This is a genomic window from Caulobacter sp. ALps2, assembly GCF_058681635.1.
The window spans coordinates 1679789-1737459 of the sequence record NZ_CM178743.1 but is presented as its reverse complement, the minus strand read 5'-3'; the positions used below and the strand labels follow the sequence as shown (position 1 = coordinate 1737459).

General features: G+C 68.0%; 49 protein-coding genes, 1 tRNA gene, 1 pseudogene and 1 riboswitch (2 of these 52 running past the window's edge). Of the genes and pseudogenes, 25 read left to right on the top strand and 26 right to left on the bottom strand.

The window, feature by feature from the left end; translation table 11 throughout:
- The 3 genes from ACW173_RS08240 to ACW173_RS08230 all read right to left on the bottom strand — a co-directional run.
- Positions 1 to 632, bottom strand: partial view of a hypothetical protein gene (locus ACW173_RS08240; RefSeq protein ID WP_492084495.1) — the 5' portion only. The gene continues 517 nt to the left of window position 1, outside the view; 632 of the gene's 1149 nt are visible here — the first part of the coding sequence; the start codon lies at positions 630 to 632; its stop codon lies beyond the left edge, outside the window.
- Between the two features lie 251 nt (positions 633 to 883).
- The gene (locus ACW173_RS08235) at positions 884 to 1327 is read right to left on the bottom strand and encodes an ester cyclase (RefSeq protein ID WP_492084493.1); all 444 of its coding nucleotides are present in this window, start codon (positions 1325 to 1327) and stop codon (positions 884 to 886) included.
- A gap of 43 nt (positions 1328 to 1370) precedes the next feature.
- Positions 1371 to 1565, bottom strand: coding sequence for a DUF1674 domain-containing protein (locus ACW173_RS08230; RefSeq protein WP_492084491.1), 195 nt, complete (start codon positions 1563 to 1565; stop codon positions 1371 to 1373).
- A gap of 97 nt (positions 1566 to 1662) precedes the next feature.
- Here ACW173_RS08230 and ACW173_RS08225 point away from each other — a divergent pair, with 97 nt between their 5' ends.
- The 6 genes from ACW173_RS08225 to ACW173_RS08200 all read left to right on the top strand — a co-directional run bounded on the left by ACW173_RS08225 (position 1663) and on the right by ACW173_RS08200 (position 6939).
- Complete coding sequence (locus tag ACW173_RS08225) at positions 1663 to 2070, top strand: hypothetical protein (RefSeq protein WP_492084490.1); 408 nt, start codon at positions 1663 to 1665, stop codon at positions 2068 to 2070.
- A gap of 49 nt (positions 2071 to 2119) precedes the next feature.
- Positions 2120 to 3409, top strand: a complete 1290-nt coding sequence (locus tag ACW173_RS08220) for an RsmB/NOP family class I SAM-dependent RNA methyltransferase (RefSeq protein ID WP_492084488.1) — start codon at positions 2120 to 2122, stop codon at positions 3407 to 3409.
- 37 nt (positions 3410 to 3446) lie between these two features.
- Positions 3447 to 4106, top strand: coding sequence for a ribulose-phosphate 3-epimerase (gene rpe / locus ACW173_RS08215; RefSeq protein ID WP_492084487.1), 660 nt, complete (start codon positions 3447 to 3449; stop codon positions 4104 to 4106).
- Positions 4107 to 4115: 9 nt separating this feature from the next.
- Positions 4116 to 5846 carry a heparinase II/III family protein gene (locus ACW173_RS08210; RefSeq protein WP_492084486.1) on the top strand — a complete coding sequence of 577 codons (1731 nt, stop codon included), beginning with the start codon at positions 4116 to 4118 and terminating at the stop codon, positions 5844 to 5846.
- Between the two features lie 5 nt (positions 5847 to 5851).
- Positions 5852 to 6136, top strand: a complete 285-nt coding sequence (locus ACW173_RS08205; protein ID WP_492084484.1) for a hypothetical protein — start codon at positions 5852 to 5854, stop codon at positions 6134 to 6136.
- 530 nt (positions 6137 to 6666) lie between these two features.
- Complete coding sequence (locus ACW173_RS08200; RefSeq protein WP_492084482.1) at positions 6667 to 6939, top strand: hypothetical protein; 273 nt, start codon at positions 6667 to 6669, stop codon at positions 6937 to 6939.
- Positions 6940 to 7107: 168 nt separating this feature from the next.
- Here ACW173_RS08200 and ACW173_RS08195 read toward each other — a convergent pair.
- Positions 7108 to 7185: pseudogene (locus tag ACW173_RS08195) on the bottom strand (hypothetical protein); the annotation flags it as partial.
- A gap of 144 nt (positions 7186 to 7329) precedes the next feature.
- Positions 7330 to 7677, bottom strand: coding sequence for an endonuclease domain-containing protein (locus tag ACW173_RS08190; protein ID WP_492084481.1), 348 nt, complete (start codon positions 7675 to 7677; stop codon positions 7330 to 7332).
- A gap of 845 nt (positions 7678 to 8522) precedes the next feature.
- Positions 8523 to 8603, top strand: a riboswitch (ZMP/ZTP riboswitch).
- Positions 8604 to 8630: 27 nt separating this feature from the next.
- Here ACW173_RS08190 and purH point away from each other — a divergent pair.
- The gene (gene purH, locus ACW173_RS08185; RefSeq protein ID WP_492084480.1) at positions 8631 to 10220 is read left to right on the top strand and encodes a bifunctional phosphoribosylaminoimidazolecarboxamide formyltransferase/IMP cyclohydrolase; all 1590 of its coding nucleotides are present in this window, start codon (positions 8631 to 8633) and stop codon (positions 10218 to 10220) included.
- 19 nt (positions 10221 to 10239) lie between these two features.
- Entirely contained in the window at positions 10240 to 10989 is a 750-nt protein-coding gene (locus ACW173_RS08180; RefSeq protein WP_492084479.1) for a dienelactone hydrolase family protein, read from the top strand.
- Here the strand turns inward: ACW173_RS08180 and ACW173_RS08175 are convergent.
- The 3 genes from ACW173_RS08175 to ACW173_RS08165 form a co-directional block, all read right to left on the bottom strand.
- Complete coding sequence (locus tag ACW173_RS08175) at positions 10961 to 12283, bottom strand: MFS transporter (protein WP_492084477.1); 1323 nt, start codon at positions 12281 to 12283, stop codon at positions 10961 to 10963. The two genes, ACW173_RS08180 and ACW173_RS08175, sit on opposite strands and share 29 nt — an antisense overlap.
- Before the next feature lie 59 nt (positions 12284 to 12342).
- Positions 12343 to 17169: an NAD-glutamate dehydrogenase gene (locus ACW173_RS08170; RefSeq protein ID WP_492084475.1), complete on the bottom strand. Its 4827-nt coding sequence runs from the start codon at positions 17167 to 17169 to the stop codon at positions 12343 to 12345.
- A gap of 298 nt (positions 17170 to 17467) precedes the next feature.
- Positions 17468 to 18583, bottom strand: a complete 1116-nt coding sequence (locus ACW173_RS08165; RefSeq protein WP_492084474.1) for an AI-2E family transporter — start codon at positions 18581 to 18583, stop codon at positions 17468 to 17470.
- 102 nt (positions 18584 to 18685) lie between these two features.
- On the opposite strand from ACW173_RS08165, the gene ACW173_RS08160 reads away from it, so the two are divergent.
- Positions 18686 to 20245: a helicase HerA-like C-terminal domain-containing protein gene (locus ACW173_RS08160; RefSeq protein ID WP_492084473.1), complete on the top strand. Its 1560-nt coding sequence runs from the start codon at positions 18686 to 18688 to the stop codon at positions 20243 to 20245.
- Here ACW173_RS08160 and ACW173_RS08155 read toward each other — a convergent pair.
- From ACW173_RS08155 to galE, 3 genes are all read right to left on the bottom strand, one after another.
- Positions 20223 to 22604, bottom strand: coding sequence for an ATP-binding protein (locus ACW173_RS08155; protein ID WP_492084472.1), 2382 nt, complete (start codon positions 22602 to 22604; stop codon positions 20223 to 20225). The genes ACW173_RS08160 and ACW173_RS08155 overlap by 23 nt on opposite strands.
- A gap of 99 nt (positions 22605 to 22703) precedes the next feature.
- On the bottom strand, positions 22704 to 25130 hold the full coding sequence (locus ACW173_RS08150) for a bifunctional diguanylate cyclase/phosphodiesterase (protein ID WP_492084470.1): 2427 nt from the start codon (positions 25128 to 25130) through the stop codon (positions 22704 to 22706).
- A 100-nt stretch (positions 25131 to 25230) separates the two neighbouring features.
- Entirely contained in the window at positions 25231 to 26229 is a 999-nt protein-coding gene (gene galE, locus ACW173_RS08145; protein ID WP_492084469.1) for a UDP-glucose 4-epimerase GalE, read from the bottom strand.
- 170 nt (positions 26230 to 26399) lie between these two features.
- Here galE and ACW173_RS08140 point away from each other — a divergent pair, with 170 nt between their 5' ends.
- The gene (locus ACW173_RS08140) at positions 26400 to 27707 is read left to right on the top strand and encodes a UDP-glucose dehydrogenase family protein (RefSeq protein WP_492084467.1); all 1308 of its coding nucleotides are present in this window, start codon (positions 26400 to 26402) and stop codon (positions 27705 to 27707) included.
- A gap of 3 nt (positions 27708 to 27710) precedes the next feature.
- On the top strand, positions 27711 to 28682 hold the full coding sequence (locus ACW173_RS08135) for an NAD-dependent epimerase/dehydratase family protein (RefSeq protein ID WP_492084466.1): 972 nt from the start codon (positions 27711 to 27713) through the stop codon (positions 28680 to 28682).
- Here the strand turns inward: ACW173_RS08135 and ACW173_RS08130 are convergent.
- The 5 genes from ACW173_RS08130 to ACW173_RS08110 form a co-directional block, all read right to left on the bottom strand.
- Entirely contained in the window at positions 28670 to 29563 is an 894-nt protein-coding gene (locus tag ACW173_RS08130) for a DMT family transporter (RefSeq protein ID WP_492084465.1), read from the bottom strand. The two genes, ACW173_RS08135 and ACW173_RS08130, sit on opposite strands and share 13 nt — an antisense overlap.
- A complete protein-coding gene (locus tag ACW173_RS08125; protein WP_492084463.1) occupies positions 29560 to 30450 on the bottom strand; it encodes an SDR family NAD(P)-dependent oxidoreductase in 891 nt (296 codons plus the stop codon). The genes ACW173_RS08130 and ACW173_RS08125 overlap by 4 nt, the downstream gene beginning before the upstream one ends.
- A 107-nt stretch (positions 30451 to 30557) precedes the next feature.
- A complete protein-coding gene (locus tag ACW173_RS08120) occupies positions 30558 to 30749 on the bottom strand; it encodes a hypothetical protein (RefSeq protein ID WP_492084462.1) in 192 nt (63 codons plus the stop codon).
- A 75-nt stretch (positions 30750 to 30824) separates the two neighbouring features.
- Positions 30825 to 31745: a WecB/TagA/CpsF family glycosyltransferase gene (locus ACW173_RS08115; protein ID WP_492084461.1), complete on the bottom strand. Its 921-nt coding sequence runs from the start codon at positions 31743 to 31745 to the stop codon at positions 30825 to 30827.
- Between the two features lie 106 nt (positions 31746 to 31851).
- Complete coding sequence (locus tag ACW173_RS08110; RefSeq protein ID WP_492084459.1) at positions 31852 to 32850, bottom strand: NADPH:quinone oxidoreductase family protein; 999 nt, start codon at positions 32848 to 32850, stop codon at positions 31852 to 31854.
- 69 nt (positions 32851 to 32919) lie between these two features.
- Between ACW173_RS08110 and ACW173_RS08105 the strand changes: the two genes are divergently transcribed.
- Positions 32920 to 33798, top strand: a complete 879-nt coding sequence (locus tag ACW173_RS08105) for an isoaspartyl peptidase/L-asparaginase family protein (protein ID WP_492084457.1) — start codon at positions 32920 to 32922, stop codon at positions 33796 to 33798.
- Here ACW173_RS08105 and ACW173_RS08100 read toward each other — a convergent pair whose 3' ends face one another.
- Complete coding sequence (locus ACW173_RS08100; RefSeq protein ID WP_492084456.1) at positions 33799 to 34224, bottom strand: helix-turn-helix domain-containing protein; 426 nt, start codon at positions 34222 to 34224, stop codon at positions 33799 to 33801.
- A 247-nt stretch (positions 34225 to 34471) separates the two neighbouring features.
- Here ACW173_RS08100 and pgm point away from each other — a divergent pair, with 247 nt between their 5' ends.
- The 4 genes from pgm to ACW173_RS08080 all read left to right on the top strand — a co-directional run bounded on the left by pgm (position 34472) and on the right by ACW173_RS08080 (position 39049).
- The gene (gene pgm, locus ACW173_RS08095; protein WP_492085946.1) at positions 34472 to 36112 is read left to right on the top strand and encodes a phosphoglucomutase (alpha-D-glucose-1,6-bisphosphate-dependent); all 1641 of its coding nucleotides are present in this window, start codon (positions 34472 to 34474) and stop codon (positions 36110 to 36112) included.
- Positions 36113 to 36156: 44 nt separating this feature from the next.
- Positions 36157 to 37815, top strand: coding sequence for a lysine--tRNA ligase (locus ACW173_RS08090; protein ID WP_492084454.1), 1659 nt, complete (start codon positions 36157 to 36159; stop codon positions 37813 to 37815).
- Positions 37816 to 37884: 69 nt separating this feature from the next.
- Positions 37885 to 38703, top strand: a complete 819-nt coding sequence (locus ACW173_RS08085) for a hypothetical protein (RefSeq protein WP_492084453.1) — start codon at positions 37885 to 37887, stop codon at positions 38701 to 38703.
- A 136-nt stretch (positions 38704 to 38839) separates the two neighbouring features.
- Positions 38840 to 39049, top strand: coding sequence for a hypothetical protein (locus tag ACW173_RS08080; RefSeq protein ID WP_492084451.1), 210 nt, complete (start codon positions 38840 to 38842; stop codon positions 39047 to 39049).
- Positions 39050 to 39070: 21 nt separating this feature from the next.
- On the opposite strand, the gene ACW173_RS08075 is transcribed toward ACW173_RS08080, so the two are convergent.
- Positions 39071 to 39715, bottom strand: coding sequence for a S24 family peptidase (locus tag ACW173_RS08075; protein WP_492084450.1), 645 nt, complete (start codon positions 39713 to 39715; stop codon positions 39071 to 39073).
- 196 nt (positions 39716 to 39911) lie between these two features.
- Between ACW173_RS08075 and ACW173_RS08070 the strand changes: the two genes are divergently transcribed.
- From ACW173_RS08070 to ACW173_RS08040, 7 genes are all read left to right on the top strand, one after another.
- A complete protein-coding gene (locus tag ACW173_RS08070; RefSeq protein ID WP_492084449.1) occupies positions 39912 to 40391 on the top strand; it encodes a MerR family transcriptional regulator in 480 nt (159 codons plus the stop codon).
- Positions 40392 to 40498: 107 nt separating this feature from the next.
- The gene (locus ACW173_RS08065; RefSeq protein ID WP_492084447.1) at positions 40499 to 42292 is read left to right on the top strand and encodes an acyl-CoA dehydrogenase C-terminal domain-containing protein; all 1794 of its coding nucleotides are present in this window, start codon (positions 40499 to 40501) and stop codon (positions 42290 to 42292) included.
- Between the two features lie 2 nt (positions 42293 to 42294).
- Positions 42295 to 43458 (top strand): acyl-CoA dehydrogenase family protein, encoded by a 1164-nt coding sequence (locus tag ACW173_RS08060; RefSeq protein WP_492084446.1) that lies wholly within the window; start codon positions 42295 to 42297, stop codon positions 43456 to 43458.
- Positions 43455 to 43838 (top strand): hypothetical protein, encoded by a 384-nt coding sequence (locus tag ACW173_RS08055; RefSeq protein ID WP_492084445.1) that lies wholly within the window; start codon positions 43455 to 43457, stop codon positions 43836 to 43838. Before ACW173_RS08060 ends, ACW173_RS08055 begins: the two co-directional genes overlap by 4 nt.
- A gap of 63 nt (positions 43839 to 43901) precedes the next feature.
- Positions 43902 to 45107 (top strand): acetyl-CoA C-acetyltransferase, encoded by a 1206-nt coding sequence (locus ACW173_RS08050; protein WP_492084443.1) that lies wholly within the window; start codon positions 43902 to 43904, stop codon positions 45105 to 45107.
- Between the two features lie 18 nt (positions 45108 to 45125).
- Positions 45126 to 47324 carry a 3-hydroxyacyl-CoA dehydrogenase NAD-binding domain-containing protein gene (locus ACW173_RS08045; protein WP_492084442.1) on the top strand — a complete coding sequence of 733 codons (2199 nt, stop codon included), beginning with the start codon at positions 45126 to 45128 and terminating at the stop codon, positions 47322 to 47324.
- Positions 47325 to 47453: 129 nt separating this feature from the next.
- Positions 47454 to 48095: a hypothetical protein gene (locus tag ACW173_RS08040; RefSeq protein ID WP_492084441.1), complete on the top strand. Its 642-nt coding sequence runs from the start codon at positions 47454 to 47456 to the stop codon at positions 48093 to 48095.
- A gap of 12 nt (positions 48096 to 48107) precedes the next feature.
- On the opposite strand, the gene ACW173_RS08035 is transcribed toward ACW173_RS08040, so the two are convergent.
- The 8 genes from ACW173_RS08035 to hemC all read right to left on the bottom strand — a co-directional run bounded on the left by ACW173_RS08035 (position 48108) and on the right by hemC (position 56012).
- Entirely contained in the window at positions 48108 to 48404 is a 297-nt protein-coding gene (locus ACW173_RS08035; protein WP_492084439.1) for a hypothetical protein, read from the bottom strand.
- 248 nt (positions 48405 to 48652) lie between these two features.
- Positions 48653 to 50401 (bottom strand): hypothetical protein, encoded by a 1749-nt coding sequence (locus tag ACW173_RS08030; protein WP_492084437.1) that lies wholly within the window; start codon positions 50399 to 50401, stop codon positions 48653 to 48655.
- Positions 50398 to 51417, bottom strand: a complete 1020-nt coding sequence (locus ACW173_RS08025; RefSeq protein ID WP_492084436.1) for a hypothetical protein — start codon at positions 51415 to 51417, stop codon at positions 50398 to 50400. The genes ACW173_RS08030 and ACW173_RS08025 overlap by 4 nt, the downstream gene beginning before the upstream one ends.
- Positions 51418 to 51757: 340 nt before the next feature.
- Positions 51758 to 51833, bottom strand: a tRNA-Thr gene (locus ACW173_RS08020).
- Between the two features lie 41 nt (positions 51834 to 51874).
- On the bottom strand, positions 51875 to 53431 hold the full coding sequence (locus ACW173_RS08015) for a heme biosynthesis HemY N-terminal domain-containing protein (RefSeq protein ID WP_492084435.1): 1557 nt from the start codon (positions 53429 to 53431) through the stop codon (positions 51875 to 51877).
- Positions 53428 to 54309, bottom strand: coding sequence for a COG4223 family protein (locus ACW173_RS08010; protein ID WP_492084433.1), 882 nt, complete (start codon positions 54307 to 54309; stop codon positions 53428 to 53430). Before ACW173_RS08010 ends, ACW173_RS08015 begins: the two co-directional genes overlap by 4 nt.
- A 43-nt stretch (positions 54310 to 54352) precedes the next feature.
- Entirely contained in the window at positions 54353 to 55039 is a 687-nt protein-coding gene (locus ACW173_RS08005) for a uroporphyrinogen-III synthase (RefSeq protein WP_492084432.1), read from the bottom strand.
- Positions 55040 to 55043: 4 nt separating this feature from the next.
- A complete protein-coding gene (hemC, locus tag ACW173_RS08000) occupies positions 55044 to 56012 on the bottom strand; it encodes a hydroxymethylbilane synthase (protein ID WP_492084430.1) in 969 nt (322 codons plus the stop codon).
- Between the two features lie 71 nt (positions 56013 to 56083).
- Here hemC and tsaD point away from each other — a divergent pair, with 71 nt between their 5' ends.
- Both tsaD and ACW173_RS07990 read left to right on the top strand, forming a co-directional pair.
- Positions 56084 to 57193, top strand: coding sequence for a tRNA (adenosine(37)-N6)-threonylcarbamoyltransferase complex transferase subunit TsaD (gene tsaD, locus ACW173_RS07995; protein ID WP_492084429.1), 1110 nt, complete (start codon positions 56084 to 56086; stop codon positions 57191 to 57193).
- Positions 57190 to 57671, top strand: partial view of an NAD(P)H-dependent glycerol-3-phosphate dehydrogenase gene (locus ACW173_RS07990; RefSeq protein ID WP_492084427.1) — the beginning only. It continues 514 nt past the right edge of the window; 482 of the gene's 996 nt are visible here — the first part of the coding sequence; its start codon is at positions 57190 to 57192; its stop codon lies beyond the right edge, outside the window. The genes tsaD and ACW173_RS07990 overlap by 4 nt, the downstream gene beginning before the upstream one ends.

Genomic DNA, 57671 nt, shown 5'->3' with positions numbered 1-57671 from the left:
GCCCCCACGGTCGAGACCTCGCCGTCGGTATGGGCGCACCAGGGCGGATCGGGCACGCAGGCGTATTCCATCGGCGGCGCCGGCGCGATCACGACCCGGGGGCGGGTGATCGCCAAGAGCTCGGCGACCACGTCCGGCGCGAAATCGAGATCGACCAGCGATAGAGCCCGCATGGCGGCCTCGGGGTGGCTTTCGAAGGCGGCCATCGCCACCGCGCCGCTGTCCACGATGACAGGGCCCGCGAAGGTGGGCAGGTCGGGATCGAGCACGAGCAGGCTTCGGCGCGCGCCCTCCCCTCCGTGATAGATGATCATCCGACGGGCGTCCGACGAGGGACGCCGTCCTGTCGTTCTCCAGATGACCTCGTCGAGCAGGGGCGTATCGAGAAGATGAACCGCCGCGTGGCTGAGCTCGGCCAATGCGGGTCCCGGCGTGGAGGCCTTGGCGAAACTGGTCCGCAGGAACAGCTCCGACCCCACCAGCCGCCTCATGGGATCGCGCAGGTCCGCCGCGAAGGGATCGTTGTAGGGCCTGGCCGCCGCGGCAAAGCGCCTTTGGCCGAAGCGCCGCAAACGCTCCGCGCCCTCACCCCAATCCGCTTCCCGCGGATTGTCGCTGAGCATCTGGTCCATGAAATTGTCCAGCGCCAAACCTGGCGCTGACGCCTCGGCCGCCACGGCATCCCCCACACCTGTCACGGATCGAACTATGGTTAAACGCGCAAGGGTTGTCCACGCGCGACTTTCGCGTCGGATGAAAGCGTCCGAGCGGTCCGTGCTCGGCCAGGACGCGCGTGTTGATCGTCGCCACGATCCGGCTGGCGGCGCGGGCGGCATGACGGTCTCGATGCGGCCCGGCCCAGCCCTCCAAGGCCAATATCGCCCTAGCCCAGCTCCAGCGCCCGCGGCACCGCCATCTGGTCGTAGTACGGCCGCTCGCAGATGATCTTGTCGCCGCCGGGCGCGAATTCGAAACTGGCGGCCATGCGGATGCGGAAGGCCTTGCCGGTGGGCTCGACCGTGCCTGTCGGCAACTTCAAAGGACCTAGATGCGTGCCGGTGAGCCAGAACTCGACCAGCACCGTGTCGCCGGCGTGGGCGATGGCGATGACCTCGTTGCCTTGATCAGGGAAGGGCGTGCGCGAGGCGGCGAAATAGCCGCGCACGGCGGCCTCGCCGTCGAACACCGCGCCTGAGCCGTACATCTCGTACCGCGGGTGCTGAAAGGTGGCGATGACCGCGTCCCAGTCGTGGACGCATTCGAGGGCCATGTGGTCGCGCACCACCTGGATGCGGCGCTCGGCCAGATTGGCGGCGAGGTCTTCCATAACGCTTCTCCCCTTATTTTCGGGAAGCGTCGCGCTTTCGGCGTCAGAAGTCGACCGCCACGCCCTTCTTCTCCCAGTCGCCGAAGCGGGTGGGCTCGGGACCATCGCGGCCGCCGTTTTCCGTGGGCAGGGCCTGGGCGGCCTCGGCCGCGCGGCGAGCGGCGGCTTCCTCCAGCGCGCGGCGGGCGGCGGGGGTCAGTTCCTTGTCGGGCGCGGCGCCGGGGGGAAGATCAGACATGACGAAGGTTTAACATCATCACGCTTGCGCGCGCCAGCTTGGCAGTGTTCAACGCCCGTCCTTAAATATCAACGTTCACCGATCGGGGGATTTGAACATGACGACCAGTCGTTGGCCGCACGCCTTCTTCGGCGCGGCCGCTTTCTACGCCATGGTTGGCGTCTCGTGGGGTCTGGCCATGAGCATCAGCAAGGATCACGCGACCTATTCGGCGCATGCGCACCTCAATCTTCTGGGCTGGATCAGCATGGCCCTGATGGGGACCTTCTACGCGCTACTGGGCCAAGGGGTCGCCAACTGGGTGAAGCTGACCAACTTCGTCCTGTCGAACCTCGGCGTCGTCTGCATGATCAGCGGCCTGTACCTGTATCTGGGCCAGAAGGGACCGCCGGCGGTGTTCGGTCCGCTGCTGGCCGTGGGCGGCCTGTCGGTGGTCGCCGGCTTCTTCCTGTTCGGCCTGACGGCGGTGGGGACGGCGCTTCGCGAGCCGACCGTGGCGGCCTGATTTCGTCAAATCGCTTGCGCTCGCCGCCGCCTTTGGGCACGGCGAGGCGGTGACTCAAGAATTGAACGACGGCCTCCCCGCCCGGGAAGCCGCCCTGAACCTTATCGATGCGGCCCTGTCGCGTCGCGGCGGCATCGACGAAGCCGCTTCCGCCAACGGCTTCCGCTTCCTGGAGCCGCGCGAGCGCGCGTTCGCCCGCGCCCTGGCCATGGCCGTGCTGCGCCACCTGGGGCCCATCGACCGCGCCCTGGCCGCCAAGCTGCAGAAGGCGCCGCCTGACCGGGTGATGAACCTGCTGCGCCTGGGCGCCGCGCAGGCCTTCCACCTGGAGGTCCCGGCCTTCGCCGCCGTGGCCACCTCGGTGGAACTGGCCGGCGCCAATAAGACCAGCCGTCCGTTCAAGGGCCTGGTCAACGCGGTGCTGCGCGGCCTGCTGCGGGACGGCAATCCCAGCGACGACCCGACCCTGCTGGCCCCGCCCTGGCTCTATGCGCGCTGGGTCGCGGCGTTCGGCGAGGCCACGGCCCGCGAGATCGCCGCTCAAATCGCCCTGGAGCCGGCCACCGACCTGTCCGTGAAGCCCTCCGCCGACCTGGCCGCGCTCGCCGAGGCCCTGGAGACCGAGGTGCTGCCTGGCGGCTCCCTGCGCGTGCGCCGCAAGGGCGACGTGGCCGGCTGGCCCGGCTTCGAGGACGGGACCTGGTGGGTGCAGGACGCCGCCGCCGCCGTCCCCGTCCGCCTGCTGGCCCTCAAGCCCGGGGACAAGGTGCTGGACCTGTGCGCCGCGCCCGGCGGCAAGACCCTGCAGCTGGCCGCCGCCGGCGCGGACGTCGTGGCCCTGGACCGCTCGGCCGCCCGCCTCAAGCGCGTGGACGAGAACCTCGAGCGCATGCGCCTGACGGCCGAGATCGTCGCCGCCGACGCCGCGACCTGGGAAGACACCCGCACCTTCGACGCCATCCTGCTGGACGCCCCGTGCAGCGCCACCGGCACCTTCCGTCGCCATCCGGACGTGCTGTGGGCCGCGCGCCCCGGCGACGTCGCCAGCCTGGCGGGCGTGCAGTCCAAGATCCTCGACAGCGCCGCCGATCGCCTCAAGCCCGGCGGCCAGCTGGTCTATTGCGTCTGCTCGCTGGAGCCCGAAGAGGGCGAGGCCCAGGTCGAGGCCTTCCTGGCGCGCCGCGACGACATGGCGCTGGAGCCGATCCAGCCCGGCGAAGGCGGCTCCGCTGGTTTCCCCGGGGCCAGCCTGACCCCGCGCGGGACCCTGCGCCTGCTGCCGCATCACCGCGACGGCGGCCAGGATGGTTTCTTCGCCGCAAGGTTCAAGAAGCTCTAGGGCTGACAGAACGGCGCGACACGGCTATCCCAGGACCATGACCGCGCCGATCATCGCCCCGTCCATCCTCGCCTCCGACTTCGCCAAGCTGGGCGAGGAAGTCGCCGCCATCGAGGCGGCCGGCGCCGACTGGGTGCATGTCGACGTGATGGACGGCCACTTCGTGCCCAACATCACGCTGGGCCCCGACATCGTCAAAGCCATCCGGCCGCACGCCAAGATCCCGTTCGACGTGCACCTGATGATCAGCCCGGCCGACCCGTACCTGGAGGCGTTTCGCGCCGCTGGCGCCGACCTGATCAGCATCCACCCGGAGGCCGGCCGGCACCTGCACCGCTCGCTCAAGCGGATCCGCGAGCTGGGGGCCAAGGCCGGGGTGGTGTTCAACCCGTCCACCAGCCTCGACCACGTCGAGTGGATCCTGGAGGACGTCGACCTGCTGCTGGTCATGTCGGTCAATCCCGGCTTCGGCGGCCAGAGCTTCATTCCCGGCCAGCTGCGCAAGGTCGAGGCCCTGCGCGAGCTCGTGGACAAGGCCGGGCTCGACATCATCATCGAGGTCGACGGCGGCGTGACCCCCACGACCGCCCCGCGATGCGTGGCCGCCGGGGCCACGGCCCTCGTGGCCGGCTCGGCGGTGTTCAAGGGCGGCCCCACGGCCTATGCCGACAACATCCGCGCGCTGAAGGGCGGCTGATCGTAAACGATGGCCGTCAAGCGTTCCGCCAACGGCTTTCCCCTTCCCGCGTCTAGACGCGGCGGCGTCCTATGGAAGGCCGTCACGGCCGAGCTTTCCGGCCATATCGAGCGTGAGTGGTTCGGCTCGGGCCCGCACCGCCTGATCCTCGCCCTGCCCCGCCCCGAGGGCCTGGCCGCCCGCCCGCACGATCCGCGGCCCACCGATCCCGACCATGGCAGGAAGATGCTGACCGGGGCCCTGACCCTGGACGGCGGAACCTTGCGCCTGGGCCCCGACGGCGACCCGTTCGACACCGCCAGCCCCTCGCGCCGCTTCGCCGTCAGCCTGCACCGCTTCGACTGGCTGCCCGACCTCGCCGCCGCCGGCTCGGACGGCGCCCGCCGGGCCTTGCGCCTGCTCGACGACTGGCGCCGGGTGTTCGGCAAGTGGAACGCCTTCTCCTGGGCCCCCGAGTGCATCGAGCGCCGCGTCTTCCACCTGGCCTGCGCCGCCAAGGCCCTGGCCGCCGAGGGCAGCGACGCCGAGATCGCCGACCTGACCCACGACCTGGCCCGCCAGGGCCGCCACCTGCTGGAGCTCAAGCGCGGCCCCGAACGCGTCCTGGAGCGCGCCGTCGCGGCCACGGTCGCCGGCTGCGCCCTGGCCGGCAAGCCAGGCGAGGCGCTGATCGACAAGGGCCTGAAGGCCGTCACCAAACACATCGACACGATGGTGCTGCCCGACGGCGGCCACGCCACCCGCAGCCCCGAAGCCGGGGTCGAGTTGCTATTCGACCTGCTGACCCTGGACGACGCCCTGGGGCAGCGCGGCCGCCCCTCCCCCGAAAGCCTCTCGCGCGCCATCGACCGCCTCTCCACGGCCGCGCGGTTCTTCACCCTGGGCGACGGCCACCTGGCGGCCTTCCACGGCGGCGAGGCCATAGCGCCCGCCCGCATCGCCGCGGCCCTCGCCCATGACGACGCCGGCCCGCGCCCGCTGAACGCGGCCCCGCACAGCGGCTATCACAAGATGATCGGCGGCGGCCTGGAGGTCATCGCCGACTGCGGCCGCCCGCCCGTCGGTCCCTTGAGCGTCGCCGCCTGCGCCCAGCCGGCCGCCGTCGAGATCGTCTGCGCCAAGGACCGCCTGATCACCAGCTGCGGCTGGAGCCCCGAGGCCACCGGCGCCAACGCCTTCCGCCTCTCGGACGCGGCCTCCACCGTCTCGGCCGGCGACGGCTCGGCCGGCCGGCCGCTCTCGGGCTTCCGCGCCCGCGCGCTGGGCCCCTGGCTGGTCGACGGCGCCACCAAGGTCGAGGCCAAGCGCCATGACGATGTCGGCGGCGTCTGGCTGGACATCGTCCACGACGGCTGGCGCCATGTCGGCCTCAGCCACGCCCGCCGCCTGTTCCTCGACGCCGTCGCCGACGAGCTGCGTGGCGAGGACAGCCTGACCCCGCTGGCCGCCGACCCCGCCGCCGCCGACGGCCCGAGACGCTACCTGCCCTTCGCCGTGCGCTTCCACCTGCACCCCGAAGCCCGCGCCTCGATCGCCCGCGACGGCAAGAGCGTCCTGATCCGAGGCCCCAACAACATCGGCTGGTGGCTGCGCAACGACGCCGTCGACGTCCAGATCGCCCCGACCGCCCACTTCGACCACGGCCTGGCCCGCAAGGCCGGCCAGATCGTGCTCAAGAGCCAGGTGCGCCCGGAAGTCGGCGCCAAGATCCGCTGGAAACTGACGCGGGCGGAGGGTTAGCCACGATGGGCTTCTCCCGCCGCCGTCCCCAGGACCCTGGCCGCACGCACCAGGCGCCGGAGTACACCGACGACGAGATCGCCGAGGTGATCGCCGCCCTGACGGCCAATGCGCCGGAGGTCCTGGCGGTGCTGGAGCGGCAGGCGCGGGAGCCCGGGAGCATGGCGATGGCGGACTATGACGACGCCTACGACCGGATGCTGACGTACTTGTTTGAGCACGGGTACGTGCACACGCATGTGGAGATGGCGATGGTGTTTCGGGCGGTGGTGGCGAGGGTTGGGGGTTAGCGGAATCGTGGCCCAGTAGCAACGGGCAACCCGTCCACTTCTACCCTTTAGCTCGAGCTCGGCAGACCAAGGAACAACTACAGCGCGAACGAGAATCGGCACAAACTAAAAAGGATACGCTCCCGTTATTGTGAGAATTCTCTAATATGCGATGGCCAATTTGGTTGATTTGGGTGTGCTGCGCGCTCTACGTAGCTGTGGTCGTCACCCCAACCGGTCTCTACGAGGCAGCTTGGAAGCTCGCCACAAGTGAAGACGCTGCGGCCTGGGTTCAGGCGTTTGGATCGATTGCAGCCGTTGCTGGTGCATCAGCGATCGCTATAGGTCAGTCCATGGAGGCCCGTGCCAGGGAGAAGCGCGATCGAGCCGTTGCATTCGAGCGTGATCGCGAGGCCCTACAGGCACGGCGATCTAGTTTGATTGGGCTGTGCGGTATGCTGGTAACGGTATCGTCAAACGCGTCTTTAAGGCTCCGTTCTGGCGGTTCAGAACAACTTCGCGGCTTGCCAGGAAGCCCGTCGAGAACACTCATGCCAATTGAAGGCAGCCTTGCTTCTTTTCCATTTGAAGCGATTGAGAGTTCAGAAGGATCAGCAATCCTTCTTAGGATACGATCTATAGTTCCTGAGATCATATGGATCATGGAGGAACTTTCTGCATCAGCGAAGAAAAATGACGAAGAAACATTCTCAACTCTAAGAACTCAATTTGTAAGACACGCAAAAGATCTTGATAGAGATTATCAAGCACTGAAAAACGCCTTAGGATTTCGCCCAGCGCGCGATCTTATAAATCTCGCTTAGAAAATAGCGCAGAATGCCGAGTGATATTCTAACATTATTATTGCTCGCAATTTTTAGCGCCGCCTGAACCCAAGCTCACAAGGTCTGCTAACTGCGCTTAGCGCAGCGCCATCCTTACATCTCTTGAAGGCTACAGCGTGCTGGGCTGGAGGGGTTGGTCAAGAGACCCGGGCGGCCGCGGCGCGGGGACGCGGAGCGTCGTCCTTGAGCAACCCCTCCAGCCCAGCGATCGTCTCGCCGTGAGATGTAAGGCGGGTGCTCTTCCGGGGCGGAAGGCGGCTGGGACGGGAAGAGGTCGCCCACCGAAACCCCTCGCTCCCTGAGAGAGGGAGGGGCCCGCCGCGCAGCGGTGGGAGGGTGAGAGCCCCTCTCTCTCCCTGAGAGAGAGGTTCAGGGTCCCGATCCCGCCGCCCCGAGCGCGGCCAGGATCTCGTCGGCGACGCCACCCGGGTCGATCAGGACCCGGGCATTGGGAAACCTCAGCACCCTGTAGCCCAACCGCTTCAGCGTCTCGGTGCGCTGGGCGTCATACGCCTCGCGGCCCTCGTGCGCGGCGCCGTCCAGCTCGACGATCAGCCTGCCGCGCTGGCAGACGAAGTCGGCGAAGTAGCGGTCGATAGGATGCTGGCGCAGGAAGCGAAACCCGCCCAGGCGGCGGTTGCGAACCATCGCCCAGAATGTCCTTTCGGCCAGGGTCTGCTCGCGGCGGAGACGGCGTGCGGTGGCGATCCGGTCCATGCGCGGAGGATGGTCCCCGACGCCGGCGGCGTTCAATCGAAGGAATCTGGATTTTCCGGGCGGTGCGGCCTCTCACCCTCCCATCGCTGCGCGATGGGCCCCTCCCTCTCTCTCAGAGAGAGGGGATTGAGCGTGCTCTATCCTCGGAATTCGCGAGATCGAACGCAGCGAAATCAATCGCTTGTCGATTTTACGCGGCCCTGAATGATCCGCGTTCAGAACCGCCCCCATACTCATAGCCATCCCCGTCGCGGGGGAGGGCGTTTGGATCCGGCCCAAAACGGCGGCGGGGCTAGGTTGAGCGGGGCCGCTGGCGGTTCCCGGCGGCTTCGCCAGGTCGCGTGGCTTACTCTTTAGGAGCGCACGCGGGTGACGGATCGTCCGGGATCAAGGCCATCAGCGGATCGACAGGGCGGTGATCGTATAAGCCGCCTATCGTGGACCGTCGGGCTGGATCCGGATGTAGCCGTTCCAGTTGGTCCGCGCCCGTCCGGGGGCTAGTGGGGACCCGAGCTGAAATACGCTCACGCCTCCCATCCTCACGGGCAAGAACAGCCTGGCGGAGCGGTCAGCGAGCCGAAACACAAACAACCTCACGGTCTCCGGGTTCGCCCGGCCGCTCCGTCGCCTCCCCACACACCTTCAGCGGCCCGCCGCGTGAAGCGGCGGACGTGCGCGCCCTCTAATCTGCTCCCCTTCTGGGGGAGCTGTCGCGGAGCGACCGAGGGGGCAGCACCGCCGACGCCGAGCTGCCCCCTCCGGCCCTCTGGGCCACCTCCCCCAGAGGGGGAGGAGAAGCAAAGCGTCCGCCGCATTGACTCCCCCGCCCGCCCCCGTATTTTCCGGCCCGTTCGGGTGACTGGCGTTGAAGGTGGGCGACCACCGGGGAGCTCGATACGCATATGCCGCGCGCCTGGGCTCCCCTCTGAACAACCACAGACCTGGAGTCCGCCGTGCCCGCCGCCCCCGACTATCCGTCCGCCCCCGATCTCGTCGCCCCCAAGCGGGCCCTGCTGTCGGTCTCCGACAAGACCGGCCTGGTCGAGGCCGCCCAGGTGCTGCACGCCGCCGGCGTCGAGCTGGTCTCGACCGGCGGCACCAAGGCCGCGATCGCCGCGGCGGGAATCCCGGTGAAGGACGTCTCGGACCTGACGGGCTTCCCCGAGATGATGGACGGCCGCGTCAAGACCCTGCACCCGGTGGTGCACGGCGGGCTGCTGGGCGTGCGCGACGCGCCTGAACACGCGCAGGCCATGGCCGACCACGGCATCGGCGGCATCGATATGCTGTACGTGAACCTCTATCCGTTCGAGGCGACCGTCGCGAAGGGCGGGTCCTATGCCGAGTGCGTCGAGAACATCGACATCGGCGGCCCAGCCATGATCCGCTCGGCGGCCAAGAACCACGGCTATGTCGCGGTCTGCACCGATCCGGCCGACGTCGCCGAAGTGCTGGAGGCCCTGAAGGCCGGCGGGACCACGCTGGCCCTGCGCCAGACCCTGGCGGCCCGCGCCTATGCCCGCACGGCGGCCTATGACGCGGCGATCTCGGCCTGGTTCGCCCAGGCTCTGGGCCAGGACTTCCCGGCCCGCAAGAGCATCGCTGGCGAGCTGCGCCAGACCATGCGTTATGGCGAGAACCCGCACCAGAAGGCGGCCTTCTATGCGTTCCCGAACCCGCGCGTCGGGGTGGCCACGGCGACCCAGCTGCAGGGCAAGGAACTCAGCTACAACAACATCAACGACACCGACGCGGCCTTCGAGCTGATCGCCGAGTTCGACCCGGCGGCCGGCCCGGCCGTGGCGATCATCAAGCACGCCAACCCCTGCGGCGTGGCGGTCGGCGGCAGCCAGCGCGAGGCCTATGAGCGGGCTCTCGCCTGTGACCCGACCTCGGCCTTCGGCGGCATCGTGGCGGTCAATTCGCGCCTGACCAAGGACGCCGCGTTGCAGATGGTCGAGATCTTCACCGAGGTGGTCATCGCCCCGGAAGCCGACGAAGACGCCATCGCCGTGTTCGCGGCCAAGAAGAACCTGCGCCTGCTGGTCACCGGCGGCCTGCCCGACCCGCTGTCGACCGGCGACACCTTCAAGAGCGTGGCCGGCGGCTTCCTGGTGCAGTCGCGCGACGACGCGCGGATCAAGGCCTCGGACCTGAAGATCGTCACCCAGCGCCAGCCGACGGAAGACGAGATCCGCGACATGCTGTTCGCCTTCACCGTCGGCAAGCACGTCAAGTCGAACGCCATCGTCTATGCCCGCGCCGGCCAGACCCTGGGCGTCGGGGCTGGCCAGATGAACCGCAAGGATAGCGCTCGCATCGCGGCGCTGCGGGCGGCTGATTTCGGCTTGGACCTGAAGGGATGCGCCTGCGCCTCGGAAGCCTTCTTCCCGTTCGCCGACGGCCTGATCCAGGCGGCGGAAGCCGGCGCGACGGCGATCATCCAGCCGGGCGGCTCGATGCGCGACCCGGAAGTGATCGAGGCGGCCGACAAGCTTGGCCTCGCCATGGCCTTCACCGGCGTGCGAGTGTTCCGTCACTAGCACACGCATGAGGTCGTCGATGGACAGCGCCGTCTGGGGGGAACAGGTCGCCAAGCACTCGCGGGTGTTCAAGCCCGCGGGCCTGGGGCCGTTCCCGGTGGCGCTGATCCTGCACGGCTGCGGCGGCAAGACGCCGTTCCTCGAGGACTACGGCCGGACGGCCGTCGCGGCCGGCTGGGCGGCCGTGGTGGTCGACAGCCTCAAGCCGCGCGGCCTGACGCTGATGGACGCCAAGCTGACCGTCTGCACGGGCCTGCGGGTGCGCGGCGGCAAGCGGGCGGCGGACGTCTTCGCCATGCTGGCCTGGCTGGAGGAGCAGGCTTGGGCCGACGCTTCTCAAGTCTTCTTAGCGGGCTGGAGCCATGGCGGCTGGACGATCATGGACGCCTACGCCATGGGCGGGCGGGCGCCATTGATTACCGGCTTGGCCGACGCGGCGCCCGAGCGCCTGAAGGCGGTGAAGGGGACCATGCTGGTCTATCCGTTCGCCGGCTATCCCTCGCTGACCATCCGCCACGGCTGGGGCGAGGCCACGCCGCCGGTCTGGTCGGTGGTGGCCGGCAAGGACCAGGTGGTCGGCTGGAAGGCGCCGAAACTGGCCCTGGACCGCCTGGCGCGCGATGGGCTGACCGTCGACCAGATGTTCCTGCCCGACGCCACCCACGCCTTCGACGACAACAAGGCCAACGATCCTCGCGCCCGTTATCGGCCCGACCTGTTCGAGCGGGTGCGGACCTACTTCACGGGAGCGCTTCAAGCCTGCGGTTAGGGGCTCTGGCCAGGACGATGGCGCCCAGGGCCATGAACAGGGCCGAGACCACGACGGCGATCCGCTGGTCGCCGGCCAGGCGGGTGCCGACGGCGATGACCAGCGGGGCCAGGAAGGCGGTGGCCTTGCCCGACAGGGCGTAGAGGCCGAACCACCGCCCCGTCTCGCCGGCTGGGGCCAGCTCGGCCATCCAGGCGCGCAAGGACGACTGGGCCGGGCCGAAGGTCAGGCCGACGAACAGGGAGAAGAACAGGAACATCCGCTCGGGGATGCTCGAGAACAGCGCGCCGCCGGCCTGGGCGGGGGCGACGGGGATCAGGAAGAAGATCGTGTCCTTGCCGACCAGGCCCACCCCGACCGCGCCGAACAGGATCACCCCGGTGGCGATCAGCACGGTGGCCTTGGAGCCGATCTTCTGGTCGACCCGGCCGCCGATGAACGTGCCGACGCCGGCGGCGATGGACAACAGGATCGCGTAGAGCCCCAGCTGCGTCGTCGTCCAGCCGAACAGGCCCGCGGCCAGCACGCCGCCGAACGCGATGAAGCTGGAAATGCCGTCGCCCAGCAGCATCCGGCCGATCAGGAAGGTCAGCATGTGCGGACGGCTCGGCAGGCCTCGGATCGTCGCCCACAGCTCGGCCAGCGGCTTGTCGCCGGCTCCGGCCGAGGGCTTGGGCGCGATCAGGATCAGCGGCCAGGCGAAGGCCAGGAACCACAGGGCGACCATCGGCCCGACGATGCGGTCGGGCTCGTGCAGCGCCTTCGACAGGCCCAGCATCGGGACCTTGGGCAGCGAGAAGCAGAAGAGGACGATGAACAGCGTGACCAGCGCCCCGACATAGGCCAGGGCCCAGGCGGTGCCGGAAAGCCGTCCCAGCTGGCCCGGCTTGGCGATGACCGGCAGCAAGGCGTTCATCACCGTCACCCCCAGCTCGGCGGCGACCCCGGCCACGACCAGGCAGGCCAGGATCAGCGGGATACGGCTGGTCTCGCCGGGCACGGCCAGCCACAGCAGGGCGCTGGCGACGACGAACGGAAAGGCCAGGCCCACCAGCCAGGCGCGTGGATTGCGCCGGGCGTCGACATTGGCGCCGACCAGCGGGCTCAGGATGGCGATGGCCAGGCCGGAAAGGGCCCCGGCATAGCCCAGCAGGCTCTGCCCGCGAGCCGCGTCGCCGACGAAGCCGGCGGCGAAGTAGGGCGTGAAGATGAAGGTGGCGATCAGCGCCCAATATGGCTGCTGCGCCCACTCGTACAGGATCCAGGCGGCCCGCCGACGATCACCCTGGTCCATACGCTACTGCTCCCTCTCCGCCTCCCCTCGTAAGCGAGAGGAGACGGAGGGGCCAGCTTTTAAGCGGCCGTGGAAAGCTCGCGCAGCGCCGCGTTGGCGATGGTCAGCTTGGCGAACGTCCAGCCGCCGCCGGCCTGCTCGATGTCCTCGATCGTGCGCTTGACCGCCTTGGGCCGATCGCCGCGCAGGGCCGCCCAGGACGCGATGGCCGACTTGGCCGCGCCCTCGTCCTCGCCGGCCTGGGCGTTGGCGGCGAACTTCAGCACCGCCTCCGTGATCGAGGTCTGCTCGGTCAGCATGTCCTCGATCAGGCGGCGGACCGCCAGGCGCTCGAAGCTGTCGCCGCCGACGAACGAGCCGGCCGCGCCGCGCAGACGGTCGAAACCAAAGGCCGCGCCGACCTGATGGTACAGGCGGGCGACGTTCTCGACGCTCCAGCTGGAGGCGTTGCCAAGGTCGACGAGGTCGGCGGCCGTGGTGAGCGGCTGCAGGGCCGCGACGGCCAGGGCCAGGGCTTCCGGCGCGCCGTCGGCGACATAGGTCTTCACTCGCTTGGCGACGGTCTTCTGTTCGAACGGCGACAGGATGGCCGGGGCCATGCCCTTCAGGGTCGCGACCGACGGACCATAGGCCTCGACCAGTTGCTGGACGCTGGACTTGTCGCGATGGGCGCGACGAGCCAGCCAGAAGCTGAGGCTGCGCAGAGCATAGGCCAGGGCCTTGTAGAGCGCCGTCTGGCCGTCGGCCGAGGCCTTGTTATTCAACGCGTTGACCTGATCCCACAGAGCGTCGACGCCGAGGATCTCGCGGGCGGCGGTGAAGCCCACCACCACGGCGTTGATGTCGGCGCCGGCGGCGGCCTTCAGGCGGCTCGGGAAGGTCGGGCCGCACATGTTGACCATCTGGTTGCCCACCACCGTGGCGATGATTTCGCGCTTCAGCCGGTGCTTCTGCATGGCGTCGGCGTACTTATCGAGCGCCTTGGGGAAGTAGCCGCGCAGGGTCGCCTCGAACCACGGATCATCCGGCGCCGGGCTGGCGACGATCTCGTCGAAGAGATCAAGCTTGCCATAGGCCAGCAGCACCGCGAGCTCGGGGCGCGCCAGGCCCTTGTTGGCGGCCTTGCGCTCCAGCAGCGTCGTATTGGTCGGCAGGCCCTCGACGCGACGGTCCAGGCGGCCGCGCTGCTCAAGATCGACCATGTAGCGGATCTGGGCGTCGACCTCGCTGGCCGCGTCGCTTTCCAGCAGCGTCAGGGCCAGGGTCTGATCGAAATTGTGCTCCAGCACATGGTGGGCCACGTCGTCGGTCATCGAGGCCAGCAGCGTGTTGCGACTCTCACGGGTCAGCTCGCCGCCGCGCTCCAGGATCCCGGTCAGGATCTTGATATTGACCTCGTGGTCGGAGCTGTCGACGCCGGCCGAGTTGTCGATGGCGTCGGTGTTGATGTGACCGCCGGCTTGCGCGAACTCGATCCGGCCGGCCTGGGTCAGGCCGAGGTTGGCGCCCTCGCCCACGACCTTGACCCGCAGGTCCGAGCCGTTGATGCGGATGGCGTCATTGGCCTTGTCGCCGGCGTCGGCGTTGGTCTCGCCCCTGGCCTTCACATAGGTGCCGATGCCGCCCAGATAGAGCAGTTCGGCCTTGGACTTCAGGATCGCGGTCATCAGCTCGGCGGGCGAGACGGCCTCGGCCTTGATCTCGAAGAGTTCGCGGACTTCCTTCGACAGCGGGATGCTCTTCAGGCCGCGGGCGAAGACGCCGCCGCCGGCCGAGATCTTCGACTTGTCATAGTCCTCCCACGAAGAGCGCGGCAGCTTGAACATGCGGTCACGCTCTTCCCACGAGACCGCCACGTCCGGGTTCGGGTCGAGGAAGATGTGACGGTGGTCGAAGGCGGCTAGGAGCTTGGTCTGCTTGGACAGCAGCATGCCGTTGCCGAACACGTCGCCGGACATGTCGCCGACGCCGACCACGGTGAAGGGCTGGGTCTGGATGTCCTTGCCCAGTTCACGGAAGTGGCGCTTGACCGCTTCCCAGGCGCCGCGGGCGGTGATGCCCATGACCTTGTGGTCGTACCCCACGCTGCCGCCCGAGGCGAAAGCGTCGCCCAGCCAGAAGCCGTAGTCCTCGGCCACCCCGTTGGCGATGTCGGAGAAGGTGGCCGTGCCCTTGTCGGCGGCGACGACCAGATACGGATCCTGGCCGTCATGCACGACCACCGAGGTCGGCGGCACGACCTGGTTGTCGGCGTCGATATTGTCGGTCAGGTCCAGCAGGCCCGACAGGAAGGTCTTGTAGGCGCGGATCGCCTCGGTCTGGATCGCGTCGCGGTCGCCGCCGCGCGGCAGGCATTTGGGATAGAAGCCGCCCTTCGAACCGACCGGCACGATGACGGCGTTCTTGACCTGTTGAGCCTTCACCAGGCCCAGCACCTCGGTGCGGAAATCGTCGCGGCGATCCGACCAGCGCAGGCCGCCCCGGGCGACCGGGCCAAAGCGCAGGTGCACGCCTTCGACGTGCGGGGCCGAGACATAGATCTCGCGGAACGGCTTGGGAGCCGGCAGATCTTCCAGCTCGCGCGAGGCGATCTTGAAGCTGATATAGGGCTTGGGGCCGCCATCGGCCGCCGGCTGATAGAAATTGGTGCGCTGGATCGCCCCGACCAGGGCGGCCAGGCGGCGCAGCACACGGTCGGCGTCCAGGCTCTCGACCGCCTGCAGGGCCTCGACGATCTTGCCCTCGACGGCCTTGGCCTGGTCCTGGCGGATCTTGAGGTCGGCGCGGACGGCCGGGTCGAACTTGGTCTGGAAGAGATCCAGGATCAGACGAGCGACGCCGGGGTGATCCGACAGCGCCTGCTCCTGCACGCCCTGGCTGGGATCCAGGCCCGACTGCTGGCGATAGCGGGCCAGGGCGCGGATCAGGGCGGCCTCGCGCCAGCCGATGCCTAGCTCCAGGACCAAGCGGTTGAAGCCGTCGCTTTCGGCGCGCCCTGTCCAGATGGCGACGAAGGCGGCCTCGAAGGCCTGCTTCACGTCGGCGAACACCAGGTGCTCGCCGGCCTCGTCGCGCAGGACGAACTCGTGGACCCAGACGGGTTTGCGGTCCGGCGAGACCTTGAAGCCGTCCTCGATCAGGGCCTTCAGGCCCATGTGCTCCAGGATCGGCAGCACATCGGCCAGGGGGGCTGCGGCGCCGGGGCGATAGAGCTTGAAGCGTAGGGTCGCCGCGTCGTCGCCGGCGCGGCGGAAGGCGCGGACACGGACGGCCTCGCCCTCGGCCAGATCATCGATGACACGGATGTCGGCCAGAGCCTCATCGGCGTCGTATTGGTCGCGGTAGCCAGGCGGGAAGGCGCCGGCATAGCGGGCCAGCAGGTGAGCGACGCGGCCGGTCGAGCCTTCGCGGACGGCGGCGTCGAAGCGATCCTCCCAGGTGCGGGCGGTCTCGGCGATGGCGGCCTCGACCGCGGTCAGGTCAGGCTCGGCGTGGTCGCCGGGCGTCACGCCCAGAATGTAGTGCACACGGGCCAGCGGAGCGTCGGAGAAGCTGGGATAATAGGCCGACACCCTTCCCCGGAACGCCTCGGCGAGAATCTGTCCGGCTCTGGCGCGGACGCCGGAGTCATAGCGGTCGCGCGGCACGAACATCAGCACCGAGATGAAGCGGTCGAATGGGTCGCGGCGCGCGAACAGCTTGACGCGCGGACGGTCGTACAGGTGCAGCACGCCGAGGGCCGTGGTCAGCAGTTGGCCATCGTCGGTCTGGAACAGCTCATCGCGGGGCCAGGTTTCGAGGATGTTGCGCAGGCGCTTGCCGTTGTGGCTGTCCGGGTCCTTGCCGGCCTGGGTCAGGACGTGGGCCACCTTGCGGCGAACCAGCGGCACCTCGTGGGCCGGGGTCTCGTAGGCCTCGGCGGTGAACAGACCGACGAAGCGGACCTCGCCCGAGGCCTTGCCGTCGGCGCCGTACTTGCGGACGCCGACATAGTCCATGTAGCCGCGGCGGTGGACGCGCGAGCGCAGGTTCGACTTGGCCACGACGATCGGGTCGCCGATGTCGATGTGGCTGCGGATATGGGCCGACAGGATGGCCGGCTCACTGCTTCGGCGCAGCACGGTCCGGGTCTGGTCGCGCAGGACGCCAAGGCTGCCTTCGGGCTGATACAATGGCTCCTCGGCGGCGTAGCCGCCGTCGGCGGTGCGGGGATATTCGTAGACCCGGGCGCCGAGGAACACGAAGTGGTCACCCTCCAGCCAGTCGAGGAAGGCCAAGTCCTCGGCCTTCTCGCCGGCGGAGACCGGCGCGTCCGAGCCTTTCAGTTCATCGATCGTGCGGCGCATGAGGCCGCGCATGGCCTCGAAGTCCCGCACCGCCAGGGTCACGTCGGAGAGCGCATCGCGGACGCCCTGAATCAGAACCGCCTCTCGGTCCTCGCCGACCGGGGCCAGCCAGATCTGGATCATCGAGCGGCGCACGCCGCCGCAGTCGGACACGGGGTGGAACATAGCCCGCACCGAGAAGCCGGCCTCGGCCACTTCACCCATGATGCTGTCGACCAGGAAGGGCCGGTCGGACTGGACGATCTCAAGCAGGTCGGAAGGGGTCTCGCCGCCTTCGGCGCGGACCAGGCGGATAGCTGGTTCGGACAGATCCTTGGCGCTTTCGCCGAAGCGCCAGAAGTCGGCCAGGGCGCGAGCGACGTCGGCGATATCCAGGCCCGGCAGTTCCTCGGCCGACCAGTCATCCTGGGCCTGGGCCGCGAAGCCGCGCGCGGCGGGCGAGAGCGCCTCGACCGCGCTGCCCAAGGCTTGGGCGAAGGCGCTTACCAGCGGACCGATCGGGACCCCGGACGACGTGAGGTCATTTTTTTCACCGATCATAGGATTTCCTCGCGAATTTTTGGTCGCAACCTAGCCCTTTTGGGCGCTGCTTCAACCCGTACGCCTAAAATTTGAAAGAAACTGCGCCACCCCGATTTTCGGGCCTGAAACGGAAGCGCCGCCGGCTGGGGGGAAGCCGGCGGCGCGAGCCCGCTCAGGGGAAGGCGGGCGTTTTCCGCATCGATGGCGACGGCTTTGCCTGCCGCGATCGGCGGTTTGTCCGGGTGGGGGGAGCCGGACAAGGCATAGATAGGGGCCACAATTCGCAGTTTAAGGGGCGCCTGCATTTCTTTAGCCCTTAAGGCTTTTTCCTCGTCGCTGGTCCGTCCGGCGCGGGGCCATGGCCCTTGCCCGTCAGCATCCGTTCGCCCTGCGGATCGCCGTCTTCGGACAAGAGGATGGCGATCCAGCGAGAGCCCTCGAACTGAGCCAGGATCAGCATGACCGCCACCGTCAGCGGCGTGGACAGGAACATGCCCGGCACACCCCAGAGGGCGCCCCAGACGGCCAGGGACAGCAGCACCACGGTCGGGTCCATGTTCAAGCTGTCGCCCTGCATGCGCGGCAGGATGACGTTGCCGACGACGAAGAAGATCCCCTGCAGGGACGCGAACAGGATGATCGCCGGCCAGAAGGTGTCGGGGAACTGGACCAGGGCGAACAACGGCGGCAGGAAGCAGCCGATCGCGCCGCCCAGGATCGGGATGTAGGCGGCCAGGAAGATCAGGAAGGCCCAGAAGAAGGCGTTGTCCAGCCGCACCACCATCATCACCACCCAGGCGGCGATGGCGATCATCAGGCCAGTGACCGTCTGGATCCACAGATACTGCTCAACGCCGTCGCGGATGCGTTGGAACAGGTTCATGTTCCGCTCGCGCTCGGAATGCTGCGGGAACAAGGAGACGATCTTGCGAGCGAAGCCTTTCCGCGAGGCGATGATGAAACCCAGATAGATCAGTACCAGCACGGCGCTGGAGGCGAAGTTGCCGAACGACTGCGCCGCCTGGCCGATGAAGGCCTTGGGATTGAGCTGGTTGATCAGGCTGTCGATCGTCGGGGCGATCTGGATACCGACCGCGTGGGCGACCTTGGCGATGATGCCGTTCAGGCGCGGGGCATAGTCCTTCACCTGGTCGAAGAACCCACGGCCGTTGTCGATCACGACCCAGAACGAGACGCCAAAAAGCAGGATCGAGATCACCACCGCGGCCGGCAGGGCCGCCCGCTTGGGGAAGCCGGGCACGCGCAGCGTCAACACCCGCGCGAAGCTGTCGACCATTACCGCCAGGAACACGGCCAGGGCCAGCGGGGTCAGGATGTCCTGCATCCAGTACATCGCGGCCCCCCCGGCGATCACGGCCAGGAACACCACCGCGTTGCGGGTGGTGACGGGGGGCGAGGCGGGGGCCGGCATTTGTAAAACTTCTCCAGAAACGCAGCCGACATTGACCGCGCCGATTGGCGCGACGCAAGGCCCCGGTTAGGGTCGGAACGAGCTTTGTCGGAGTTTGTATCCATGTCGCTGTCGATCGGTGAAAACGAGATCCTGGTTGGCCAAAGCATCGTGGGATTGGGTGAAGGCCCGGTGACCCAACGGCTCGACCGCTCCAACCGCCACGGCGTGGTGGCCGGCGCGACCGGCACCGGCAAGACGGTCACCTTGCAAGTGATGGCCCAGGCCTTCTCCGACGCCGGCGTTCCGGTCTTCGCCGCCGACGTGAAGGGCGACCTGTCCGGCATCGCCGTGCCCGGGACCCCGAACGAGAAGATGATGGCCCGCGCCGACGCCATGGGTCTGGCTTTGTCGCCGGCCGCGCCGCCGGTGATGTTCTGGGACCTGTTCGGCCAGAAGGGCCACCCGATCCGCACCACCATTTCCGAGATGGGTCCGCTACTGCTGGCGCGTCTGCTGGAGTTGAACGACACCCAGGAGGGCGTCCTCAACATCGCCTTCCACGTCGCTGACCAGGACGGCTTGCTGCTGCTGGACCTGAAGGACCTGCAGGCCGCGCTGAAATACGTGGCCGACCACGCGGACGAGATCGGCACGCGGTACGGCAACGTCGCGCCCGCCACGGTCGGCGCGATCCAGCGCAAGCTGCTCACCCTTCAGACCCAGGGCGCCGAGCACTTTTTCGGGGAACCGGCGCTCGACCTCGATGACATCATGCGCACCGACGCCGCCGGCCGGGGCTATGTGAACCTGCTGGCCGCCGATCGCCTGATCCAGTCGCCCAAGCTCTACTCGACCTTCCTGCTGTGGCTGCTGTCGGAGCTGTTCGAGGTGCTGCCCGAGGTCGGCGATCCGGAGAAACCCAAGCTGGTCTTCTTCTTCGACGAGGCCCACCTGCTCTTCAACGACGCGCCCAAGCCGCTGCTTGAGAAGATCGAGCAGGTTGTGCGCCTGATCCGCTCCAAGGGCGTGGGCGTCTATTTCGTCACCCAGAACCCGGCCGACATTCCCGACGCCGTGCTGGGCCAGCTGGGCGCCCGGGTGCAGCACGCCTTGCGCGCCTACACCCCCGCCGACCAGAAGGGCCTGAAGGCGGCCGCCCAGTCGTTCAGGGTCAACCCCGGCTTCGACACCGCCGAGACCATCCAGGCCCTGGGCGTCGGCGAGGCCCTGGTCTCGACCCTGGACGAGAAAGGCGCCCCGCGCGTCGTGCAGAGGACCCTGATCCGTCCGCCGGCCTCGCGCCTGGGACCCGTCACGCCCGAGGAACGCACGGCCTTGAAGGCCAAGAGCCCCGTCGCCGGCGTCTACGACACCTTGCAGGACCGCGACTCCGCCTACGAGATCCTGCAGGGCCGCGCCCAGCAGGCGCAGCGTCAGGCCGACGCCGACCGCGAGGAGGCCGAGGACGACAAGCGCGAGGCCGCCGAGGCCAAGGTCCGCGAACGCGAAGAGGCTCAGCGTGAGCGCGCCAGCCGTCCCCGCGCCTCCGGTCGCCAGACCATGACCGAGGCCTTCGCCACCACCCTGGTGCGCACCGTCGCCTCGACGGCCGGCCGCGAGCTGATGCGCGGCCTGCTGGGCGGACTGCTGGGCGGGTCTACGAGCCGCCGGCGGCGCTAGTCCGGCGCTTGCGGGGCTTCTTCTTCGGAAGGATATCGCGGGTGACCAGCAGGGCCGAGGCTATTTCGGCTAACTGCTCCACCTGGAACGGCTTGCGAAGCACCGGCCACGGCAGATCGGCCGGGGCGACATCCATGCGGTCGCCGGCATAGCCCGTCGTCAGCAACACCGCCATGTCCGGCCGGTTGGCCGAGACCGAGCGCGCGAGGTCCGCGCCGCTGATCCCGCCCGGCATGACGATGTCGGACATCAGGAGGTCGAAGGCCACGCCCTCCTCCAGCGCCTCCAGAGCCGAGGCTCCGTTCTCGGCGGTGGTCACCGCGCAGCCCAGGTCGCGCAGCAGGCCGTCGGCGATCTCGCGCACGGCCGGATCATCTTCGACCAGCAGCACCCGCACGCCCTTCAACGCGTCGCGCGATGGTGCGACCACCAGGGCCGCCGGCGTGGCGGCCTCGTCGGTCGCGGGCAGATAGAGCGAGACCGTGGTGCCGCGCCCCTCGACGCTGTCGATGGCCACCCCGCCGCCACACTGGCGCAGGAAGCCGTAGACCTGGGCCAGGCCAAGGCCCGTGCCCTTGCCGACCTCCTTGGTCGTGAAGAACGGCTCAAACACCCGGGCCAGCACCTCGGGCGGCATGCCCGCGCCAGTGTCGCTGACCGCGATCCGCACATAGTCGCCCGGCGCGGCGTCGGCGACCTCGCCCTCCCTCAGGGCCACCGGCGCGATGACGATGCTGATCGCCCCGCCATCCGAGGTGGCGTCGGCGGCGTTGACCACCAGGTTCAGCAGCGCCGCCTCGAACTGGGCCGCGTCGACCCTTGATGCGACCGCGCCGCCTTCGCTCCGGATGGTCAGGGTCATGGCCTCGCCCACGGCCCGGCGCAACAGCGGCTCGGCCTGGCGCAGCAGGGCGCCGATGTCGACGACTTCCAGCTTCAGTTCCTGGTTCCGCGAGAAGGCCAGCAATTGCCGGGTCAGGCGCTCGCCCCGCTGGCCAGCCGCCAGGGCCGCCTCGGCCAGGCGCTGGACCCGCGCGGTGTCGTCCGGCCGGCGCAGGATCATGTCCAGCCCGCCAACGATGACGGTCAGCAGATTATTGAAATCGTGGGCCACCCCGCCGGTCAGCCGGCCCACCGTCTCCAGCCGCTGGGCCTGGGCCAGGGCGGCCTGGGCGCGCGCGGTCTCGGCCATGCTGGCCTGGAGCGCCGCCGTGCGCTGGGCGACGCGATCCTCCAGATCCTTGCGGGCCTCGACCGTCTCGGTGAAGTCGAAGCAGCTGCCGATATACCCGCGATAGTCGCCCGCCTCGTCGAAGCGCGGCGCGCCGACGCTGTTGATCCACCGCCAGGCGCCGTCGGCCCTCTTGAGCCGGAAGGCGACGTTGAAGGGTTCGCGCTTGGCCGAGGCCGTGTCGGCCGCCTCCAGCCCCGCCTGCCGATCGTCGGGATGCACGCCGCTGAACCAGCCTTCGCCGAGCTCCTGCTCCAGCGTCCGCCCCCGAAAATCGAGCCAAGCCTGGTTGAACCAATCGGCCTGGCCGCGCGCCGTGGTCGCCCAGATCAGCACCGGCGCGGAATTGGCCATGCCTCGGAACAGCTCCTCGCTGCTGCGCAGGGCCGCCGAGGCGCGCCGCTCCTGGGTCACATCTCGGAAGGTCACCGCCAGGTCGCCGCCCAAACGCACGCCGCTGGAGCGGATCCAGCGCTCCTCGCCGTCGATCATCCGGCGCACATCAATGTCGTCGGGGCCTCCGCTGGCCAGCAACCGCTTGAAGCGCTCGACCATGTCGCGTCCGGTCTCATCGGGAAACACGTCCAGGGTCCGCCGCCCCAGCAGGGTCGAGACGCCCGCCGGCCGCATCGAGTCGGCCATCGGGTTGGCGTAGGTCCAGCGGAAGTCGACGACCTTGCCCGCCTCGCGCACCGGCTCCAGGATCACGAAGGCGTCCAGCGACACCTCCTGCGCCGAACGGAATCGCTCCTCGGCGGCCAGACCCGAGCGCACCGCGATGCGCAGCACCTCGACCAGCACGACCATCAGGCCGCCGCACAGCACGAACATGACCAGCTGGACGCTCTCGCGCGTCTCCAGCGCCCAGGCGCCGTCGGGGGCCATCCAGAACCGCCAGGCGATGCCAGCGCTTAGCCCCAGGGCCAGAAACCCTGGACCCAACCCGCCGACCATCGCCGCGACCATGACCGCGACGAAGAAAGTCGGGAAAAACAACGGAACGCCGGTGAGCAGCACGGCCGCGATCCGCGCCGCCAAGGCTAGCAGCACCGCCAGGATCGCCAGGCCGTAGCGCAGCTCGCGCCGGTCGGCCGCCGTCACGAACTTGATGGCCGTCCGTCCCAGCACGCGATGCGTTCCCGTCCATGACTGCGCGAGGTCTTAAGGCCCCGCTTGGCTTTCGCCTAACGCGTCAAGGAATACGGAGTTGCGGACCCGCGCAACAGATCAGGCCGAGCGCTTGTCCTGGTCCTGCGCCTTCGGCTCGATGCCCAGCACCGCGGCTGACGGTTCAGCGCTAGCCATGGTCCAGGCCACCAGCGAGTCGACCGGGGTCGGACGACCGATGGCGTAGCCTTGCAGCTCGGTGCAGTTCTCGCCGCGCAGGAACAGAATCTGCTCGGCGGTCTCGACACCCTCGGCCACGACCGGGATCTCCAGGCTCCGGCCCAGGCCCAGCACGGCGCGCACGATAACGGTGGCGCGGTCGTGACGGTGGATGTTCTCGACGAAGCTCTTGTCGATCTTGATCTTGTCGAACGGGAACGACTGCAGGGTCGACAGCGACGAGAATCCGGTGCCGAAGTCGTCCATGGCGATCCGCACGCCCAGGGCCTTCAGGCGACGCAGATTGTCCAGCGCGCGCTGATAGTCCTTGAACAGGGCGCTTTCGGTGATCTCCAGCTCCAGGCGCGCGGGCGACAGGCCGGTGGTGATCAGCACCTCATGCACCAGGCTCGGCAGGGCCGGGTTGTGCAGCTGGATCGGCGAGAGGTTGACCGCTATGCGCAGCGGCTTTTCCCAGGAGGCGGCGTCGGCGCAGGCGCGGCGCAGGACCCAGTCGCCCAGCGGACCGATCAGGCCGTTTTCCTCGGCGACCGGAATGAATTCCAGCGGCGGGATCATGCCGCGCGTCGGATGGTTCCAGCGGACCAGGGCCTCGAAGCCGCAGACCTCGCCGTCGGTGGCGCGGGCCAGCGGCTGGTAGTGGACGACCAGCTCTTCGTCGGTGATGCCCTGGCGCAAGTCGCGGGCCAGATTGCGGCGCTCGCGGATGCTGTCATCCATCTCGCGCTTGAAGAAACGATAGACGCCCCGGCCGCTTTCCTTGGCGCGGTACAGCGCCATGTCGGCATTGGCCATCAGGGCCTCGGCCGTGCGGCCGTCGTCGGGGAACAGACTGACCCCCAGGCTCGAGCCCAAGGCCAGCTCCTGGCCCTCGAATGACGCGGGGACCGACAACATCTCGATCAGACGGCCCGAAAGCTCGGCGGCGGCGGTCGGTTGATCGCCGCCAGCGACCTGAACGACGATGAACTCGTCACCGCCGAGGCGCGCGGCGAAGGATGGGGCCTGCACCGCCGACTGCAGCCGGCGGGCGGTCTCGACCAGGATCAGGTCGCCGGCCACGTGACCGTGCTGGTCGTTGGCTTCCTTGAAGTGATCCAGGTCGATGCAGATGACCGACAGGCTCTCGCCCGAGGCCTCGACGCGCTCAACGGCGGCGGCCAGGCGGGCTTGCAGCGAGTTGCGGTTGGGCAGGCCGGTCAGGCCGTCGTGCTCGGCCAGATAGCGGATCTTCTCCTCGGCCGCGCGACGTTCACGCAGGTCGCGGACGGCCAGGACGGTCAGGCCCGAGGTCTCGGCGCGGGCGCCATCGTCCATCAGGCGTGAGAACACCTCGACCGGGATCTCGCGGCCGCCAGCGATCGGCTGGATCTTGCCTTCGCGGCGAACGCCCTCGCGATCGGTGGTCTTGTCGTCGAAGGTCAGGACGGCGTGCAGCGAGCGGCCGACCAGATCCGAAAGCGGCGCGTCGACCAGTTCGCAAAAGGCGGCGTTGGCGTCGTTGATCTTGCCCGACTGGACCACGACCAGGCCTTCATAGGCGGCGTTGGCCAAGCGGCGGATACGCTCGAGGGCCGAGCGCGAGGTCTGGGATTCGATGGCGACGGCGCCCAGGCCGCCGAGGATGATCATGCTGGTGATCGAGACCACCGCCAGGGTCAGCATGCCGCCCGACAGCAGTTGCTCTGGCACCGCGACGCCGGAGTCCGGCACGATGGTGATGGCCGACATGCCGGTGAAGTGCAGGGCCACGATGCCCAGGCACAGCAGGCCGCCGCCCAAGGCTTGGCGCTTGATCGTCCGGGCCGTGCCGGCCACGACCAGGGCGCCGGTCGCGCCACCGACGCCGAGGATCGCCGAGAGGCCGACCGTGGCGTGCTCCCAGACCAGATGGCCCTGGGTCACGAAGGCGGACATGCCCGTGTAGTGCATGGCCGCCACGCCCAGGCCCAGCAGGACGCCGCCGGCGAAGTCATTGGTGGTCGAGCGCTGGGCCGAGGCGACGGCGAAGCCGCTGGCCATGAACAGGGCCGCGATCATCAGTGAAAGCAAGGTGCCGGTCGGGCTGTATCCGGTCTTCAGACCCGGCGTGTAGGCGACCATGGCGATGAAGTGGGTGGCCCAGACGCTGGAGCCGGCGACCAGACCGGTCAGCAGCAGCCAAGCGGCGCGCACGACGCCTCGGGCCCCGCGCATCCGCGAATACAGGCGGAACGTCGTGAAGCAGCCGGCGATACAGACCAGGCCGGCGACGAGCACCAGGCGCAGGTCGTGCTCCGTCGTCAGGCAGGTGAGAAACTTGAGCACGAACGCCCCCCAAGGGTCACATCCCCTCAGAGCTACAGCGAGAGTTGCAAATAAAGCGTTTCTCCTCGCGGGATTGCGACATAACGCCGGACGTGGAGGGTTATCGCGGCAAGTTTTCTTCTTGGAGAACCGCCTGGTCGCGATGCCACAGCCAGGCAGTGGATAGGATCACGTCCAGGTCACGTGACGGCGTCCAACCCAGCTCGGTTCGGGCGCGGCTGTTGTCGGCGACCAGCATCGGCGCGTCTCCGGCCCGCCGCGGGGCCACTTTGACCGCCAGCGGCGCCCCGACCGCCCGCCCGACGCCGTCGACGAGCTCGCGCACCGAAACGCCCGTCCCGCTGCCCAGATTGAACGAAGTCGACGCGCCGCCAGCCAGCAGGCGCTTCAGGGCCGAGACGTGGGCGTCGGCCAGGTCCAGTACGTGGACGTAGTCACGCACCGCTGTCCCGTCGCGCGTGTCATAATCGTCGCCGAAGATCGTGAACTGGTCGTGCTGGCCCAGGGCGACCTGCAAGGCCAGCGGAATGGCGTGGGTCTCGGGTTCGTGCCACTCGCCGATGCGGCCCTCGGGATCGGCGCCGGCGGCGTTGAAGTAGCGCAGCACCGTGCTGCGCAGCCCGACATAACGGTCGTAGTCGGCCAGGGCCTGCTCGACCATCAACTTGCTGCGACCATAGGGGTTTAGCGGAACCTGCGGGTGGGTCTCGTCCATCGGCATGCGCACCGGCTCGCCGAAGGTGGCGCAGGTCGAGGAAAAGACCAACGCGTTGACGCCCGCCCGGCGCGCGGCCTCGATCAGGGAGATCGTCCCGCCGACATTGACCTCGAAGAAGGACCCAGGGTCCTTCACCGACTCACCAACCTCGATGCGGGCGGCGAAATGCAGGACGGCGACGGGGGCATGGGCGGCGAATACCGCGTCCAGGCGCGCGGCGTCGCGGATGTCGCCCACCTCCAATGGTCCCCATTGGACGTGCTCGCGATGGCCGTTCGAGAGATCGTCGAACACGACGGGCCGGAAACCCGCCTGGGCCAGGGCCAGACAGGCGTGCGAGCCGACATAGCCGGCCCCGCCGGTCACCAGAACGGTTTGCATCACAGATCCTGCACCAAGACCGTTCCTGCTAGCGGCGGGTCATCAAGATGTCACTACTCTGAGCGTTTTGCCCGTTGGCGTTCCAGGCGTGGCTTGCCTCGGCGCCGTGATTGACGGATTAGGCGGAAGCGTCGCGCGCAGCGACGCTCATTTCGGACCGGGATGCTTCAATGCGCGTAGCGATGATTGGCACGGGATATGTGGGCCTGGTGTCGGGGGCGTGTTTCGCCGACTTCGGTCACGTGGTGACCTGCATCGACAAGGATCCCAGCAAGATCGAGCGTCTCGAGCGCGGCGAGATCCCGATCTTCGAACCAGGCCTGGACGACCTGGTGGCGCGCAACGTGCGCGAAGGCCGTTTGTTCTTCACCCTGGAAGGCGCTGAGGCGATCAAGAACGCCGACGCGGTGTTCATCGCCGTCGGCACCCCGACCCGCCGCGGCGACGGCCATGCCGACCTGTCTTATGTCTACGCGGCGGCCGAAGAGATCGCGGGCCTGATCGACGGCTTCACCGTCGTGGTCACCAAGTCGACCGTGCCGGTCGGCACCGGCGATGAGGTCGAGGCGATCATCCGCAAGACCAATCCGAACGCCCAGTTCGCCGTCGTGTCGAACCCCGAATTCCTGCGCGAAGGCGCGGCGATCGAGGACTTCAAGCGTCCCGACCGCGTCGTGGTCGGCACCGACGACGAGCGCGCCCAGGCCGTGATGCGCGATCTCTATCGCCCGCTGAGCCTGAACGAGACGCCGCTGGTGTTCACCGGGCGCCGCACCAGCGAACTGATCAAGTATGCCGCCAACGCCTTCCTCGCCATGAAGATCACCTTCATCAACGAGATGGCCGACCTCTGCGAAGTGGTCGGCGCCGACGTCCAGCAGGTGGCCAAGGGCATCGGCCTGGACAAGCGCATCGGCGGCAAGTTCCTGAACGCCGGCCCAGGCTATGGCGGCAGCTGCTTCCCGAAGGACACCATTGCTCTGGTCAAGACCGCCCAGGACTACGGCGCGCCGACCCGGCTGATCGAGACCACGGTCGAGGTCAATGACGCCCGCAAGAAGGCCATGGCCGGCAAGGTCGCCAAGGCCATCGGGGCCGATGACCTCTCGGGTAAGACAATCGGTGTGCTGGGCCTGACCTTCAAGCCCAATACCGACGACATGCGCGACGCCCCCAGCCTCGATATCGTCCCGGCCCTGCAGGCCCTGGGCGCCAAGGTCCAGGCCTTCGATCCGGAAGGCGCCAAGGAAGCCGCGCACATGCTCCCCGGCGTCGACTTCAAGACCGGCGCCTACGAGGCCGCCGAAGGCGCCGACGCCCTGGTGATCATCACCGAGTGGGACCAGTTCCGCGCCCTGGACCTGGATCGCCTGAAGCTGCTGCTCAAGTCGCCGACCGTCGTCGACCTGCGCAACGTCTACAAGCCGGCCGAGATGGTCCGCCACGGCTTTACTTACGCCTCCATCGGGCGAGGCTGAGCCATGGCGACTCCGATCATCGTCACGGGCGCCGCCGGCTTTATCGGCATGCATGTGGCCGAACGTCTGCTGGATCGCGGCGCGACGGTGATCGGGGTCGACGTTTTCAACGCCTACTACGATCCGGCCCTGAAGGACGCCCGGGCCGCGCGCTTGGAGAGCCGCAACGGCTTCACGATGGTCCGCATGGACATCGCCGAGCACGAGGCTTTCGCCGCGCTGGTGAAGACCTCCGGCGCCAAGCAGGTTATCCACCTCGCCGCCCAGGCCGGCGTGCGTTACTCGATCGAGAATCCTTTCGCCTACGAGCGTTCGAACTTGGCCGGTCACCTGTCGGTGCTGGAGGCTTGCCGCCACGCGCAGGTCGAGCACCTCGTTTATGCCTCGTCGTCGTCGGTCTATGGCGACCGGCCGCTGAACGGCGACGGTTTCCGCGAGACCGATCCGGCCAACGAACCCGTCTCGTTGTACGCCGCCACCAAGCGCTCGTGCGAAATGCTGAGCCAGAGCTATGCGGCGCTGTACGGCTTCCCGCAGTCGGGCCTGCGGTTCTTCACCGTCTATGGCCCCTGGGGCCGCCCGGACATGGCCTACTACGGCTTCACCGAGAAGATGCTGAAGGGCGAGCCGATCGAGGTTTATGGCGAAGGCCAGATGGCGCGCGACTTCACCTTCATCGACGACATCGTCGACGGCGTCCTGGGCGTGCTGGACCATCCGCCTGAGCAAGGCGGCCACGAGATCTACAACATCGGCGACAACGATCCTGTCGGGCTGATGGAGATGATCTCGACCCTGGAAGCCGCGCTTGGCGTCGAGGCCCAGAAGAACTTCCTGCCGATGCAGCCCGGCGACGTCCCGGCGACCTTCGCCAATATCGACAAGCTCCAGGCGCTGTGCGGCTACCAGCCCAAGGTCAAGCTGGCGGAGGGCCTGGCGCGCTTCGTCGCGTGGCGGAAGGCCTACGCCGGCTGACCCATCGCCTGCTTGGCCGCCTGGTGCTCGCGCCAGGAGATGAACAGAGTCGAGACCACCACGATCGCCGCGCCGAGAAGCACCGCCGGTTTCGGGACCTCGTGGAACAGCAGGAAGCCGGCGCCGACCGCGAACACCAGGCGCGTATAGTCGATTGGCGCCATGACCGCCGCCTCGCCAGCCTCCATGCCCTTGATGTAGGCCCCTTGGGTAAAGGTGCCGATCACGCCCATGGCGGCCAACAGACCCAGGTCCGGCAGGGTCGGCCACCTCCAGACGAACAGGGCCGGCGGAATGGCGAAGACCAGTCCCAGAACAGCGGCATAGACCAGCAGCACGAACGGACTGTGGTCGCGGGTCATCACCTTCATGCCGGTGATGGTCAGGGCGAACAGGAAGGCCGAGATCAGGGCGCTGGCCTGCGGCCAGCCGATCCAGGCGGCGGCTCCGCCGGCTCCTGGTCGTAGCATGATCAACACGCCAAGGAAGCCGACCAGGGCCGCGCCGATCCGGAGCGGTCCGATCGGCTCGCGCAGCACGAAGGCGGCCAGCGGGACCAGCCACAGCGTCCGGGTGAACGACAGGGCGTTGGCGTCGGCCAGGGGCAGCTTCTGATAGGCGTAGAAGCCCAGGATCAGCGCCAACACCCCAGCGCTGGAGCGGAAGATCAGGATCCCCGGGCGGGTCGTGCGGAACGCCGCCCGCCAGTCGCGGGCGATCAGCGGCAGGAGAATGAGCACCCCCGCCAACTGTCGGTAGAAGGTCTGGAGCGCGGCCGGATAGCCGGGTCCCAGGACCTTGATCAGGGTGGTCATCGCCGTGAAGCCGACCGCCGAGGCCAGCATCCAGAGGGCGCCGCGCAGGTTTGGGGTGAGGGTCACCCCGCCCCGCCGGCCGCGACCAGCTGGGCGCGCATCGCCTCGGCCTGCTCGGGCGTGATGCCCATGGCCGCCAGGATCGGCGACGGCGTGTTCCTGTCCCAGGCACTGCGGGGGCCGACCGTGATGCCGCCGTCGACGACGATGTGCGTGCCTGTCACGAACTTGGAGTCGTCGCTGGCTAGGTAGAGCGCCGCGGCGGCGATGTCCTCCGGCAGGCCCGACTTGGGGATCGGCTGGATCTTGGGACCGATCGAAGCGATCTGCGCGGCCATCTGGTCGGCGACCTCGCGCGGCAGGCCCATCGAGGCCCCGAAGATCGAGGTGGCGATCAGGCCCGGGCAGATGGCGTTGACCCGGATCTTCAGCGGTGACAGCTCGGCCGCCGCGCAGCGACTCATATGGATCACCGCCGCCTTGGCGGCCGAATAGGCCAACGGGCCGAAGCCCGCCTGCAGGCCGGCGATCGAGGCGGTGTTGATGATCGAGCCGCCGCCGCGCTTCAGCATCAACGGCAGGGCCTGCTTCATGCCGATGGCCGGACCGCGCACCAAGAGAGCGAAGGTCTTGTCCCAGCCCTCGACGGTCAGCTCGGGCACGCTCGCGGGCGTGCCGCCATGGCCGGCGTTGTTGAACAGGATGTCGAGGCCGCCGAAGCTCTCCTCGGCCAGGGCCATGGTCTTGGCCAGATCGTCTTCCGAGGTGACATCGCAACGCGAGAAGCGGACCTTGTCGGGGAAACGCTTCTCCAGCATCTCGCCCTTCTCGGCCTGCAGGTCGGCGGCGACCACGCACGCCCCCTCGGCCACGAACAGCTCGACCGCGCCGAGCCCGATGCCCGAGCAGCCCCCGGTGACGACGGCGACCTTGCCGTCCAGACGTCCGACCATGGAAATTCCCTCCGCGTCCCCGACCTCTTCGCGGGTCAGTGATCAATGATCATATTCGCGGAGCAAACAGATGTTGGCTAGGGACTTTTGTCCTCCCAACGCCGGGGTCAGGCCGGTCGGCGGGTCAGCGGTTCCAGGTAGCGGCCCAAATGGCTGACGGCCAGCCACAGCATGCAGGGCACGAGCAGCACCGCCCAGGCCAGGCCCAGGCCCACCAGACCCACGCCCGCCACGGCGCGGTGAGCGAAACCGGAGCGCTCGTTCGCCTCCAGCGTCATCACACGAATATCCAGCCCCATTAGACTTCGCGCCCCCAATTCCAGATCGCGAATGTCGCGACCTTGCCGCAAGCGGCCCCCAGCAGAACAGTCATTCTAGCGCGCCGCCTCGTTGCGGGCACGCATTTGCTCCCAACGGGCGGCATCGGCCGCACGCGGATCGCCTTCCGTCAGGCGCCGGGAAACGGCCCTGACCACGTCGCGGCAGGCCGGACCGACCAGCGACCACGGCTCGACGCAATAGCGCGAGAATAGCCGCTGAGGGTCGTTCATCAGCCGGAACAGCCATTCCATGCCCATCGGCCCCATCCAGCGCGGAGCCGCGATCTGGACGCCGGCTTCGTAGTCGAAGGCGCCGCCCACCGTGAAGGTCACCGCCGGGCCATAGGCCTTATGGTTCTCCAGGGTCCAGACTTCCTGGCGCGGCATGCCCATGCCGACCAGGACGATATCGGGTTGGTATTCGCGGATGGCCTCGACCACCGCGGTGTTTTCAGCCGAGCCTTGCGTCACGTCGAAATAGCCGTGATGGCTGGCGATCTGGGCCGCGGGATAGTCCTGGTGGATCCGCGTGATCGCCTGGTCGGCCACGCCAGGCGCGCCGCCCACGAAGAAGACCTTCCAGTTCTTCTCGATAGCCAGGGCCCAGAAGTCGTCGCGCCAGTCCAGATACGTGCAGCGATGGAAACGGCGGCTGGCGCGGCCCACCAAGCGCGCCCAGAAAATCAGCGGCACGGAGTCGACCTCGATCAGGTCGGCTTCTTTGTAGAACTCACCGATCTGGTGGTCAGCGCCCATCAGATACAGGCTGTGGAGGTTGTGGTTGGCGACGATGGCGCTCTGGCGCGTTTCCAGCTTGCCCGTGACGAAGTGGAACACTTCCTCCGGGCGCACGAGGTCCATGGTCCCGCCCAGCACACGCACGCGCTCTTCCGGGCGCCGCGTGAGCCGGTAAGGACGCCGCATGGCGGCCGGCGCCGCTTCGCTGGCGACGCTCTGCTCTTGTGGGACGTACATCTCCGCAGAGTCTCCTAGTCTCGAGGAGGCACTCTGCGGGTATGTCGTGTTTCCTTTGCTAAAAAGGATACTTAGCGGGATTTAACCACGATCGACGGTAACCATCCTAGTCAACCGTGATGACTACCTTGCCCATGGCCTTGCGGCTGGAAAGGTGGGCGATCGCCTCGCCGGCGCGGGCCAGTGGGAAGCGTTCGGAGACGTACGGCTTGATCTTGCCTGTTGCGTACAGATCCATCAGCTCGCGGAGGTTCTGGGCATGTCCCTTGGGATCGCGCGCCACCGCCGCGCCCCAGAACACCCCGACGATATCGCAAGATTTCAACAGCGTGAGATTCAACGGGATTTTCGGAATTCCCGACGGGAAACCGATGACCAGGAAGCGGCCGTTCCAGCCCGCCGCGCGGATGGTCGCTTCGGAGTAATCGCCACCGACCGCGTCATAGGCGACGTCCCAGCCATTGGGTCCGCAGGCGTCCTTGATAAGGTTGGCCAGGGCCTTCTGGCCGTCCTTGTCGAACGGTCCACGCGGATAGACGACGCCGCTGTCGGCGCCGTGCTTGATGGCCAAATCTATTTTTTCCTGGCTGGACGCCGCAGCGATAACGCGCACCCCCATAGCCTTGCCCAGCTCGACCGCCGCCAGGCCAACGCCACCAGCCGCACCCAAAACGAGTAGGGTTTCGCCGGCCTTCACGTGCCCGCGATCCTTCAGGGCATAGTACGAGGTGCCGTAGGTCAGAACGAAAGCGGCGGCCTGGTCGAACGGCATGTCGTCGGGAATGTGGGTGCAGCGCTGCTCTTCCAACGCCAGCTTCTCGGCGAAGCCGCCCCACCCGGTCGACGCCAGGATGCGATCGCCGACCTTGAAGCGGGTGACCCCTTCGCCCACCGCCGAGATCACGCCCGACACCTCGCCGCCCGGCGCGAATGGACGCGGCGGCTTGAACTGGTACTTGTCCTCGATGATCAGGACGTCGGGATAGTTCACCCCGCAAGCCTTGACGTCGATCAGCACTTGGCCGGGACCGGCGACGGGATCGGGCAGCTCCTCAAGCACCAGGGTCTCGGGACCGCCGACCTCTTTGCTGAGCACCGCCTTCATCTGTCTTCTCCCGGGTTTCTTCGTTAAGAGCCCGGACGCTAGCGCGGGACGCCGGGCCAAGGAAGCAGAATGTCAAACAAACGTTTTAGTCTCGCTCTACACGGCGGCGCGGGCGCCAAGCCTGGCCATGACTACACGATCGAGATCGCCCACATGCGCGGCCTGGTCGAAGCCGCGCGCGACCGCTTGGCCGCCGGGGCCAGCGCCCTGGATGTCGCCGTCGAGACGGTGGTCCAGTTGGAGGCCAGCGGCCTCTACATCGCCGGCAAGGGCGCCTCGCCCAATGCCGACGGCGCGTACGAGCTGGACGCCAGCCTGATGTGCGGCGCGACCCGGCGCGCCGGCTCGGTGGCCGCCCTGCAAGGCTTCAAGAGCCCGATCCTGGCGGCCCGCGCGGTGATGGAGCGGACCCCGCACGTGATGCTGGCCGGCCAGGGCGCGATCGACTTCGCCCGCGAACAGGGATTGGAGATGGTCGAGGATCCCGCGAGCTGGTTCACCCACGCCGGGGCCTTCGAGGACAATCATCCACCGGGCGCTTTACCTGTCGGCACGGTCGGCTGCGTGGTCCGCGACGCCGAGGGCCGCCTGGCGGCCGCCACTTCGACCGCTGGCGTATTCGGCAAGCGGCCGGGCCGGGTCGGCGACAGTCCGATCATCGGGGCGGGCGCCTGGGCCGACGGCCATGCGGCGGTCTCGTGCACTGGTCAGGGCGAATATTTTATCCGCACGGCCGTCGCCGCCCAGATCGCTCACCGGGTGCGGTTCGGCGGCGAGCGCCTGGAAGACGCCGCGCGGGCCGCCATCCGGGGCGTGGCCGACCTGGGCGGACACGGGGGCCTGATCGCGGTGGATCGTGAGGGCCAAATCGCCATGCCGTTCGCGTCTAGCGGGCTGAAGCGCGCCGCCCTGCTGCCGGACGGCTTGATCGTCAGCGAAGCCTTCTGATCACTGGTCCTCTTCGGCGGCCATGGTCCGGACCAGATCCAGGATCTGGCGCCGCACCCGGCCGCTGGCGATGCGCGGAAAGATCTCGGCCAGCTCGACGCCTTCCGAAGTCTGCAGGAAGGTCTGCATCACCTCCTGGACCCGGATCGTCGTCCCGTCGGGACCGGTCCCTTCGATCGGATCCGGCAGACCGTCGAAGAAGTAGGAGACCTCGACACTCAGGATCTCGGCGATGCGAAACAGCTTGCTGGCGCTGATCCGGTTGGCGCCGCGCTCATATTTCTGGACCTGCTGGAACGTCAGGCCCAGACTGTCGGCCAGCTGGTCCTGGCTGACGCCGAGCAGCTTGCGGCGCATGCGGACCCGTTCGCCGACGTGAGTGTCAACCGCACTGGAGCGGCGTCCTTCGGTGGTCTCGTAGGTCACTTCGCGTTCGCCCTTATGCGTGGTATGGACGGCTGGAATTCGCCCCCAGGTTACAATTTTCTGGCGAATATTCCACGTTGTACTGCCAACTAGACGTCACCCGCGAGTTGGAGCCGCACCCCGTGCGGGAAATTTTTTCAATCGCGAACGACGTTGTCCCGTTCCGGCGATACTTGATGAAAACCACACGGAACCCGACTAGGGGAGTGACCCGTTGCGCTCCGACGACGAACTTATCGCAGGTGTCTTGATGCACAGCCGCGCCGGCCTTCGGGCTCTTCCCGAGGATCTGATCGACCTGGAGGCGCTGATCAGCGCCTATTACGAGACCAAGCCGGACGTCGCCAACCCCGCCCAGAAGGTGGTGTTCGGCACCTCGGGACACCGCGGTTCCAGCCTGGACGGCGGCTTCAACGAGAACCACATCCTGGCCGTTACCCAGGCCGTGGTCGAGCACCGCGCCTCGCAAGGCGTCACCGGCCCGATCTTCGTCGGCCGCGACTCCCATGGCCTGTCCGAGCCGGCCTTCAGCTCGGTGCTGGAGGTGCTGGCCGGCAACGGCGTAACGGCGTTGATCGACAGCCGCGACGGCTACACCCCGACCCCGTCGGTGTCGCACGCCATCCTGACCTGGAATCGCGAGAACAACGCGCAAGCCGATGGCCTGCTGCTCACGCCCTCGCACAACCCGCCGCGTGACGGCGGCATCAAGTACAACCCCCCGAGCGGCGGCCCGGCCGACAGCGGCGCGACCTCGGCCATCGCCGCCCGCGCCAACGACCTGTTGGCGCGGGGTCTGGCAGGCGTGAAGCGCGTGAGCTTCGACGAGGCCCACAAGGCCGCTGGTCGCCACGACTTCCTGGGCCGCTATGTCGACGACCTGCCCAGCGTCATCGACATGGAGGCTATCCGCGCGGCCGGGGTGCGCATCGGCGCCGACCCGCTGGGCGGCGCGGCCGTCGCCTACTGGGGCGCGATCGCCGAGCGGCACAAGCTGAACCTGACCGTGGTCAACGACGCCGTCGACCCGCGCTGGGCGTTCATGCCGCTCGACACCGACGGCAAGATCCGCATGGACTGCTCGTCGGCCAGCGCCATGGCCAACCTGATCGAGATCATGAAAGGCGGCGCGGCCTATGACGTGGCGACCGGCAACGACGCCGACGCCGACCGCCATGGCATCGTCACCCCCGACGGCGGGCTGATGAACCCCAACCACTACCTCGCCGCGGCGATCTCGTACCTGTTCACCCATCGTCCGGGCTGGGGCGTCGACGTCGCGGTCGGCAAGACCCTGGTCTCGTCGTCGATGATCGACCGCGTGGTCTCAGGGCTTGGCCGTCGCCTGCTGGAGGTGCCGGTCGGCTTCAAATATTTCGTCCCGGGCCTGCTGGACGGCTCGGTCGGCTTCGGCGGCGAGGAATCGGCCGGCGCGGCCTTCCTGCGCCACGACGGCGGCGTGTGGACCACCGACAAGGACGGTCTGCAACTGGCTTTGCTGGCCGCCGAGATCCAGGCCAAGACCGGCCAGAGCGCCAGCCAGCTCTATGCCGACCTCACCGCGAAATATGACGCTCCCTCCTATGCCCGTGTCGACGCCCCGGCGAGCCGCGAGGAGAGGGCGCGCCTGGCCAAGCTCAGCCCCAGCGACGTCTCGGCCAAGACCCTGGCCGGCGAGCCGATCACCGACATTCTCACCAACGCCCCCGGCAATGGCGAGGCGATCGGCGGCCTGAAGGTGACGACCAAGAACGCCTGGTTCGCCGCGCGGCCCTCGGGCACCGAGGACGTATACAAGGTCTATGCGGAGTCGTTCCTGGGCCCGGATCACTTGAAGCAAGTTCAGGCCGAGGCCCGCGAGGTGGTGGCCGGGGCGCTGAAGGGGTGACGCAAAGCTAGCCCTCTGGCGCTACAGCGTTTATACGCCGCGCCATGTTTGAAGGCCTCTCCCCCCTCGCCCGCGAAGCCCGCTCCTGGCCGTTCGAGCAGGCGCGCGCCACGATCGCCCGCGTCCTGCGCGTGCGCCTTCCCGACCGCGCCGACCAGGAAGCCGCCAAGGCCCTGATCGACGCCGGCAAGACCGACGAGGCGGTGAAAGCCTATCCGGCGCTCTCCAAAGCCGTGATCTTCGAGACGGGCTATGGTCCGTCGGGCCTGCCGCACCTGGGCACGTTCGGTGAAGTCGCGCGCACGACCATGGTGCGCCAGGCCTTCCGCGCGCTGGTCGATGACCACATCCCGACCCGCCTGATCGCCTTCAGCGACGACATGGACGGCCTGCGCAAGGTTCCCGACAATATCGAGAACAAGCAGCCGCTGATCGAGGACCTGGGCAAGCCGCTGACGGTCGTCCGCGATCCGTTCGGCACCCATGACAGCTTCGGCGCCCACAACAACGCCCGCCTGCGCGCGTTCCTGGACGGCTTCGGCTTCGAGTACGAGTTCGTCTCCTCGACCGACTGCTACAAGAGCGGCCTGTTCGACGCGACGCTGCTGACGGCGCTTGAGCGCTTCGACGCCATCCAGAAGGTCATGCTGCCGACCCTGGGCGAGGAGCGCCGCGCGACCTATTCGCCGTTCCTCCCGGTCAGCCCGACCACCGGCAAGGTGCTGCAGGTCCCGACCCTGGAGCGCAACGTCGAGAAGGGCACGATCGTCTTCGAGGACGAGGACGGCTCCAAGGTCGAGGTCCCGGTGACCGGCGGCCGTGTCAAGATGCAGTGGAAGCCCGACTGGGCCATGCGCTGGACCGCCCTGGGCGTCGACTACGAGATGTCGGGCAAGGACCTGATCGACTCGGTCAAGGCCTCGGGCGCGATCTGCAAGGCGCTGGGCGGGGTTCCGCCGGAGGGCTTCAACTACGAGCTCTTCCTGGACGAGAACAACCAGAAGATTTCCAAGTCGAAGGGCAACGGCCTGTCGATGGAGGACTGGCTGCGCTACGGGGCTCCGGAGAGCCTGTCGTACTATATGTTCCAGAGCCCCAAGTCGGCCAAGAAGCTCTATTTCGACGTCATCCCCAAGGCGACGGACGAATATCTACAGCAGCTGGACGCCTATCAGCGCCAGGAGCCGGCCAAGCAGTTGGACAACCCGGTCTGGCACATCCACTCGGGCCGCCCGCCGCAATACGGCTCGCCGGTGTCGTTCAGCCTGATGCTGAACTTGGTGTCGGCCGCCGACGCCTCGACCAAGGAAATCCTCTGGGGCTTCCTGTCGCGCTACATCCCGGGCGCTTCGCCGGAGACCCAGCCGCTGCTAGATCGCCTGGCCGGCTACGCGATCAACTACTACGAGGACTTCGTCAAACCGACGAAGACCTTCCGCGCCCCGACCGACCAGGAGCGCGCCGCGATGTTGGACCTGCTTGCCAAGCTGAAGGCCATGCCGGCCGACGCCCCGGACGCCGAGTTGATCCAGAACGAGGTCTTCGAGGTCGGCAAGACCCACGGCTTCGACCCGCTGCGCGCCTGGTTCCAGGCCCTATACGAGGTCCTGCTGGGCCAGAGCCAAGGCCCCCGCTTCGGCTCGTTCGCGGCGATCTTCGGGATCGACCGCACGATCGCGCTAATCGAAGAGAAGTTGGGCTAAGCACGATTTACAATCGTCAGATGATTTAGAATGATCCCCCGGAGCGCTCGGCGTTTCGGGGGATTTTCTTTGCTCGCCATCATCGCGGCCGCTGCCGCCCTGACCGTGTCGCCGGCCGAGATCACCGCCTGCCTCGGCGTGGATAAGGCCTATGCGGACTGGGCCGCCATCGCGCGTGAGAAGGCCATGATGTCGGAGGAAGCTTGGCATTCCGCCTGCCGGCAGACTCGCGACGCCAATGCGCGACGTGTCTCGGCGATAAGGACCTTGCTGGCCACGGGCGCCTCTCCCGTCGGCGGCTTCCCGGCGGCGACCGCCCAACTGGCCAATGCGCGAAAGGCCGCGGACCCGACGGTCGCGGAGCTGTTCCGCGTCGTCGCCGTCGAACAGGCGGCGCGGGAAGGCCTGCGCTCTGGGCCGGTCAACGCCGGCATCTCGCCCCTGGCGATGCGCCTTTACCGGGCCGTGGTCGCCGTGGATGCTACGAATGCCGACATACGGAGCCGCGCCTGGCTGAAGCCTGTCATCGCGCGCCGAGGCTGGTTCACGATCAGCCGCGACGGGGCCGAAGCCGACAAAGCCGCCCAGCTGATCGTTCAGCACGCAGACGCCGACGTCACCTTCAAGGGCGAAATGATCGCTTTGATGGAGCCGCTGGTCGAGGCCGGCGAAAGCGATCGCGGCTTCTTCCCCTACATGTACGACCGCTGGGCAGCCCAGGCCGGCAAGCCGCTGCGCTTCGGTTTCCAAGGAGCGTGCAAGTCAAAGGGTGTGTGGGAGCCGCTGCCGATCGAGGATCCAGAACATCTCGACGAGCGCCGCCGCCGGTATGGTGTGACGCGAAGCTTCGCCGAAGAGAAGAGTCTGAACAGCGCCCGTTGCCCCTAGAGGATGAATCCTCGCGACCTGCGACACCATGTCTCCGCAAATGAACGAAGTCTGAATTCGCTATTAAGGGTCCGACCACCTTTCGGAGTCTAGGCTCGGACCATCAGAACCAAGATTAGTCATCAAGGTTAGTCCAATGGCCTCCTTCACGCTTCGCCCTACCGACCGTCAAGAATACGATTCCTTGCTGGGCGGCATCATCCAACAGTTCCCCGACGCTCACGTCGAGGCCGCGCACAACGATACCTGGGCCTCGTACCGCCTGGACGTGTCGTGCGAGGATCCGTCGGCTGGCCCGCTGATCGCCTGGCTGCTCGACACCCACGCCAGCTGCCCGCGCACCTAGGTCAGCTACTCGGGGTCGGTTCTACTGGCTGACCCAGACAATCCGAGCGATCCAGGCGACCTCGTCTCGCGACAGCAGGCGATCGTCGCCGGACCCGCTGAACGGCAAGAGCTCGATCGTCCTGGCCGTCACCCGGCCCAGCTCCCGCACCAGAACCTCGCCCATGCTCGTCCGCGCCACCACGCGGTCGCCCTTGCGTGGTTCGACGGTTGGCGAGACCAACAGGCGGTCGCCGTCGCGATAGACCGGGGCCAACGCGCTCCCCGACACTTCCAGCGCGAACAGGCCCTCGCCCAGATCCGGCGCGGAGACCTCGTCCCAGCCGACGCCGACCGGCATTCCTGCCTCGTCGAAGAAGCCTTCCCGTCCCGCCAGCTCCAACGCGATCAGCGGCGCGCCGCGTCGTCTCGGTACGCGCACCGGCGCCCTTTCGGTCAGCGCCGCGAATTCAGAGAAATTGACCCCGGTCGCCTCGAGGAGCTTGGCCAGACTCTCGGTCGAGGGCCAGCGTGCACGGCCGTCAGCCTCGATCGAACCACGCTTGGAGCGGTTGAAGCTGGTGGGGTCCAGGCCCGCCATCCGGGCCATGGCCGACGGCGTCATGTCGAACCGCTCGGCCAAGGCGTCGATGGCCCGCCAGATTTCGCCGTGAGATAGAGTCGCCATCCGGCGTCCTCCTCTTGCAGTCGGCCTTCCCCAGGAAAATACGCCCTCCGGTCTAGGAAAGTAAACCTATCAACCGGATGCAAGTTGACGTTTACGTAAGCGTTGACGGTCGCCCGATATCGGGTTTAGGGTGATCGTCGATAACCAAGCGGCCCGGCCGCGGTAGCCGGGCCCACTTTCCGGGAGGTTTCAACCCATGGCCGACCTGCGACGCCCCGAGCGGACCTTTACGATCCGCCAGCTCTGCAACGAATTCAAAGCGACGCCGCGCGCCCTGCGCTTCTACGAGGACAAGGGCCTGCTGAACCCGGCCCGTGAAGGGCTGAACCGCGTCTACTCCCACAAGGACCGCGTCCGCCTGCAGTTGATCCTGCGCGGCAAGCGCGTGGGCCTGTCGCTGACCGAGATCCGCGAACTGCTCGACCTGTATGACGAGAACGACGAAGGCGCGGCGCAGATGGCCCGCTCGCTGAAGAAGTTCCGCGAACGCGCCAACGCCCTCGAGCAACAGCGCGAGGACATCGACAACGCCCTGATCGAACTGCGCGAGGCCTGCAACCGCCTCGAAAAGCGCCTCGCCGAGATCCGTCCCGACCTGCTGCCCCGCGCGGCCGACTACGAGCAGGTGCTGCGCGCCCGCCTCGACGGTCACGGCGAAGCGATGTTGGGCAAGTAAGACACCCTTCTATGGCGCCGTCTCCGTGCAAGACCTGCGCGAGACGGCGGCCGCACAACCGTTCCCTCTCCCGATCACTCTTTTCAGTTCCCTGGCAGGACCGCTTCATGACCTATCAGCCGCCCGTTCGCGACCACGCCTTCATCCTGCGTGACGTGCTCAACATTGATCAGCACGGCGACCTGCCCGGCTTCTCCGACGCGCCGTTCGAGACGGTGGAGCAGATCCTCGAGGCCGCCGCCCAGTTCACCGGCGAGGTCCTGGCCCCGTTGAACACGGTCGGCGACAAGAGTGGTTGTAAACTGGATCCGGCCACCAACGTCGTCACCACGCCGCCGGGCTTCAAGGACGCCTATAAGCAGTTGTGCGAAGGCGGCTGGACGGGCCTCGGCTCAGACCCGGCCTATGGCGGCCAAGGCCTGCCGCACGTCGTCAACTTGGCTTTCAGCGAGATGTCGAGCTCGGCCAACATGGCCTTCTCGATGTATCCGGGCCTGGCCCACGGCGCCTATTCGGCCATCCATACGGGCGGCAGCGACGAGCAGAAGCAGACCTACCTGCCCAAGATGGTCACCGGCGAATGGACCGGCACCATGAACCTGACCGAGCCGCACTGCGGCACCGACCTCGGCTTGCTGCGCACCAAGGCGGTCCCGCAGGCGGACGGCAGCTACAAGATCACTGGCCAGAAGATCTGGATCTCGGCCGGTGAGCACGACATGTCGGACAACATCGTCCACCTGGTGCTGGCCCGCATCGAGGGCGCTCCGGCCGGCGTGAAGGGCATCAGCCTGTTCATCGTGCCGAAGTTCTTCCCCAAGGAAGACGGCTCGGTCGGAGAGCGTAACCAGGGCGTCAAGTGTGTCGGCCTGGAAGAGAAGATGGGCATCCACGGCAACGCCACCTGCGTCATGCAGTACGACGACGCCGAGGGCTATCTGATCGGCGAGGAAAACTCGGGCCTCAAGATCATGTTTGTCATGATGAACGAGGCGCGCCTGGGCGTCGGAATGCAGGGCGTGGCCCAGGGCGAAGCGGCGTATCAAGCCGCCGTCGCCTTCGCCAAGGACCGCCTTCAAGGCCGCTCGCTGACCGGCCCGAAGAACGCCGACGGCCCAGCCGACCCGATCATCGTCCACCCGGACGTCCGCCGCATGCTGCTGGAGAGCAAGGCCCTGATCGAAGGCGGCCGCGCCTTCCTGTTCTGGACCGCCCTGCACGGCGACCTGTCGCACGTGCACCCGGACGCCGCCGTTCGCGAAAAGTCGTCGGACTATATGGGCCTGATGACCCCGGTGCTGAAAGGCTACCTGACCGACAAGGGCTTCGAGGTCTGCTCGAACGCGGTGCAGGTGCACGGCGGCAGCGGCTTTACCGAGCACTTCCCGGTCAGCCAGTTCATGCGCGATTGCCGCATCGCTCTGATCTACGAGGGCACCAATGGCGTCCAAGCCCTGGACCTGGTCGGCCGCAAGCTGGCCGCCAAGGGCGGTCGCGCGGTCATGACCTTCTTCCAGGAAGTCGACCAGTTCATCGGTGAGAACGATGGCGACGAGGCCCTGAAGCCCTTCATCGAAGCCCTGTCGGGCGTGAAGGCCCAACTGCAGGACGGCACCATGTGGCTGATGCAGAACGGGCTGCAGAACCCCGACAACGCCGGCGCGGCCTCGACCGACTACATGCACCTCTTCGGCCTTACGGGTCTGGCTTACATGTGGGCGCTGATGGCCAAGGCGGCCAACGCCAAGATCGCGGCCGGCTCGTCCGACCCGTTCTTCACGACCAAGCTGGTCACGGGCCGCTATTTCATCGAACGCATCTTGCCTGACGCCGGGGCACACCTGGCCAAGCTGAAGACCGGCTCGGCGACCCTGATGGCGCTGCCCGCGGAGGCCTTCTGATCATGAGCGTGCTCAACGTCGAAAAACCCGCCTTCATGGCCGAAGAGGACATCGCGATCTTCGAGGACGCGGTGGGCAAGTTCTTCGATGAGCACGCGCCTGAGCAGACGGTCGCGAAGTGGCGCAAGAACCACTGCGTCGACCGCGACATGTGGACCAAGGCTGGAGAGGCCGGCTTGCTCGGCCTCTCCACGCCCGACCAGTACGGCGGGGCCGGCGGCGACTATCGCCACGAGGTCGTGCTGATGGACATGCTGGGGCGCAAGGGCGTCGACGGCTTCGGCGCCAGCCTGCACAACGCCATCGTCATGCCGTACATCTTCCACTACGGCACGGAAGAGCAGAAGCAGCGCTGGCTGCCGCGCCTGGCCACCGGCGAGCTGGTCGGCGCCATCGCCATGACCGAGCCGGGCGCCGGTTCGGATCTTCAAGGCATCACGACCACCGCCAAGAAGTCCGGCAACCAGTACGTCATCAACGGCTCCAAGACCTTCATCACCAATGGCCAGACGGCCAATCTGATCATTGTCGTCGCCAAGACCGATCCGGCCGGCGGCGCGCGCGGCACCTCGCTGATGATCGTCGAGACCGACGGCGCCGAGGGCTTCGAGCGCGGTCGCAACCTCGACAAGCTGGGTCACGAAGCCCAGGACACGTCCGAGCTGTTCTTCAACGACGTGAAGGTTCCGACCGAGAACCTGCTCGGGACCGACGAGGGTCAGGGCTTCTACCAGCTGATGGGCCAGCTGCCGCAGGAGCGGCTGAACATCGCCGTGCAGGGCATGGCCACGATCGAGCGGGCGCTCGAGCTGACCATCGACTACGTCAAGCAGCGCAAGGCGTTCGGAAAGGCGATCATCGACTTCCAGAACACCCAGTTCGTCCTGGCCGAGTGCAAGACCGAGGCGACCGTGGCCAAGGTTTTCGTCAACCACTGCATCGGCCAGCACCTGGATAGCAAGCTCGACGCGGCCACCGCCTCGATGGCCAAGTACTGGGTCAGCGACCTGGAGAACAAGATCGTCGACCGCTGCCTGCAGCTGTTCGGCGGCTATGGCTTCATGAACGAGTACCCGATCGCGCGCATGTACAAGGACAGCCGCATCCAGCGCATCTACGGCGGCACCAACGAGATCATGAAACTCCTGATCGCGAGGACGCTGTGATCGTACTTCCCCTGATCGCCCTGCTGGCCGGCCCCGCCCCTGCGCCGCCGGCCCAAGCCGACGCCCGTTCGGCCGTCGTCTGCGTGCGCGCCGTCAAGGGCCCGCGCCCATTGACCTTCTCAGGCGAGCTGGTCGGCAAGCGACCGCAACCAGGCGCGTTCAAGCTGCCGCTGACGCCGCCGGGCAAGGACGTCTGCAACACGCTGCTGCGTTCCAAGATCGCCGAATGGAAGCTGGAGGTCACGACCTCGGGCTTCACCGCCTGCTCGCTGCCGCCGCCCGAGTTCGGCTCGCGCCTGTACTACCGCGCCAAGGCCTCGGCCAGCGGGCTGAAGTGCGAGCCCATCGGCAAGTATCCGATCGGAAACTGGAAACAATAGGCGCCGGGACTCAACCCGCGCTTTCAACGACACGAACACCGCTTCGCAGGAAGGAGCCATTCCATGGCTGACGCTTACATCTTCGACGCCGTGCGCACGCCGCGCGGCAAGGGCAAGAAGGACGGGTCTCTGCACGAGATCACCGCCCTGTCGCTGGCCAGCCAGGTGCTGGAAGCCCTCCGCGACCGCAACAACCTCGACACCAAGTATGTCGATGACGTCGTCCTGGGCTGCGTCGCCCCGGTCGGCGAGCAGGGCAGCGACATCGCCCGCACCGCCGTCCTGACCGCCGACTACGCCGAGAGCGTCGCCGGCGTGCAGATCAACCGCTTCTGCGCCTCGGGCCTGGAAGCTGTGAACATGGCCGCCGCCAAGGTCGCCTCGGGCGAAGCCAGCCTGGCCATCGGCGGTGGCGTCGAGAGCATGAGCCGCGTGCCCATGGGCAGCGACGGCGGCGCCTGGCCGACCGACCCGTCCTCGGCCTTCAAGACCTATTTCGCCCCGCAAGGCGTGTCGGCCGACCTGATCGCCTCGCTTTACGGCTTCAGCCGCGACGACGTCGACGCCTACGCCGTCGAGAGCCAGAAGCGCGCCGCCGCCTCGTGGGCCGACGGTCGTTTCAAGAAGTCGGTGGTCGGCGTGAAGGACCAGTTGGGCATCACGATCCTGGACCATGACGAGACCGTCCGCGGCTCGACCACCATGCAGACCCTGGCCTCGCTGAACCCGTCGTTCACCGGCATGGGCGAGATGGCCTTCGACGCCGTCGTCACTCAGCGCTATCCGCAGGTGGAAAAGGTGAATCACGTCCACCACGCCGGCAACAGCTCGGGCATCGTCGACGGCGCCGCCGGCGTCCTGATCGGCACCAAGGAAATGGGCGAGGCCCTGGGCCTGAAGGCTCGCGCCCGCATCAAGGGCGCCGCCTCGATCGGTTCGGAGCCCTCGATCATGCTGACGGGTCCGTCGCTGGTCGCCGAGAAGCTGCTCAAGAAGCTGAAGATGGAGGTCTCCGACATCGACCTCTACGAGCTGAACGAAGCCTTCGCCGCCGTCGTCCTGCGCATGATGCAGGCGCTGGACATCCCGCACGACAAGATGAACGTGAACGGCGGCGCCATCGCCATGGGCCACCCGCTGGGCGCCACCGGCGCGATGATCCTGGGCACCATGCTCGACGAGCTGGAACGCTCGGACAAGGAAACCGCCCTGATCACCCTGTGCGTCGGCGCCGGCATGGGCACCGCCACCGTCATCGAACGCGTCTAAGGCCTAGGAGCTAACACCATGGAAAACTTCAAGATCGAGGTCGATTCCGACGGCGTGGCCCTGGTCACCTTCGACGTGCCCGGCCGCTCGATGAACACTCTGACCGCTTCGGTCATCAAGGAAATCGGCGAGGTGGTCGAGACCATCAAGTCGGACGCCGCCATCAAGGGCGCCGTCATCACCTCGGGCAAGGCCAGCGGCTTCTGCGCCGGCGCCGACCTGGGTGAGCTCGGCGGTTCGGGCGGTCTGGGCGGTGGCAAGCCTGGCGAAGAGGGCCTGAAGGCCGCCTTCGAAGCCGGCTTCGCCCTGAACAAGGCGTTCCGCGCCCTGGAAACCTGCGGCAAGCCGGTGGCCGCGGCCATCAACGGCCTGGCCATGGGCGGCGGTCTCGAGATCACCCTGGCCTGCCACTATCGCGTGGTCGCCGACAATCCGAAGATCCAGCTGGCGCTGCCGGAAGCCAAGGTCGGCCTGCTGCCGGGCGCCGGCGGCACCCAGCGTCTGCCACGCCTGATGGGCGTGATGGCCGCCGCGCCGTACCTGCTGGAAGGCAAGTCGATGAAGCCGGCCGAGGCGCTGGCCAACAAGGTCGTGCACGAGGTCGTCCCGGCCGACCAGGTGGTCGAAGCCGCCAAGACCTGGGTCAAGACCAAGGGCGACCCGGTCGCCCTGTGGGACAAGAAGGAGTTCAAGCTCCCGGGCGGCGGTCCCTACACCCCCACCGGCAGCCAGGTCTTCATCATGGGCAACGCCATGCTGCGCAAGCAGACCTATGGCAACTATCCGGCCCAGCTGAACATCATGAAGGCGGTCTATGAAGGCACGCAGGTGCCGTTCGACGCCGCGCTGCGGATCGAGACCCGCTACTTCCTGAAGACAATGATGTCGCCGCAGGCCAAGGGCATGATCCGCACCCTGTTCCTCAGCCTGCAGGAACTGGGCAAGGGCTCGGGCCGTCCGGCCAACGTGCCGCCTTCGGAAGCCAAGAAAGTCGCCGTCCTGGGCGCCGGCATGATGGGCGCGGGCATCGCCTACGTCCAGGCCATGGCCGGCATCGAGAGCATCCTGATCGACCAGACCCAGGAAGCCGCCGACAAGGGCAAGGCCTACGCCGAGGGCTTGGTGAAGAAGGCTGTCTCCCGCGGCAAGATGAGCGCCGAAAAGGGCGAGGCCGTCCTGGCCCTGATCACCCCGACCACCGACTATGAGCTGGTCAAGGGCAGCGATCTCGTCATCGAGGCCGTGTTCGAGAACCGCGAAGTGAAGGCCGAGGTCACCAAGAAGGCCGAAGCCCAACTGGCCGACACCGCCATCTTCGGCTCCAACACCTCGACCCTGCCGATCACCGGGCTGGCCAAGGCCTCGGTGCGCCCGAAGAGCTTCATCGGCATCCACTTCTTCTCGCCGGTCGACAAGATGGGCCTGGTCGAGATCATCATGGGCGAACAGACCTCGCAGGAGGCCCTGGCCAAGTCGATCGACTACGTCCTGAAGATCAAGAAGACCCCGATCGTCGTCAACGACAGCCGCGGCTTCTACACGTCGCGCTGCTTCGGCACCTTCGTGCAGGAAGGCCTGGAGATGATGGCCGAGGGCATCGCGCCCGCCATCATCGACAATGTCGGCCGCGCCACGGGCATGCCGCGCGGTCCGCTGGAAATGAACGACGACGTCGCGCTCGACCTCTCCTACAAGATCGGCGAGCAGACCAAGAAGGACCTCGGCGACAAGTACGAGGAGCGCCCGTTCGCCCCCGTGCTGGAGAAGATGGTCGTCGAGATGGGCCGCCTGGGCCGCAAGAACGGCAAGGGCTTCTACGACTATCCGGAGAACGGCCAGAAGATGATCTGGAAGGGTCTTGCCGACCTGATGCCGGTGACGACCAAGGAGGCCGACGGGACGCTGATCCAGGAGATCCGCACCCGCCTGCTGTACCGCCAGGCAGTTGAAGCCGCCCGCTGCTTCGAAGAAGGCGTCATCACTGACCCGCGCGAGGCCGATGTCGGCGCCATCCTGGGCTGGGGTTTCGCGCCCTGGACCGGCGGCCCGATCAGCCTGATCGACGGCGTCGGGGCCAAGGCCTTCGTCGAGACCTGCGATCGCCTGGCCCAACAGTATGGCAAGCGCTTCGCGCCGCCGGCCCTGCTGCGCGAGATGGCCGAAAAGGGCGAGACCTTCTACGGCCGCTTCGGCGTCAAGGCGAAGGAAGCGGCGTAAGCCTCCTGCCCCAAGACTGAATGAGAGAGGCCCGGCGGAAACACCGGGCCTTTTTCTTGTCCTGCACGGCCACGCTCGCGCCGTATCGCCCGCCTACCCATATCCAGCGCCGCAGCGCCTGGAGAAACCATGAACACGGCGATCGCCATCGGAACCTGGCGATGCCCCTCACGGCGGGATCTGCGGCGCGACTTCGCGACCCTGGGCGCCGTCCTGGCCGCCCACGTCGCCGTACTCCTGGCCTTGGTGTCTGGCGCGCACTGGATGCCCCAACTGGTCGAACCGCCGGTTATCGAAGCCGAACTGCTGGATGCGCCTAGGCCTGCAGCCAAGACGCCCGCGCCATCGCCGATCATGCCGGCGAGACCCGCTTCGAGCCTGCTCAAGCCGCCGGCGCCCGTCAGCGTCCGGGCCGCTCCCACCGCCAAGCCTTCAGGCCCGCCGGGCATCGTCGCTCCGCCCGGCTTCACCGCCCGCAAGCTGGTCGAACAGAGCGACCAGACCCGCGACAGCCTGCGTGAAAGCCTGGGCTGTCGGCACGAACAGACCGCGGCCTTGAACCGCGACCAGAAAGCCGCCTGCGCCGAAGCCGACGGCCTGCGCTCCCGCACCGCACCGATGTACGCGGCCATAGACCCGGACAAGAAAGCCGCTTTCGACGGCGACTGCGCCAAGGACGACGAGTGGTGCCTCTACCGTGTCGGCAAGGGTCCCTATCCAGGCATCTTCGCCCTGGGCAAGAAGAAGAAACGCAAGGGCTGGGACGACTAGGACTTGCCCCCCTTAGGACTTGGAAACGTCCATGCCCAGCGTCGGTCCGATGCCATCCGGATGGTCACCAAAATAGCGTCCGCCGCGCTGCTGGGCGACCTTTTCCAGCCGGCTGCGGAAAGCGTCGTCCAGCTGCAGGGTCGGCGCATCCTCGGGATCCTCGCCGTCGTCGAGCGGGATCGACGCGGCGATCACCTGCCTGAGCCGTTCCCCGAACCGCTCGTCGTCAGCCGAGCCAGGCTCGGGCGGATGTTCGAGAAAGCTCATGACTTCCTCGAGGGCGGTGTCGTTGTCGACGCGGTCGGACATGCGGTTGCTCCTTGTCCAATTTGAACGGCGCAGCCTCAGCCACGTTCCTGGCGATGTCCCACTTGAGGATTGCACGACCATCCGGTCGCGGCCGAACAACAAGGCAAGCGCCTAGATGATGGTGGTCTTGCCGCTGTTGGCGCCGACAAAAACAGTGTGTCGCCGAAACGGACACGCCCTCACGAAGGCGCGGGCCCGCCTAAGACCCATCGTCTCCTAAGCTCGCGGCGGCTTGAAACTTGACCACGTCATGGACAGAGGTAGCCGCGATAGGCGCCGGTGTCCGGATCCGGGGCGTCCAGGGCCCAGGAGTCCGGGGGGACGGCGCCGTTCTCGTAAGTTCGCACAAAGACGCCGGCGGCGAACTGTGTGGTGAAGGGCCTGACCGGAAGACCGGCGAACTCCCAGCGACCGGCGCCGCCGCGCTGCACGGTGAGCGCGCCCGTGACGCCATTGGCGAACTTGTACCGGAGGGTCGCGCCTGGGGCCGTCCAGCAGGTTGAATAGGCGATGGCGCCCTTGGCGTCATAGACGTTGTAGCCGGCCGCGTTGCGGAAACTCCACTGGAAGAGATCCGGTGACTCGGCTGCCAGGGTCAGTCTGTAGGGCTTGGCCGCGTTCTGGCGACCGACCGCCAGCAGGTAGATCCCGTCCTTGGGCAGCACCGCGCTCAGCTTGGTCAGGTCGACGCCGTCGGCCTTCAGAATCTCATTGCCCTCGGGCGTGTAGAGCGTGATGGCGTGGCCGCCGGCCCCGGGCGCGCCGGCGCTGGCCTGCAGCACCGAGCCGGACTCACCGATGAAGGCGAAGAGATCGACGGCCGCCCCGACCTTGCCGGCCGGCCGCGCGATGGACTTGCCGACCTCGGCGGCCAGCACCCCCGGCGGCGGGGTGAACTTGGGCAGGACCGGCGGCGTGGCCGGCGGCTTGGGCGAGGGCTTTGTCGCCGGGAGCGCCGTCGCCTCGGCCGTCATGAGCTTGGCGGGAGGCGGCGCCGGACGCGGCGGCTCCCATTTAACGTAAGGTCGGCGATCCGTGTCGATCTTCAGCCGGTAGGACGTGACCGGTGGATCGCCTTTCGACCAGACGTTGACGACGTAGGTCCCCGCCGTCTTGATCGGCACGGAGAGCTGGCGCTCCGGGTTCTTCTGACTGGTGGTGGCGAGGTACCGGTTGTTGGGATCGGCGACGACAAGAATGATCCCCTTCGAGGCCTCCAGCATCTCCAGGCGCAACGTCTCGCCCGCCTCGAGCGGCACGGCCAGGTACTCGGTCTGGTTCAGGCTGTCACCGTTGTCGAGCATGTCGAGGTCGCTCTCGACGATTTGCGGCGCGGTTATTACGTGGGGGGTCTTCGCCGTCGTCCTGCGCCAGGGGGCGAGCACGCTCACAGCCGGGTCGCGCGGCTGACCCGGGTCGGGCTTCGCCGACGCCAGCAGCGGCCGGGCCGCCGCCGCCCGAAACGCCGGGTTGGCCGCCAGCGTCCGAGCATTGGCGGCGAAGGCCTCGGCCACCATGCCAGCGAGTCCGCCCGACCCACCCTTGCGTTCCAGCGCCTCGCGCGTGGACAGCCGTCCGATCTCGGCTCCGGTCGCGCGGTCGGTCAGGGTCCATTCCACCGCGACCTCGACCTTGCCGCTGATGGAGTCTGTGTTGCCGAAGCCGATATTGGGCAGGCAGGCGTCGACCATCGAGACACGGGCGATCCCCGCCACCTCGACGGACGCGGAGCCCGACGCATTCACCACCACCCCGGCCTTGGTCAGTTCCTCGCGCAGGCGCGCGTCGCTGTCGCCGGTGGTGAAGGCGCGGCCCGTCGCCGAGCCCGTCGTGGGACCTTGCTTGAGGCAGATCGCGCCGCCCTTCAGCACCGTGGTCGCCTGCTGCTCCAAGGGCGCGGCGGCCATCGGTTTCAGCGCGACGGTCAAGACCTGGGCCTGGGCGGCGCTCGCCACCGCGAGCGTCGCGGCGGCTCCGAACAAAGCGAGGCGGCTCATTGGGCGCGCCCCTGCTTGCGACGCTCGCGGAAGAAGGCCTCCGTATCGGCCTGGACCTTGGCGTTGGCCTGGGCGGTCTTAGCGGCGGTTTCGACTTTCTTTCTGGCCTCCTCGGCCAGGGTCTTCTTGACCTGCTCGTCCCAGACCTTGCCGGCGTCGCGCAGGCCGGTGTCGGTCTTGATGGTCAGGGCGGGCTTGCTGATCTGTGCGGGCGCCTTAGGGGGCGCGGTCGGCGGCGGGGCGGTCTTCGCCGTCGCGGCGGGCGCGTTGATCCGCATCTTGGCGTAACGGGCGCGGGCGGTGAGATCGTCGATCAGGTTGGGCGCGACAGCCTTGGTCAGGCCGGGCCACGGCGAGCGGGTCAGAGCAAAGCGCGTCGGATCGGACCGGTTCGCGTAGCTGTCCAGCCGGGCGGCGTAGACCTGGAACGGCTCGGGCCCGATCGCTTCGCAGCCCATGTTGGTGGTGTAATATCTCATGCCCTGGCCGCGCATCCATGTGGCGTGGGCCGAGTTGGCGTCGGCGAGCAGCTTGTGGAATTCGGCTCTGGTCGCTGGAAACGGCGCCTTGAACAGGTCGGTCACGAACTGTCTGGCCAGACCCTCTTCTGGCGCGACGCAATAATAGTACATCTCGCGCGGCAGGGCGTAGGGCACGCCATAGGCCGGCATCCAATTGACCTCTTCGAAGGTGTCGCCCGAGCGCGTCAGGAGTTCGAGCACATAGCGAGGCGCTCCCTCGGGACTTGCCTGGCAACCGGCGAAAGAGCGATGGATTGAGCTGTATTTTGTGGACAGGAAGGCGAACCACTCATCGGCCATCCGCGTACTGGACATATTGCCTTCAGCCTCGAACGCGAAGGCCTTGCTGTAGATGTACGGATTGGAGCCGCCTCGGCTTGAGGTGTACTCGCACCGCATGACCCAGCGGGTCTTGTCTTGCGCGGAAGCCTCGCCGGCCATCAGGGCAAGCCCCAGGACCATCAGCAACAGAATCCAGACTTCACGAAACCGCATCGCCCCTCCCGGCCGCATAACGATGGTCCCTCGGACGCCTTAGTGGACGATCAGGAACAGGAGGGTCAACACCGAGACCATGGGGGCGCCGCGCGCCCTGTTTCAGCGCGTCAGACTATCTATGGCAAAAAGCCGAGCCAGTTTTGGCAAGTGAGCGATCTTCCTAAGGAAAACAAAAGGCTCAAACTGCCCACATCCAAAATAGTCGAACTTCCGAAGGATTGTCCGCGCGGCGACTTCGGCGAGGATTACAATCTTTTGTCGTGCTTTCGCAGAGCTTCCACGGCGACTGAGCACGTCAGTTTCCGCATCTGGATCTATAATGAAATCGGAGCAAAAGTGGTGCCGCCTAGGTGACTCGAACACCTGACCTACGCATTACGAATGCGTCGCTCTACCGGCTGAGCTAAGGCGGCCCACGCACCCCGAAGCAGCTGCCCCGGAGCGAAGGGAGCGCCTATTTAGCGGCGCGCGAGCCACTTGCCAAGCGCCGTCTTGCACCAGAATTGCGACGCGGCGCCGGACCGCCCCCGGGAGGGTCGTCGATCGGGTCTAAAATGGGCGGCGCATCGAACACGCCGGGGTCGTCCGGGATGGGCATCAGGGCCCCGCCGGTCTCGGCCGCGCGGATGAACGGCGTCGATTTCGCGTAGTCGGCATAGGCCGAGGGGAGCTCGGGCAGGTCGTTCATCGTCCGCTCGCGGCGCTCGTGGCGCGGATGGATCAGCTGGCCAGTCTCGGCGTAACTGGACGCCAGGCGGGCCCAGTCCTCGCGCTGATAAGCGAAGGCGCGGCCTTCTGGATCGAGATCGGACCAGTCGGGCTCCTGCGGAGCCTCAAGACCCCGGGCGATCCAGGCCCTGGCCTCGTCGGCGTCGGCATTGGCGGCGGCGACTCGGGCCATCAGGCCGGCGAATCGTGCGGTTGGAGCTTCCTGGTCCAGCAGGCGGGCGGCGGCCCGGGCGGCGACCGGATCATTGCCGATCAGGGCGCTCTCGACACGCAGCATGCGGCTTTCGCGAGCCTCGGGCGTCATGGCGGCCAGGGCGGCCAGGCGTTGGGCGCGGGCCTTGGGCAGTTCGTTGGTCTTCAGGTCGCGATAGGCCAACCACAACGCTGGGTGCGGTTCGGCTTTCCAGGCGGCCTCGATCAGGTGGCCGGCCTTGGCGACCTTGCCGTCGTCGGCCAGCAGGCGAGCGGCCATGACCACGCCGGGCGCGAAGTCGGGTTTCAGCTTCACCGACTGGGTGGCGAAGTCCAGCGCCTGGGCGCGGGCCTTCGGGTCAGCTGAGTCTTCCAGGCTGGCGGCCGAGGCCGCGAGCAGGGCCGCGCGACCGCGGTCGGCCACCACCGGCGAAACGATCTTGCGCTCCAGAGCGCCCTGGACCAAGTCCAGCGCGGCGGCCCAATCGCCGACCTCCAGCCGGGCCTCCAACAGAGCGCGCCAGGCCCAGCGGGCGGTGCGGGCCAAGCCATAGGCGGTCTCGGCGTGGCGGACGGCGGCCGCTTTATCGCCCTCGGCGTGGGCCGCCTGCATCAGGCCGCGCAGACCGGCCAGCCGCATCTCGGGAAAGCCGAGCATGGCGTTATAGGCGCTCTTGGCCGCGCCGCGATCGCCGGCGGCCTCGGCCGCCTGGGCCGCCAACACGCGGACCAGGGCCGGGGCGTCCTCGGCCAGCTCGGCGGACTTCTGGGCCAAGCGGCGGGCTTCCGAGCCATCACCCGCGGCCACCGCGAGAAAGCCGCGCGATAGGGCCTCGATCGCCTGCTTGCGCTTGGCCTCGGCGCGGGCGCGGGCCGCGCGACGCGGGGCCTCGACGATCCAGATCACGCCGCGCCAGACCAGGGTGAACAGCAGGGCCGAAAACAGGGTCAGCAGCGCCGCCGTGGCGGCGGTCATCTCGATGCGCCAGCCCATCCACTCCAGCGCGGCTCGGCCGGGCTCACCGGTCAGGGCCAGGACCCCGACCGCGACGGCGGCGACCAGAAAGAGGGCGAAAGCGACGCGCGTCATGGAGTTGTCCGCGAAACACGCGACAGGCCGGCCAGGGCGTCCGCGCGGATGGCGGCGACATGGCGGTCGATCTCGATGCGGCGGCCGGCGGCGTTGAACCACGGAGCCAGCACCTCTCGGGCCGGATCCGGCAGGGCGTCCAGCGCCTGGACCGCGCCCTCGATGTCGCCGTCGTCCAGAAGGGCTTGGCCACGCGCCAACATGGCGTCGGGCGTCGAGCCCTTGGTCGAACCCACATGGCGGATCGAGACGATGCTGGCGAGCGCGTAGCGGACGCGCGAGAACAGGTCGGCGTCGGGGCCGGGATCGCGGGCGGCGCTGGCGGCGCGGCCGGCCAGATTGCCGAACTGGATGGCCAGACCCGCGCGGGTCGGCGCGCCGCGCTCGGACAGGGTCTCAAGGGCGCGCAGATCGGGCGACGACGGCAGCACGCGTTGCAGGCCGGACAGTTCCTGACCGAACGGGCGCGAAGTCTCGGTCGCCTCGGCCAGGGCCGAGACCGCCAAGGCGGCCACGGCGGCGTCGGTCACGCCCTTCTGACCACTCTCCAGGGCGGTGATTCGGCCGTCCAGACGCTCGACGTCGGCGGCCGGCGGGGCGACGGCCGTGTCGCCGCTCTCGACAGGCAGGGCGGCGCCGCTGGCGATGCGGTCGGCGACCGGGCGTACGCTGGGCGTGGCCGAGACCGCGCCATCGGCGGCCTTGCCCTTTGGCTTGAACAGGGTCGGACCATAGTGGGCGACGCCGGCGCCCAACGCGACGCACAGCACGCAGAGCGCCAGCCACAACCAGACACCCGGTCCCATCACGCGTCGGCGGGCATAGAGCGCCGGATCGCTGGGCGCGACGATTTCAGCGGGATCAGGAGCGGCGTTCATGGCCCATTCGTGCCCCACGCGGTCGCGCCGCGCAACGTCGCGCTTAAGCCGAGAGCAGCTCCAGCAACGCGGATTCGTCCGGGCGCGGCGCGAAGGTCACAGACTGGAGTCCAGCGATACCCCGCAGGGGCTGGGCGACGGCCTCGGAGAGACAGAGGACGCGCAGGTTCGCCGCCGGCTTCTCAAGCAAGATCGCCGCCAGCGCCCGAGCGCCGCGCGGCGAATGCAGAAGTGTCGTCAACGGAGCATCCAGCCGCGCCAGGGTTTCGGCCGACGGGGCGCGTTCAAGCGTCTCGTAGACGCTGACACCCTTGGCCATCACCCCGCGATCTCGAAGCATGCCGACCAGATCGCCGGCCGGCTCCTTGGCCCCCGCCCACAGCACCGGCCCCGAGGCCCCGGCCGCGATCAATTCGCACAGGTCCTCGACGTCGCCGTCAGCGCTGGAGACGGCCGCGAAGCCTTCGTTCTGGGCCGCCCGCGCAGTGGCCCGCCCCACGGCGAAGACCGGCAGACCGCGTTCGTCCGACAGTCGCACGAAGGCCTCGACGCCATTGGCGCTGGTGAAAGCCAGGGCCGTGACTTGGGAAAGATCGATCTGCGCGTCCAGCGTCTCAACCCTTAGGAGAGGGTCGACGACGGCCTCGAAACCCAGAGCCGCGACACGCTCGGCCGTGGCCAGGGCGCCGGGACGGGCGCGGGTGATCCAGACCGGCGCGCCCGCATCCATGCCGCTACTCCGGCAGCAAGATGGCGTCGCCGCCCTCGGCGCGGACCGCGGCGCCGAGCCGCAGGCCCAAGGCGCGGGCCTCGGCCACGTCGTCGGCGCCCGAAAGGATCGCTTGGCCTTGGCGGCGGAAGCGTCGCGCGCCATCCGGGGTCAGGGCCTCGACGATCATGGTCAGGCGCAAGCCGTCCAGGACCGCGCGGGCGCCGATGGCGGTGCGGCACGAACCTTCCAGGGCGTAAAGCGCCCCGCGTTCGGCGGCGACGGCGATGGTGGTCTCGCGGCAGCGGACCGCTTCCAGCCACGGCGCGTTGATGTCCTCGACTCTCGTCTCGATAACCAGCGCGCCCTGGCCCGGCGCGGGCGGCGCGGCGTTGGGGTCGAGCCAGCTCTTGGTGATGTGACCCAGGCCGAGGCGGTTCAAGCCTGACTGAGCCAGCAGGATGGCGTCGGCCTCGCCACGCTCCAGCTTGGCCAGGCGGGTGTCGACATTCCCGCGCAGCATGACGATCTCGAGATCGGGCCGCACGTGCAGGGCTTGCGCTTGCCGACGGAGCGAGGCGGTGCCCAGGCGCGCGCCCTTGGGCAGGTCCTCCAGCCGTTCGGCGACATGGCTGATGAAGGCGTCGCGAGGATCCTCGCGCTCGGGCGTGGCGGCCAGAACGAGGCCCGGCGGCAGCTCGGCCGGCATGTCCTTCAGCGAGTGGACGGCGCAGTCGATGCGACCATCGAGCAGGGCCTCCTCGATCTCCTTGGTGAAGAGGCCCTTGCCGCCAATCTCCATCAGGCGGCGATCCTGGATGCGGTCGCCGCTGGTGACGATCGGGATCAGCGGGGCGGCGGCCTCGATCTCTGCCTTCGAAGCGCCCTCGGGGACGCCCAGAGCGTGCGCGATCCGCGCCTGCATCAGCCCCGATTGGGCCAGGGAGAGCTTGGAGCCGCGCGCGCCGATGCGGATGGGAGGTTGCCGGGACACGGTCGGAACGTTACCTGCGGAGACGAGATTTCATCTTCGCTGCTACAGGAGCGGCGGGAAGCCCGCAACGAATGAAAACCCCTACGGATTCCGCCCTGATCATCCTCGGCCTCGAGACCAGCTGCGACGAGACCGCGGCCTCGGTCGTGCGCCGTGAGGCGGACGGGACGGTCACGGTGCTGTCCTCGATCATCGGCACCCAGTTCGAGATGCACGCCCCGTTCGGCGGCGTCGTGCCTGAGATCGCCGCCCGCGCTCACGTAGAGTCGATCGACGCCATCGCCGCCGAGGCCGTGCGCGCCTCGGGCCTGGCCTTCGACCAGCTGGACGGCGTGGCCGCCACCGCGGGGCCGGGCCTGGTCGGCGGGGTGATGGTGGGCCTGGCGTTCGGCAAGGCGGTGTCGCTGGCGCGCGGCGTGCCGCTGGTCGCCGTCAATCACCTGGAAGGCCACGCGGTCTCCGCCCGCCTGGGCGCGGACATCGCCTATCCGTTCCTGCTGCTGCTGGTCTCCGGCGGCCACTGCCAGCTGCTTGAGGTGGCGGGCGTGGGCGCCTGCAAGCGCCTGGGCACCACGATCGACGACGCGGCCGGCGAGGCCTTCGACAAGATCGCCAAGAGCCTGGGCCTGCCCTATCCCGGCGGTCCGGCCCTGGAAAAGCTGGCGGTCGGCGGCGATGCGACCCGCTACGCCCTGCCCCGCGCTTTGCTGGGCCGCAAGGACTGCGACTTCTCGTTCTCGGGCCTGAAGACCGCCGCCGCGCGGATCGCCGAGACCCTCACGACCAACGAGGAGCGCCGCGATCTGGCCGCCGCCGTCCAGTTCGCCATCGCTCGCCAACTGTCCGAGCGAGTCGACCGGGCGATGAAGCTCTACAAGGAAAGCCACGCGAGCGAAGACCTGCGCTTCGTCGTCGCCGGCGGCGTCGCCGCCAATGGCGCGGTGCGCGCGGCCCTGTTGGCCGACTGCGAGAAGAACGGGTTCTCGTTCGCCGCCCCGCCGCTGGCCTATTGCACCGACAACGCCGCCATGATCGCCCTGGCCGGGGCCGAGCGGCTGGCCCTGGGGATCTCCGACGACCTCGACGCCGTCGCCCGTCCGCGCTGGCCGCTGGACGAGGCCGCGGCCGCGGCGCTAGCCAACCCCGCCAACGCCTACGGACGCAAGGGAGCCAAGGCATGACCTTTCACCACGTAGGCGTGATCGGCGCCGGGGCCTGGGGCACCGCCCTGGCCCAGGTCTGCGCCCGGGCCGGCCTCCAGGTCACCTTGCAGGCCCGCGAGCCCGAGGTCGTCACGGCCGTCAATGAGCGTCACGAGAACGCGGTGTTCCTGCCCGGCATCGCGCTGGAGCCTGGTGTCGAGGCGGTCACGGACCTGGCCGGCCTGGCCGACTGTGACCTGATCCTGGCGGTCGCTCCCGCCCAGCACCTGCGCGCGGCCCTGACCGCCTTCGCCCCGCACCACAAGGCCGGCGCGCCGGTTGTGCTGTGCTCCAAGGGCGTCGAGCAGGGCTCGCTGAAACTGATGACCGACGTCGCGGCCGAGGCCCTACCGGGCGCGCCGATCGCGGTGCTGTCGGGTCCCAGCTTCGCCGGCGAGGTGGCCCGCAACCTGCCCGCCGCCGTCACCCTGGCCTGCGAGGACGAGGCCCTGGGCCG

Coding starts and splice junctions, on each gene's coding strand:
- ACW173_RS08135 (WP_492084466.1), top strand. CDS start 27,711: ATGGCGACTCCGATCATCGTCACGGGCGCCGCCGGCTTTATCGGCATG.
- ACW173_RS08070 (WP_492084449.1), top strand. CDS start 39,912: ATGGCCGACCTGCGACGCCCCGAGCGGACCTTTACGATCCGCCAGCTC.
- ACW173_RS08080 (WP_492084451.1), top strand. CDS start 38,840: ATGGCCTCCTTCACGCTTCGCCCTACCGACCGTCAAGAATACGATTCC.
- ACW173_RS08200 (WP_492084482.1), top strand. CDS start 6,667: ATGCCAATTGAAGGCAGCCTTGCTTCTTTTCCATTTGAAGCGATTGAG.
- ACW173_RS08175 (WP_492084477.1), bottom strand. CDS start 12,283: ATGGACCAGGGTGATCGTCGGCGGGCCGCCTGGATCCTGTACGAGTGG.
- ACW173_RS08225 (WP_492084490.1), top strand. CDS start 1,663: ATGACGACCAGTCGTTGGCCGCACGCCTTCTTCGGCGCGGCCGCTTTC.
- ACW173_RS08190 (WP_492084481.1), bottom strand. CDS start 7,677: ATGGACCGGATCGCCACCGCACGCCGTCTCCGCCGCGAGCAGACCCTG.
- ACW173_RS08110 (WP_492084459.1), bottom strand. CDS start 32,850: ATGAAGGCGGTGCTCAGCAAAGAGGTCGGCGGTCCCGAGACCCTGGTG.
- ACW173_RS08030 (WP_492084437.1), bottom strand. CDS start 50,401: ATGAGCCGCCTCGCTTTGTTCGGAGCCGCCGCGACGCTCGCGGTGGCG.
- ACW173_RS08015 (WP_492084435.1), bottom strand. CDS start 53,431: ATGACGCGCGTCGCTTTCGCCCTCTTTCTGGTCGCCGCCGTCGCGGTC.
- ACW173_RS08160 (WP_492084473.1), top strand. CDS start 18,686: ATGTCGCTGTCGATCGGTGAAAACGAGATCCTGGTTGGCCAAAGCATC.
- ACW173_RS08140 (WP_492084467.1), top strand. CDS start 26,400: ATGCGCGTAGCGATGATTGGCACGGGATATGTGGGCCTGGTGTCGGGG.
- ACW173_RS08165 (WP_492084474.1), bottom strand. CDS start 18,583: ATGCCGGCCCCCGCCTCGCCCCCCGTCACCACCCGCAACGCGGTGGTG.
- ACW173_RS08090 (WP_492084454.1), top strand. CDS start 36,157: ATGTTTGAAGGCCTCTCCCCCCTCGCCCGCGAAGCCCGCTCCTGGCCG.
- ACW173_RS08035 (WP_492084439.1), bottom strand. CDS start 48,404: ATGTCCGACCGCGTCGACAACGACACCGCCCTCGAGGAAGTCATGAGC.
- ACW173_RS08170 (WP_492084475.1), bottom strand. CDS start 17,169: ATGATCGGTGAAAAAAATGACCTCACGTCGTCCGGGGTCCCGATCGGT.
- ACW173_RS08075 (WP_492084450.1), bottom strand. CDS start 39,715: ATGGCGACTCTATCTCACGGCGAAATCTGGCGGGCCATCGACGCCTTG.
- ACW173_RS08205 (WP_492084484.1), top strand. CDS start 5,852: ATGGGCTTCTCCCGCCGCCGTCCCCAGGACCCTGGCCGCACGCACCAG.
- ACW173_RS08005 (WP_492084432.1), bottom strand. CDS start 55,039: ATGGATGCGGGCGCGCCGGTCTGGATCACCCGCGCCCGTCCCGGCGCC.
- ACW173_RS08060 (WP_492084446.1), top strand. CDS start 42,295: ATGAGCGTGCTCAACGTCGAAAAACCCGCCTTCATGGCCGAAGAGGAC.
- ACW173_RS08210 (WP_492084486.1), top strand. CDS start 4,116: ATGGCCGTCAAGCGTTCCGCCAACGGCTTTCCCCTTCCCGCGTCTAGA.
- tsaD (WP_492084429.1), top strand. CDS start 56,084: ATGAAAACCCCTACGGATTCCGCCCTGATCATCCTCGGCCTCGAGACC.
- ACW173_RS08040 (WP_492084441.1), top strand. CDS start 47,454: ATGAACACGGCGATCGCCATCGGAACCTGGCGATGCCCCTCACGGCGG.
- ACW173_RS08235 (WP_492084493.1), bottom strand. CDS start 1,327: ATGGAAGACCTCGCCGCCAATCTGGCCGAGCGCCGCATCCAGGTGGTG.
- ACW173_RS08010 (WP_492084433.1), bottom strand. CDS start 54,309: ATGAACGCCGCTCCTGATCCCGCTGAAATCGTCGCGCCCAGCGATCCG.
- ACW173_RS08065 (WP_492084447.1), top strand. CDS start 40,499: ATGACCTATCAGCCGCCCGTTCGCGACCACGCCTTCATCCTGCGTGAC.
- ACW173_RS08120 (WP_492084462.1), bottom strand. CDS start 30,749: ATGGGGCTGGATATTCGTGTGATGACGCTGGAGGCGAACGAGCGCTCC.
- rpe (WP_492084487.1), top strand. CDS start 3,447: ATGACCGCGCCGATCATCGCCCCGTCCATCCTCGCCTCCGACTTCGCC.
- ACW173_RS08025 (WP_492084436.1), bottom strand. CDS start 51,417: ATGCGGTTTCGTGAAGTCTGGATTCTGTTGCTGATGGTCCTGGGGCTT.
- ACW173_RS08125 (WP_492084463.1), bottom strand. CDS start 30,450: ATGGTCGGACGTCTGGACGGCAAGGTCGCCGTCGTCACCGGGGGCTGC.
- ACW173_RS08105 (WP_492084457.1), top strand. CDS start 32,920: ATGTCAAACAAACGTTTTAGTCTCGCTCTACACGGCGGCGCGGGCGCC.
- ACW173_RS08045 (WP_492084442.1), top strand. CDS start 45,126: ATGGAAAACTTCAAGATCGAGGTCGATTCCGACGGCGTGGCCCTGGTC.
- ACW173_RS08180 (WP_492084479.1), top strand. CDS start 10,240: ATGGACAGCGCCGTCTGGGGGGAACAGGTCGCCAAGCACTCGCGGGTG.
- ACW173_RS08115 (WP_492084461.1), bottom strand. CDS start 31,745: ATGTACGTCCCACAAGAGCAGAGCGTCGCCAGCGAAGCGGCGCCGGCC.
- galE (WP_492084469.1), bottom strand. CDS start 26,229: ATGCAAACCGTTCTGGTGACCGGCGGGGCCGGCTATGTCGGCTCGCAC.
- ACW173_RS08230 (WP_492084491.1), bottom strand. CDS start 1,565: ATGTCTGATCTTCCCCCCGGCGCCGCGCCCGACAAGGAACTGACCCCC.
- ACW173_RS08050 (WP_492084443.1), top strand. CDS start 43,902: ATGGCTGACGCTTACATCTTCGACGCCGTGCGCACGCCGCGCGGCAAG.